Raw genomic sequence first — 56,671 nt, 5'->3', positions numbered from 1 at the left:
GAGTGCAACCGGATCTGCCGGGCCGTGCACGGCCACGACCGCGCCGGGGAGGTGCGGGACGCGCTTTCGCAGGGAAGCGCCCAGGTCGTCGAGCACGGCGGACGGATCACCGGCTACACGACGGGCGTGGGCTTCTTCGCGCACTCGGTCGCGTCGACCAATGACGGCATGCGGGCGCTCATCGCCGCGGCGCCGGAGTTCAGCGGTCCCGGATTCCTCCTGCCCGGCCGCAACGGCGAGCTCGTCGGGTGGTGCCTCGACCGCGGGCTGCGGATCCGGATGGTGACGACGTTGATGTCCATCGGGCTCTACAACGAGCCTTCCGGGGCCTACCTGCCGTCGATCCTGTACTAGCCCCGTACCTGATCAACCCGCCGAAGGCCCGCCAAGTCACTCGTCCGTGGCATTCCTTTCCCACTTCGCCAGCCTGCGGATGACATGGGGCAGGATCGATGGGGTGAGTACCTACCCTGAGGCGCAGATCCCCGAGAAGCTGTTCGACGACCCGACCACCGAAGCCCGCTGGCGGGCCAGGTTCAGCGCTCCGCGCGTCTCGCTTCCGGACTGGGCACGCGACGCGCCGCAGCGCAGCCTGTACGTGTCCAACGTCAGCGGCACGTGGGAGATCTACGCCTGGGACCGCGAACGCGACTCGCACCGCCAGGTGACCGACCGTCCGAACGGGACCTTCCACGGCACCCTGTCGGCCGACGGCGAGCACATCTGGTGGTTCAACGACACCGACGGCGACGAGTTCGGCACCTGGGTCGTGCAGCCGTTCGGCGCGGACGGGCACCGGGAGGCCGTGCCCGGCACCCACCCCGGCTACCCGTCCGGGCTGGAGCTGGGCGCGCGGGTGACCGGCCTGGCGATGTCCACCGACGACGGCGTGACGGTGTGGGTCAGCCGCGACGGCGGGGCGCCGGAAGTCGTCTACCAGCATGAGCAGGACGGCGGGCTGTCCGCGCTGTCCTGGGACGAGTCGCTGCTGGCGATCTCGCACTCCGAGCACGGCGACAGCAGGCACCCGGCGCTGCGCGTGCTGCGCACCGACGGCTCGGTGGTCGCCGAGAAGTGGGACGGACCGGGCAAGGGGCTCGACGCGCTGGACTTCGCGCCGGTCACCGGCGACCAGCGGCTGCTGGTGCTGCACGAGCGCCGGGGCCGCGAGGAGCTGCTGATCTGGGACGTCGGGGCCGACACCGAGACCGAGCTGCGGCTGGACCTGCCCGGCGAGATCTCGGCGGACTGGTACCCGGACGGCAAGGCGCTGCTGATCGCGCACACCCACCACGCCCGCACCACGATGCACCGCTACGACTTCGCCTCCGGCGAGCTCACCGACCTGCCCACGCCGGCGGGCACGGTCGCGGGCGCGACGGTCCGGCCGGACCACTCGGTGGAGTACTCCTGGTCCTCGGCCGCGACCCCGTCGCTGGTCCGAGCGCTGTCGCGGGACGGCGAGGACCAGGTGCTGCTGTCGCCGCCGGGCGACCGCGCGCCGGGATCGCAGCCGGTCGGCGACGTCTTCGTCGACGTGCCGCACGGGCCGAACGACACCGTGCACGCGCTGGTCTCGCGGCCGGAGGGCGATGGCCCGTTCCCGACGGTGTTCAACCTGCACGGCGGCCCGCACGCGGCCGACGAGGACCGGTTCTCGGCCTACCGCGCGGCGTGGCTGGACGCCGGCTTCGCGGTGGTGGAGATCAACTACCGGGGTTCGACCGGCTACGGCTCGGCCTGGCGGGACGCCATCGAGGGCCGCCCGGGGCTGACCGAGCTGGAGGACGTCGCGCGCGTCCAGGACTGGGCGGTCAAGGAGGGCCTGACCACGCCCGAGCTGAGCGTGGTCGCGGGCGCGTCCTGGGGCGGCTACCTCACGCTGCTGGCGCTGGGCACGCAGCCGGAGCGCTGGGCGTGCGGTGTCGCCGGGGTTCCGGTCGCCGACTACGTCTCGGCCTATGCCGACGAGATGGAGCCGCTGCGCGCCTACGACCGGGCGCTGTTCGGCGGCTCGCCGGAGGACGTGCCGGACGTCTACCGCGACTGCTCGCCGCTTACCTACGTCGAGCAGGTGCGGGCGCCGGTGCTGGTGCTGGCCGGGGACAACGACCCGCGCTGCCCGATCCAGCAGATCCTGAACTACCTGGACCGGCTGGCCGAGCGGGAGGTGCCGTTCGAGTTCTACCGCTACGACGCCGGGCACGGATCGCTGGTGGTGGCCGAGACGCTGCGCCAGGTCGCCGCCGAGATCCACTTCGCGCGGCGGGTGCTAACGCCCCCGATGGGGCGTTAGCCGGTGCAACGCACCATCCGCCCGCAGGGCGGATTCACAACAGGGCGGGGCGCACTCAAGCGCCCCGCCTCTGCCTATAAGCCGCTCTCTGCCTACAACCGCTCCGCCCGAACGACGTCGAGGTTGTGGAACGTCGGCTCGCCCTCGCACAGTTCGCGCATCCGCTGCGCCAGCGCGTCGGTCTCCGGCAGCGCCGAGTTCCGCATAGCGTCCTCATAGGACGGAAACTCCACGAACTCGTAGAAGCTGTCCGGTTGGTCGTGGTCGGTGGTCAGCACCGCGCGGGTCGCGGTGCGCTTGCCGCCGGTGACGTCCTCCCACTCGTCCAGCAGCCGGTTCAGCTCCTCGCGCCGCTTCGTCCGGAACTCGATGAGCTGGACGAAGTTCATCCCGTTGCCGCCCGCGGCGGGCGCTTCGTCTTCAAGAAGGCCCCGGATGTCCGTGCGCAGCTGGTCGCTGTCCTCGTGGCCGTGCACCGAGACGGCGTGGTCGACGGCGGCCCGCAGGACCTCGTCCTCCTCGCCGCTGATCGTCAGCGTGCAGTTCATCTCGCTCGGGTACTTGCGGCAGTCCGCCACTTTCCTGGTCATGATCACTCCCGTGGCCGGTCGGTCCCGCCTCGCGGTTCAAGGTTCGGCCGCGCCACCCGGAGCGCACAGGGGCTTCCGGCCCGTGTTCCGCCGTTTGGTCGAAGTCCGTGACCGGCGAGCCACCTATCCTCAATTTCTGCGTGAAAGAGCGCGAAACAATGTGGTTTCAAGCATCTTTGCGAAGGAGTTGGCATGGCTGGTTTCAGTCGACGAGGGTTCCTGGGAGCGGTCGCGCTCGGCGGCGCGGCGACGGTCGCCGGGACGAACCGGGTGCTGGCCGAGGCCACCGGCCGGTCCGGGCTCACCGTGCGCGGCGACGAGTTCCTGCTCGACGGGGAGCCGTTCCGGATCATCGCCGGCGAGATGCACTACTTCCGCACGCATCCCGACCAGTGGCGCGACCGGCTGCTCCGGATGCGCGCGCTGGGCCTGAACTCGGTCGACACCTACGTCGCCTGGAACTTCCACGAGCCGCGGCGCGGACAGGCCGACTTCTCCGGCTGGCGGGACGTGGCCCGGTTCGTCGAGACCGCGGGCGAGGTCGGGCTCAAGGTCATCGTCCGCCCCGGCCCCTACATCTGCGCCGAGTGGGACTTCGGCGGCCTGCCGCCCTGGCTGCTCGAAGACCGGAACCTGCCGCTGCGGTGCAGCGATCCGGCCTACACCGACCTGACGCTGCGCTGGTTCGACGAGCTGCTGCCGCGCCTGACGCCGTTGCAGGCGACCAAGGGCGGGCCGTTGCTGGCGCTCCAGGTCGAGAACGAGTACGGCAGCTACGGCAACGACCAGGTGCACCTGGAGCAGCTGAAGAACGCCATGCGCGAGCGCGGTGTCGACAGCCTGCTGTTCTGCTCCAACGGGCCGTCCGACTACATGCTTCGCGGCGGGAACCTTCCCGACGTGCTCGCGACCGTGAACTTCTCCGGTGATCCGACCGACCCGCTCAAGGCGTTGCGCGAGTACCAGCCGGAAGGTCCCTTGTGGTGCACGGAGTTCTGGGACGGCTGGTTCGACCACTGGGGCGAGCAGCACCACACCACGGACCCGGTCGAGACCGCCGGTCACGTCGACAAGATGCTCGCGGCGGGAGCGTCGGTGTCGCTGTACATGGCCACCGGGGGAACCAACTTCGGCTGGTGGGCCGGGGCGAACTACGACACCGGCAACGACCTCTACCAGCCGACGATCACCAGCTACGACTACGACTCCCCCATCGGCGAGGCCGGGGAGCTGACGACGAAGTTCCACCGCATCCGCGAGGCCATCGCCAAGCACGCGCCCGTCCCCGACGAACCGCTGCCGGAACTGCCACCGCGCCTGGCGCCGCAGACCGTCCGTCCTCATGAGACGGTCGGGCTGCTGGAGTCGCTGGACGTGCTCAGCACTCCGGTGCACAGTGCGATTCCCGCGCACATGGAGAAGTTCGGCCAGCCGTACGGGCTGATCCACTACAGCACTCGCATCCAGGGGCCGCGGGCCGCCGCCGGGCTGGGGATCTCCGGACTCGCTGACCGAGCATTGGTGTTCAGCGACGGCAAGTACCTCGGGACGCTCGATCGCAACACCCCGGACCAGACCATCGACATCGCGGTGCCGGGCTCGTCGGGGCGGTTGGACCTGCTGGTCGATACCGGTGGGCGGGTCAACTTCGGGCAGCTGCTCAGCGATCCGAAGGGGATCAGCGATCGGGTGCTGCTCGGCGCGCAGGCGCTGCACGGGTGGGAGGTCCGGTGCCTGCCGTTGGACGACCTGTCCGGGCTTCGGTTCGGGCTTCGGTTCGGCGGGGGGACTTCGGTCGGGCCGGTGTTTCACCGGGCGGAGATCTCGGTGCCGGAGCCTGCTGACGGGTTTCTTGCGTTTCCCGGGTGGGAGAAGGGGTTGGTGTGGTTGAACGGGTTTTTGCTCGGGCGGTATTGGGATGTTGGTCCACAGCGGACTCTTTATGCTCCTGGGCCTCTTTGGCGGCGGGGTGGGAATGAGGTTTTGGTGTTGGAGATGTATCGGGGTGGTGGGGGGATCGAGGTTCGCTCCGAAGCTGATTTGGGGTGAGGGTCTGCAGTCGGGCTCCCGGACGGGAGCGGCTCTGCCGGTTCGGGTTCCTGTTGGGCTCGTGGTTTCCGGGGCGCTCGCCGCCCCCGGACCCCCGGCAGGTCTCCGGGACCGAAGCGGCTCTGCCGGTTCGGGTTCTTTTGGGCTCGTGGTTCTGGGGCGCTCGCCGCCCCCAGACCCCCGGCAGGTCTCCGGGATGAGTCTCCGCGGTTCGCTGCGGTTCGGTTGGGGTGGTTCTCATCCCGTCGACCTCCACGAGGGCTATCAGACCGCGTCAAGGGGGCCTTATTGCTTGGCCGCTGCGGTTTTCTTGTCGGTGCCCCCTTGACACGGCCTGATCGGGCTGGCGCCAGGTCGACGGGATGAGAACCAAACCCCGCCCTTGTAGGTGGGGGCATTTGCTGGGCGCGTTGTGCGCGGAGACTTCAACTCCGCCCTTGTGGGTGGGGACTTCGTTGTCCGCTGGGCGCGTTGGTCTGGGTGGTGCCCTAGTGCGAGGTGGCCTCTGGGAACACCTCGTCCCGTACGGTGCGCAGGGCCTCCAGCAGTGCGTCCAGCTGCTCGGGCGTCAGCAAACCCGTCAGCCACCTGTCGATCTCGGCCAGGTGGTCGGGCAGGAAACGCTCCAGCACTTTCCTTCCTTCTGCCGTGACGACCGCGTAGGTGCTGCGGCGGTCGTCGGGGCGGGACTCGCGGTCGGCGAAGCCCCTTGCTTCGAGGCGGTCCACGACCCGGGTGATGCCGCTGGTGGACAGTGCCGTCTGCGCTGCGAGGTCGCTCATCCGCAGTCTGCCGCCCGGTGACCGGGCCAGGCGGATCAGCACGTTGAAGTCCGGGCGGGCCAGGCCGTGCGCTGCCAGCCCCGGCAGGAGCTTGCGGACCAGGCCGTCGTGGGCCTCCATCAGCAGCCCGGACGCGGTCAGCCGCGGATCGTCGATGTCGCTCACCCCGCCATCTTAGTTGCTGGGCGGATAGTTGATGCGCGGAATAAATCTGGGGGCCATCCGCTTGCACCTCCTGACATCGTGATCAGGAGGTAGCCATGAACGACACCCGCGCCACCATCGAGGAGTTCTACGCCCGCATCGGGGCCGGCGACGCCGAAGGCGCGACGGCGCTGTTCGCCGAGTCCGTCGACTGGTACGTCTACGGCTCCCCGGCCGTCCCGTGGGTCGGCAGGCTGTCGACCAGGGCCGAGGTCGCCGAGTTCTTCGCGCTGCTGCCCGAGCGGCTGGAGCGCAGGGCATTCGACGTCGCGCGGCTGCTCGTCGACGGTGAGCACGCGGTTGCCCTCGGGCACATGCACCAGATCGTCCGGGCCACCGGCAAGCCCTTCATCACGCCCTTCGCGTTCCACTTCACCGTCGTCGATGGCAGGATCACCCGTTACCACGCCTACGAGGACAGCCACGCGCTCGCCGAGGCCGTCAGCTGAGGTGGCCGGGGCGCTCACCACATGTTGGGGACGTTATCTTGACTGATTCCAGTTTATCCGTGGCATACTGGGTGGCGCCATGACCCCCGATGCGGTCCCCGCCAAGACCCCCGGTGACGTGCGCGAACGGTTGCGCGGCGCCGGGCTGCGGGCGACCGGGCCCAGGATCGCGACGCTGCGGTGGCTGCGGGACCACCCGCACTCGACCGCGGACCAGGTGGCGAGCGCGGTTCGGCAGGACCTGGGTTCGGTGTCCACGCAGGCCGTCTACGACGTCCTGAACGCGTGCACCGAGGCCGGGCTCCTCCGGCGCATCGAACCGGCCGGGCACCCGGCCCGGTTCGAGACCCGCACCGCCGACAACCACCACCACCTGGTGTGCCGCCAGTGCGGCCGGACCGAGGACGTGGACTGCGTCCACGGCGCCGCGCCGTGCCTGACGCCGTCGACCACCGCGGGCTTCGAGGTCGACGAGGCGGAGATCGTCTTCTGGGGTCGTTGCCCAGACTGTCGATCGTCGGCCGACGAGCCGACCGACCACCACGAGGAGGCGCGATCGTGAGTTCGGCACGATTCACGACGACCAATGCCGGCATCCCGGTCGGCAGCGACGACCACTCCCTCACCGCGGGCCCGAACGGTCCGGTCCTGCTCCAGGACCACTACCTGATCGAGAAGAACGCGCAGTTCAACCGCGAGCGGGTGCCCGAGCGCGTGGTGCACGCCAAGGGCGGCGGCGCGTTCGGCTTCTTCGAGGTGACCGAGGACGTCAGCCAGTTCACCAAGGCCGCCGTGTTCCAGCCGGGCACCAGGACCGAGACGCTGATCCGGTTCTCGTCGGTCGCCGGTGAGCTGGGTTCCCCCGACACCTGGCGCGACCCGCGCGGAACCGCGATCAAGTTCTACACGACCGAGGGCAACTACGACCTCGTCGGCAACAACACCCCGGTCTTCTTCATCCGCGACGCGATCAAGTTCCCGGACTTCATCCGCTCGCAGAAGCGCCGCGCCGACAACCACCTGCGCGACCACGACATGCAGTGGGACTTCTGGTCGGCCTGCCCCGAGTCGGCCCACCAGGTGACCTGGCTGATGGGCGACCGCGGCATCCCGGCCACCTGGCGGAACATGAACCTCTACGGTTCGCACACCTACCTGTGGCAGAACGCGGGCGGCGAGAAGTTCTGGGTCAAGTACCACTTCAAGACCGACCAGGGCCACGACTTCCTCACCCAGGCCCAGGCCGACCAGCTCGCAGGCACCGACGCGGACCACCACATCCGCGACCTGTGGAACACCATCAAGGCGGGCGAGCACCCGAGCTGGACGCTGTACGTGCAGGTCATGCCGTACGCCGAAGCCGCGGACTACCGGTTCAACCCGTTCGACCTGACCAAGGTGTGGCCGCACGGCGACTACCCGCTGATCGAGGTCGGCCGGTTCGTGCTGAACCGGAACCCGGAGAACTACTTCGCCCAGATCGAGCAGTCCGCGTTCGAGCCGTCGAACCTGGTGCCGGGCATCGGCCCGTCGCCGGACAAGATGCTGCAGGGCAGGCTGTTCTCCTACCCGGACGCGCACCGCTACCGGATCGGCACCAACTACATGGAGCTGCCGGTCAACCGGCCGATCTCGGAGGTCAACAGCTACTCCAAGGACGGCTCGATGCGGTTCGGCCTCGGCCAGGACCCGGTCTACGCGCCGAACAGCTACGGCGGCCCGCACGCCGCGACCGAGACCTTCGCCGACGACGTGGCCCCGGCCAACGTCGAGCAGGAGATCCTGCGCACCGCCTACGCCCTGCACTCCGAGGACGACGACTTCGGCCAGCCGGGCACCCTGGTGCGCGAGGTCTTCAGCGACGAGGAGCGCGCCCGGTTCGTCGACAACGTCTCCGGCCACCTGCTCGGCGGCGTGAGCAAGCCCGTCCTGGAACGCGCGCTGGCCTACTGGCGCAGCGTCGACAAGGACACCGGTGACAAGATCGCCGAGAAGGTCCAGGGCTGATCCGGCCCTGACCCACCGCTGACTGCGGTAACCCACCACAACGCGCGGCCCGGGGGCTCTCCCCCGGGCCGCGTGCCGTCTACTTAGGACGGTAAGCGCGCAGGAACACCTCGACGCCGGCCCGGACGATCTCCTCCCGCTCGGCGTCGCCGATGGGCAGCGCGCCGTAGTACGTCCGGCTCTGCACCTCGCTGCCCACCAGCGCCACGAAGTGCAGCGCAGCCCGCTTCGGGTCCGGGACGTCGAGCAGGCCCCTGTCGCCCAGCTCGGCCAGCCTGCGCGCCAAGTCCTCGTGCACGCGCTGCGGCCCCGCCTCCTGCCAGGCGTGGATGACGTCGTCCGGGACATGGCCGATCTCGGCCTGGATCTGGCGCACCAGCGCGAAGTGCGCGCCGAACCGGGGCATCACCCTGGTGAAGGCGAGCCCGAGGTCGACCAGGTCCGACTCCAGATCGACGATCTTGCCGAGGTTGCGGTCCAGGTCGGCCAGCTGGACCTCGCGGACCTGCTCCGCGCTTTCCAGGATCACCGCGCGGAACAGCTCCTCCTTGTCCTTGAAGTGGTTGTAGATGGTGCGGGTCGAGACCTCGGCGGCCTTGGCGATCGCGTCGATGCTGGCGCGGGTGTAGCCGTCCCGGCCGAACACCTCGCGGGCCCCTTCGAGGATCGCCCGCCGCTTCTCCGGTCCGCGCCGCGCGGCGTTCTCCCTGCTCAAAGCACACTCCCAAGCCTAAGTACAGCGATCATAAGTACAGTGGTCATTGCACTAAGTGCATTACATGTTGTACTTTACCACTCGTCCGCCTCCGGCACACCGACCCGAGGAGTGAAGATGTCCGAACTGCGCCTCGCAGTGATCATCGGGAGCAACCGCGAAGGCCGCTTCGGGCCGACCGTGGCCAGCTGGTTCGCCGAGCAGGCCCGGCAGTTCGACGGCCTCGACGTCGACGTCGTGGACCTGGCCGGGATCCCGCTGCCCACCGCCATCGACTTCGGCGCCGAGCCCGGCCCGCACGTGACCGCGCTCGGCGAGCGGCTGGCCGCCGCCGACGCCTTCGTCGTCGTCACGCCCGAGTACAACCACAGCTTCCCCGCGCCGCTGAAGAACGCGATCGACCTCTACCGCGCGGAGTGGCAGGCCAAGCCGGTCGGGTTCGTGTCCTACGGCGGCATGGGCGGCGGTCTGCGCGCCGTCGAGCAGCTGCGGCTGGTGTTCGCCGAGCTGCACGCGACGACCGTCCGCGACACCGTCAGCTTCCACAACGCGTGGGACCGCTTCGACGAGTCCGGCGTGCCGGTCGACGAGGGCTGCAACGCCGCGGCCAAGGGCATGCTCAACCAGCTCACCTGGTGGGCCCGCGCGCTGCGCGGCGCCCGCGCGGCCGAGCCGTACGCCGCGTGAGGCCGACCGTGAAGAACAAGCTGACGCTGGCGGTCGTCCTGCTCGGGTACCTGACGCTGCCGATGTCGATGTCCGGCACGACGGTCGCCCTGCCGCAGATCGGGGCGGCGTTGAACACCTCCGGCAGCACCCTGCAATGGGTGGTGACCGGCTACTTCCTCACCGCGTCGTCGTTCATGCTGGTCGCCGGGTCGACCGGGGACCTGTTCGGCAGGCGCCGGATCTACCGCGCCGGGGCGGCGACCTACGCGCTGGGCAGCCTGGTCGCCGCAGTGACGCCGAGCATCCTGCTGCTGGACGTGGCCCGCACGGTCACCGGCATCGGGGCGGCCGGGGTGATGGCCGGTGGCGGCGCGATCCTGGCGTCCACGTTCACCGGGGCCGAGCGCACCAAGGCGTTCGCCGCGATGGGCACCGTCGCGGGCGTGGGCATGGCGATCGGCCCGACGCTGGCGGGCTGGCTGGTCGGCGCGCTCGGCTGGCGGGCCACCTTCGGCACCTTCGCCGCGGCGGGATTCCTGCTGCTGGCGGGCACTTCCGCGATGACCGAGTCCCGCGCCGAACAGCGCACGCGGGTGGACTGGATCGGCGCGCTGACGTTCATCGGCGGGCTCGCGTCGGTCATGTTCGCGATCACCCAGAGCTCCCGCGCGGGCTGGACGAGCCCGCTGGTGCTGGGCCTGCTCGCGGCGGGCGCGGGACTGCTCGCGGTGTTCGCGGCCGTCGAGCGGCGCTCGCCGCACCCGGTGCTGGACCTGACGCTGCTGCGCGACCGGCGGTTCGTCGGCTGGCTGCTGGCGGGCGTGGTGATGGTGCTGGGCTTCGGCGGGGTGATGTCGTACCTGCCGACCTACCTGCAGGGAGCGAACGGGATGTCGGCGCGGGATTCCGGCCTGGTCATGCTGATGTCGACGGTGCCGACGCTGGTGCTGCCGATGCTCACCGGACGACTGGTCAACCGGGGTGTCCCGCCGCGGCTGCTGATCACCGGCGGCCTGCTGCTGATCGCGGCGGGCAACGCCTGGCTGACCCGGCTGCACCCGGGGATCGGAGGAGGGGAACTGCTCGGTCCGCTGCTGACGGTGGGGCTCGGGATCGGCCTGGCGACGGGCCTGATCGACGCGCAGGCGATGAACCAGGTGGACCGCTCGCGCACCGGCATGGCGGCCGGGCTGCTGAACACGGTCCGCGGCGGCAGCCAGACGCTGGTGATGGCGCTGTTCGGCTCGGTGCTGATCACGCTGCTGACCGGCGGTCTCGGTGCGGAGCAGGCGGGCCGGGTGGCGACCGGGAAGCTCGGCACCGCCGAGCAGGCCGCACAGCTGACCGGGGCTTGGCAGGTCATGCTCTGGGCGATCGCCGCGCTGACCGCGCTCGGCGCGGTGGCGGTGGGGGCACTGCTCGCACCTTCGCGCGTTGAGGTGCGGCGCGCGGTGGTGGCGGTTTCTTGACCGTGCGGCCCGGGTTTTGCCCGGGCCGCACGGGGTTTCGCGTCAGTGGTCGAAGCGGCCGGTCTTCAGCGCGGCGAGGAACGCCCGCCACTGCGGACCGGTCGCCGTGAAGTACCCGGCCGCGCGGTCCTTCGTGTCTCGGACCGCCGCTCCGGCGGGTAAGGCGCCGACTTCGACGCAGTTTCCGTTGGGGTTGCTGTAGCTCGACTTCCGCCACATCATGCGCGCTCCCTCTGCTCGGCGAGCTTCCCGATGAACTCTGACGTCGCCGCAGTGGTCAAGGCAACCCTGCTGATGCTGTCCACCGCATGCCGGTACGCCTGGACGTCGTCGTCATCGGGGACGAACGCCCCGGAGCTGTAGTGCTCGAAGTGCACGACGGGTGGCGAATCCGGGAAGTCGTAGAGCACGAACGGCCCCGCCACTCCTGGATGCCAGCCGACGCGCGCCGGTACGACCCGGATGACCACGTTGTCCCGGGCACCCAGTTCGAGGAGGTGCTGGAGCTGGTCCGCCATCACCCCGGGTTCGCCGATCTTGTCCTTCACGGCGTTCTCGCCGATCAACACGGAGAGGTGGACCGGATTCTTGCCGGTCACCACTTCCCGCCGCGCCGTGCGCAACATCACCCGGGCCTCGGTCTCGTGCACCGGAAGGCCGCTGGCGAGGGAGATCGCACGCGAATAGTCGGTAGTTTGCAGCAGCCCGGGCACGACCATCGGCGCCCATTCGACGATGGCGGAAGCGGCTCGCTCGCATTCGACGGCCCCGGCCAACTGCTGCGGAATGCCGGGCATTCCGACGGTGAGCCAGTTCGGTTCGCCTGCGTGCCGGGCGAGCTCGACCAGGCGCTTCTTCTCGGAACCGGTCACCCCGGCCGCCGTCAGCAGCGACGCCACGTCCTCCGGTGTCGGTATCCGTCGACCGGTCTCCCAGTGCGAAACCGTTCCATGGCTCAGACCCAAACGTCGGCTCAGTTCTCTTCCACTCACCCCCGAACGCTCCCGAATCGAACGGATCGCGGCGGAAAGCGCGCGGGCTCTCGGAGTTACACCGTTACTGTCTACAGGCACAAGACAAATGCTATCCGCAAAGAATCGCCTTGCACTTCCCTCAATCGTGGAATTGATCAGCGTCTAATAGACGGGCAATCTGGCTACATCAATTGATCTCCAGTTCACCAGGGCGGTGCCGATGTACCCGTTCCACTGGGTCCCCTGCGAGGGCTCCCGGCACGCGAGCCTGGACGCCCGGCCCGCGGGCGGCTACCCGACCGGAACGGAAGTGACGACGTTGTGCGGCAAGCGACTGCCCGCCGACAACTCGGAACTCGCCTGGCTCTGGCCGACCTGCCCGCCCTGCAACCGCGAAGCGCACCGCCTCGCGGCTCCGGCGCTGGAACTCCAACGCCGAATCCTCAACGGCCTGATCAGGTTCTGAGACCCGGCTCGGTGCCGCTGCCCCCGACTCCGGGCACCGAGCCGCGCGACCGGTCGGGGCAACCTCCTCCCCCCTGCCCCGACCGGTCGCACCCCCGTGTCACATCTCCCCGAGCGCCGGGGTCATAGGGGTGTACCCATCGAAAGAGCAAGGAGCGCACCGATGAACGCCCGACTGAACATCGTCGAGAACCGGGTCTCGGCCAAGGCCATCAAACACATCGTCGCGGCAGGCAAAGCCGTCTCGGACTCGGGGCTTCCCGAGTCGACCCACCACCTGGTGCTCCTGCGCGCGAGCCAGATCAACGGCTGCGGGTTCTGCGTCGACATGCACTCCAAGGACGCCCTGCACGCCGGGGAGACCACGGTGCGCCTCAACCTCGTGGCCGCGTGGCGGGAGGCCACGGTGTTCACCGAGGCGGAGCGGGCCGCGCTGGAGCTGGCGGAGGCGGGCACCCGCATCGCCGACGCGGCGGGCGGGGTCTCCGACGACGTCTGGGCGAACGCCGCCAAGCACTACGACGAGGACCAGCTCGCCGCCCTGGTCACCCTGATCGCGGTCATCAACTCCTTCAACCGCCTGAACGTCCTCGTCCAGAACCCCGCGGGCGACTACCAGCCCGGCATGTTCGGGTGACGCTCGGCGCAGTCCCGTCGATCGACTGTTCCGGGGTTCGGCGGCGGCGTTGATCCGCGATACTCCGGGGTCAGTCCAGTCGAACCGGGAGCAGCCGATGTCCGTTCGCCGCGTCATGCCCATCATCCGGTCCGAAGCCGCGCAGGAGAGCCGGGAGTTCTACGGCCTGCTCGGGTTCGAGGAGGTGATGAACCTCGGCTGGATCATGACGCTGGCCTCACCGTCGAGTCCGACGGCGCAGGTCAGCGTCATGTCCAGCGACAAGACCGCCCCGGTGACCCCGGACATGAGCATCGAGGTCGACGACGTGGACGCGGTGCACGCGGCCGTGCTGGACAGCGGTGCGGAGATCGTCCACCCCCTCCAGGACGAGGAGTGGGGCGTGCGGCGGTTCTTCGTCCGCGACCCCAGCGGACGGGTGATCAACGTCCTGAGCCACCGCTAGACGCGCAGCTCGGTGTGCAGGGCCATGCCCTGCTGGCTGGAGCAGTAGATGTTGCCCTTGGCGTCCGGGCCGGAGCCGCCGTCGGTGGCGCAGGACCACTGCCCGTTCATCACGGTCGCGTTGCGCTGCGTGCCTTCGTACTGGTCCGCCGGGAGGTTCCGGTACTCGTCGATGACGTTGAACGCCTCGGTGCAGCCGACCCGGCCCGCCGGGGTCACGTCGCCGATGAGGTCGTAGGTGCGGTCGCCGAAGTCCAGCGGGCCGCAGTTGACCGGCTCGACGCCGTGCTGGCTCGCGGCGAGCGCGGCTCCGCCGCCGGAGGCCGGGGCGGGGGCCGGCTGCTCCGCCGTGGCGCAGCCGGTGAGCAGGACGGCGCCGGTCACGGCGACGGCGGGGGCGATTCCCAGGATGCGCTTGAGCATGCGATCTACCTCCAGGCTGGTTTTGGGCTTTTCTGTTCGGTAGACGCTTGTTTTGGGGTGGGGTTGGTTTGGGGCGGGGAGGGGATTGTCACAGGGTTTGGGGGCAACCTTGGGGCGGAGGGGGTTTGCCGGTTTGGCTGCGGTTTCGTGGGGCTTTCTGGGGCCCTCGCCGGCCCCAGACCCCCGGCAGGTCTCCGGGACCGAAGCGGCTTTGCCGGTTCGGAGTCCGGTAGGGCTCGTGGTTCTGGGGCCCTCGCCGACCCCAGACCCCCGGCAGGTCTCCGGGATGAGTCCTCGATCTCCGCTGCGGTTCGGTTGGGGTGGTTCTCATCCCGTCGACCTCCACGGAGGGCTATCAGACCGCGTCAAGGGGGCCGTTGCGTTGTTGCGCTGCGGTTTTCTTGTCTGTGCCCCCTTGACACGGCCTGATCGGGCTGGCGCCAGGTCGACGGGATGAGAACCAAACCCCGCCCTTGTGGGTGGGGACTTTCCCGCCCTCGTGGGTGGGGGCATTTGCTGGGCGCGTTGGCTTGGGTGGTTGCGGGGTCTAGCCCCTCAACTGCGTTGCGATCAACCGCTCGCAGCTGCGCACGACCGTCCTCACCGCTTCGCGGTGCGCGCGGTCGTGCAGCGGGTTCACCGTTTCCTCTCGCCAGCGCGCGAGGACAGCCGCGGCCTCGTCGGCCAGGTCCGGGTTCAGGGCGTTCTCGTCGTAGCCGAGCCTGCTTCGCACGTCGTCCCCGTACGCGCCGAGTAGGCGGTGCGCCTCGGACTGCAACGCGCGCGGGAATCGGATCTGTCCCGAGGCCAGCGAGGACAGCAGGCGCAGTTCCTCCCACTCGTGGGCGTTGGCGAGCAGGTGCTCGAACTCACCATGCAGTTGCTGCATGCCCGGTCTTGGGTTGCCGCGCAGCACCACGTCCACCGCGAGCAGGATCGATCGCGCGCGCAACGCATCCTGGCGTTCCACGAACTGGAGGAACACGGCTTCCTGGAGGTCGTTGAGCCTGCTGTCCTCCAGCAGCGCCGAGCGCAGGCCCTTCAGGTCGGCGACCCCGTCGCGCAGGCACATCAGCGCCCGTGCGATCCCGTAGCGGCCGAAGCGTTCGAGCAGTTTTGCCCGCACCTGCGCGGGGACCGCCTCCGGTGCGGTGCTACTGGCGAACCGGTCCGCCGACAGCAGCAGTGCGTCCAGGATCTCCTGCGGCAGCTGGGCCAGCCCGGCCAGCGCGTTGAACTCCTCGGCCGTCATCGTCTGCGATGCCTGCCCGAGCAGGCCGACCACCGGGATCACGTGCTGTGCGAAGGATCGCACCGTCGGGTCGTCGCGGTAGCGCTGCGCCATCCGCTCGGCCGCGTCCAGCACGTCAACGCCGCCGCTTCCGGTCTCGTCCGCCCTGGAGAACGCGATGATCGTGTTGATCGGGGCGGCGCGGGCCAGCTGCAGTTCGTGCACCGACTGGAGGAACTGGATGTCGGTCTGGTGCGGGTGTCTGGTCAGGTACAGCACCGCGTCCGCCTCGGACAGCACCTGCGCCAGCGCCGAGCGGCCGGTCTCCTGCACCGCCGACGACGCCACGCCCGGGGTCTCGATCAGCGTGATCGCCTGGAGACCCGGCGCCGGTGCCTCGATCACCAGCCGCGCCACCTCGTCCGGCCGCCACCGCTGGAGGTCCCGGATGGTGGCCGTGTCCAGCGTCGTCACCGGCACGTTCTGCACCGCGCCGTGCGGGGTGTGCACGAGGATCTTCGGTTCCGGCCCGTACTGGTAGAAGGTGTTGACCTGGGTGCGCTCCTCCGCGTCGGTCGGCGCCAGCTCCTCCCCGACCAGCGCGTTGATCAGGGTCGACTTGCCGGACTTGACCCGGCCGCTGACCGCGATGCGCAGCGGCTGGTCGAGCCGTTCCAGCCTCCCGCGCAGCCAGGTCGAGGTGCGCGGGTCGTCCCGGTAGAAGGTCATGGTGCGGATCAGCAGCGCGCGGGCGCGCTCCAGCAGGCGTGCGCTCATGCGGCGGTGATCCGGTTCTGGGTCAGCAATCCCACCCGCTGGCGCAGGACCGCCAGCTCCTCCAGCTTCTTCTTGATCTCCCTGGCGCGGGCGTCCCGATCGACCGCGCTGCGCTCCGCGGAGCGCTTGATGTCCTGGATGGCCCGGCTGACGTCCATCTGGGCCTCCTCGGTGATCCGGGTGAAGTGGTGGTGCAGCGCCCGGTGCGCCGCGCGGATGGCGTCCTTGGCCTCCTTGTTCACCTGGAACACCACGTGCTCGACGTAGCGCTGCACCGACGCCCTCGCCTCGGTCTGCCTGCGCCGCAACCGCGAGTCCTTCTCCTCCTTGAGGCTCTTGCTGCCCAGCAGCAGACCCGCCGAGATCGACACCACGTTCATCAGCGGCAGCCCGGCCATCGTGGTGATCAGGCCGAACATCAGCACGCCGCCGTAGGAACCGCGCAGGCTCGTCAGCACCTGGTCCATGCCCGGGTAGTCCGCGCTCTTCGGCGGTTTCAGCGCGGGCACGTCGTCCAGCGGGTTCGGCGCGCGCAGGCGCTCGATGTCGGGGACCGAGTCGCCGTGCTCGCGGCGCAGCTGGTCGGCGACCTGCTCGGCCAGCCGTTCGCGGCGAAGCTCCAGCCACTGGAACGTTTCGGTGATGGCCTCGGTGAGCCGGTCGGTGAGCCAGTCGACGAACTCGTCCCAGACCTCCTTCGGGTCCGCCTCGTCGAAGGTCTCGTTGACCTGGTGCAGCACCGCCCAGCTGCGTTCGCGGAAGTCGAACTCGATGTCGGCGAACAGCTCGGAGATGCCGTCCGACAGCGTCTTCTGCCACCGGCTGGACATCCGGCGCAGGTCCTCGGCCCGCCGCTGCGCGGTCTCCAGCTCGACCAGCGTCTCGGCCGCGGTGCGCGGGTTCTGCGCCGCGAGCTCGGCACGCAGTGTCGTGGTGAGCTGGCTGACCGCCTCGGCGACGTTGTGCGCGACCAGCCGCCGGGTGAGCTGCTCGTGCTGGCCCGCCATCTCGGTGCGCAGGTACTCGATCAGCGCCGGGAAGCCGGACTCGGCGTTGAGCCCGCTGTCCTTGCCCTGCATCGCGCGCATCCGAACCACCGAGGAGACCGGGAAGATCTTGGTGGTGACCCCGGCGTTGGCCAGGTGCTTGCGGTTGACCTCCATGACCTTGCGCCAGTGCGGGGTCACGTCGATCTTGGGCTGCACCACCGCCACGTTCGGGCACAGCGCGGTGACCTGCTTGAGGAACGACAGCTCGCTGGTGGTCAGCTCCTGGGTCGCGTCGGAGACCATCAGCAGCGCGTCGGCCTCGGCGGCGACGGCGAGCGTGGTCGCGGTGAGCCCGGAGGACACGCTGCCCACCCCGGGGGTGTCCATCAGCACCAGACCGCCTTCGAGGACCGCGCGCGGCAGTCCGACCTCGCCGCGGGTCAGCGGGCGGCCGAGCTCGACCGCGCGGTCGATCTGCTCCCGGATGTGCTCGATCGGCACCGGATGCCGCTCCAGCGCCGCCGGGCCGTTGGCCGGACCGTGCTCGACGAGCATCGCGGTCGGCTCGTCGGCGTGCCGGACCAGCGTCGGCACCACCGTCCGCACGTCCTCGCCCGAGGCGCACACGGGTGCGTTGACGATCGCGTTGACCAGCTCGCTCTTGCCCTGCTTGGACTCCCCCACGACCAGCACGAGCTGGGCGGGGTCGAGCACCCGGGTGCGGATCTGCCGCAGCCGGTTGTGCAGATCAGCGCGTCGCTGCTCGGCACATTCCGCGGTCGCGCGATCGATCAGTTCCACCAGCGCCGTCTCGATCACGGCGTCGATTGTGGCGTGCTGGGCCGGAGAGATAAACCCGTTAGGGGGAAATCGCACAGTGATCGGTGTGTGTTACGAGAGCGACCAATCCCACCGATCGGACATTTCAGCGAAATGCCGGGTCCGCGTGCGATCGCGGACCCGGCATTTCCGGCATCAAGCCTGGATTCAGAGCAGGCCCTCGGGCAGCGCCGAGGTGGCCTCGCCCGCGATCTGCTCGACGGCACCGCCGGCGATGTCGCCGACGACCGGCAGCTCGCTCGGGGCGGGCAGACCGGAGGTCAGCTCGCCGACCGGCAGGGCCGCGGTGGCGTCGTCGACCGGCAGGGCGTCGACCGGCAGCGCGGAGGTCACGTCGTCGACCGGCAGGGCCTCGGCGACCTCGCCGACCGGCAGCGACGAAGCCACGTCGTCGACCGGGAGCGCGGAGGTCACGTCGTCGACCGGCAGCTGGCCGGCCACGTCGCCGACGACCGGCAGCGCGGTCGGGTCGGAGATCGCACCGGTCGCGTCGCCCACGACCGGCAGGCCGCCGGCCACGGCGGTCACGTCGCCCACGACGCCGCCGACGTTCAGGCTGGTCACGTCGCCGACCACGTTGTTCACGTCGCCACCGGTGACGTCACCGGCAACGTTGGTCACGTCGCCCACCACGTTGGTGACGTCGTTGACCGGCAGGATGTTGACGTCGCCACCGCCGACGGTGTTGCCGACGCCCGCGACCAGGTCGCCACCGACGTTGACGCTGTTGTCGACGGTGTTGGTGACCTGGGTGACCGAGCCGTACGCCACGTCGCCCACGGTGCCGACCACGGTCTCGGTGGTGTCACCGACGACGTTGCCAACGGCGGCGATGTTGCCGATGTTGTTGTCGCTGGCGATGTGGTGCACGCTGATCAGGTTGTGCGAGTCGTTCTGCTCGATGTCGACGTTCACGTCGCCACCCTGCGCGGGGGCCGGCGCCGGAGCCGGGGCCGGGGCGGGCAGCTGGGCGTCGACGTCCTCGGAGAAGTCGGGGACCTGCGGGGTGGAGTTCTGCAGCATGGTGTGTTCTTCCTGCTCGAATGGATGTGCGGGATGCAGTTGGTTGATCGCGACGTACTGGTTGCTCGCAGCGAACTTCTCGACGCTGCTCTGGAGTGAGCGGTCGTACTCCTGCACGACCTCGACCGGTGCGTAGTCGAGAACCAGCGACGTGGCTTGCAGCACGTCCGTCGCGGTCATGCCCCCGAGCCCAGCCTGATCCAACGTGGCGTGCGGATCGGCGTCGAAGGCGGACCGGGCAGCCGGGTCGGTGACGAGCCTGGTCAGGAACTCGTGCAACGTCGGCTGGCCGCCCTCCGGGTGCGTCCCGGGATCGGTGGTCGGGATGTCGGCGCGACCTTCCTGCTGAGAGTGCGGCATGTCGATCTCCTGACGTGCTCAGCGGACTCGGTTGCGGACGGCCGAGTGAGGTACGCCGTTCCCTCACTGCCGTTGATCACGCTATGGCCCCCGGGGCCCCCGGGGCATCGGGTCCGACTCCTAGTTAACCCCGTCCCTATTAGGGGGTCGCCCTAGTGACCCGTTAGGGGATGGATGGCAACATCCGGTACCACTCTGTAATCAAGCCGCGTTAAGTTGTGCTCGTCCCCGAGACCGCCGGCCGCACTGAGCCGGAAGGCCGAAGGACGACAGCCGAAGGGAATGCATGCCGTACGTCCTTGGGATCCATCTCGGTGCCACGGCGACCTCGGCCGCCATCGCGCGGCGGGAGGGCAGCCGGTGGACGACGGGCGTCCCCGTCCCGCTGGGCGGGACGCCCACGGTGCCGACGGTGCTGTGCCGGGCCCAGGACGGCTCGTTCCTGGCGGGTGAGCACGCCCAGCGGCAGGCGCTCACGCACCACCAGTGGGTCGCCCGCGGGTTCATCGATCGTGTGGGTGACGATGCGCCGCTGCTGATCGGCAGCGAGTTCGTCGCGCCGCAGTTCCTGGTCGCGACGATGGTCGAGTGGGTCGCCGACGCCGTCGCGCACCGCCAGGGCCAGCCGCCGGACCACATCGCCCTCGCGCACAGCGCGGCGTGGGGCCCGCACCGCGTCCGGCTCGTGCACCAGGCGCTGGCCCAGCTCGGCATCTCCGACGTCACGCTGCTGCCCGAACCGGTCGCGGTGGCCATGGACTTCGCGGACAAGCAGCGGGTGGACGAGGACGGCTCGGTGGTGGTCGGCAACATCGGCGGCAGCGGGTTCGACGCGACCGTGCTGCGCAGGCGCCGGCCCGGCTTCGAGGTCGTCGGACCGCCGCTGACCTCGGCGCACCCGAGCGGCCAGGACCTCGACGACGCGCTCTTCGAGCACCTGCGCGCCGAACTCGGCGGGCTGCCCGGGCTGGACGTCTCCGACCCCAACGTCCGCGCCGCGGTCGCGCACCTGCGCGCGGACTGCGCCCAAACCCGGGAGGCGCTGTCGTTCCACCCCGGATCGACGCTGCGGATCCACCTGCCCAAGGTGCACACGGACTTCGCGGTCTCCCGGGCCCGGTACGAGAAGCTGGCCCGGCCGCACCTGGAGCGGGTGCCGGAGCTGGTCCTGCAGGCGGTGCAGTCGGCGAACCTGACGCCCGCCGAGCTGGACGCGGTGGTGCTCGCGGGCGGCGCGGCGCGGACGCCGCTGCTCAAGCAGGTCGTCCAGGAGCGGCTGGAACTCCAGCCGCTGGTGGACGCGGCGCCCGAGCTGGTGGCCGCCTCCGGCGCGGCGGTCGCCGCGGTCAGCGCGGTGTCGGCCGGGACGGACCAGTCCGAGTCGGTGGCCGAGACGAGCGTGCTGATGCGCATCGAGGCCGACGACCCGGACGTGATCGACCCGTTCGAGGAGGAACCGGCCGCCGCCCCGCGCCCCGCGGTGGAGGTCGAGCCGATGCACATCGAGCCCCCGGACGAACGGCGGGAGCGCACGATCAAGATCGTCAAACTGGCGGTGGCCGCGCTGCTGATCATCGGAGGACTGGTGCTGACCTTCGTGCAGGGACCGATCAAGAACGGGCCGCTCAGCGGCTTCGGAGTCGGCCAGCAGCAACAGCGGTGAACCGGCGGCAGCGAGAAGGATGATCGTGAACCACCCGACGAGGTCCGCGTGGGCGGCCGGAACGTACGCGGCGGAGCTGCGCGCGGCGGTCGCTGCCGACCCCGCAGCCCCGGTCAAGGCCGGGGTGCAGGGCGCGGGCGGCTACGGCAAGAGCACGCTGCTCGCCGAGCTCGCGGCGATCTACCAGGCCGCCGGGATCCCGGTCAGGCGCGCGGTCGGCTCTCCGGCCGCGCACGGGTCTGGCGGGCATGGGGCTGGCGGGGACGGGTCTGGCGGGCATGGGACGGCCTCGCATGGGTCTGGCGCGCATGGGACGGCCGTTCCACCACCCGGGACCGCCTCGTATGGGACGGCCGTCCCGTCACCCGGGCCTGCCGCACACGGGTCAGCCGCGCCACCATCCGGGACCGCTGCGCACGGGACCGCGCCACCCGGGACTGCCGCAGCGCCGTGGGATTCCCGCGACGCGGCTGGCTCGCCCGCACCGAATCCGCGCGACGCGTCCGGCGAAGTGCTGCTCATCGACGACGTGGACCGGCTCGACGACACGACGCTCTTCCTGCTGCGCGGGATCGCCGAGAAGCCGGGCGCGCGCGTGATCGTCACCTACCGGCCGGGCCCGCGCTCGCACGCGCTCGGCGAACTGCTCGGCGCGCTCGGCACCCCGGTGCTGCTGTCGGGGCTCGGCCGCGACGACATCGCCCGCAGGCTGCCCCGCCCGGCACCGCCGGAATGGCTGGACTGGCTGACCGCGCAGACCGGCGGTGTCCCGCGGTTCGTCGACCGGGTCCTGACCGCGCTCGACCCGGACCGGCTCGGCCTGCCCGAGCTGCCCCGGATGGCGCTGGAGCAGTTCCACCACGACTTCGACCAGCTCGGGCGGGCAGGCCGGGCCTGCGCGGTCGCGATGTCGCTGGGCGCGGCGCCGCATCCGGACGTGCTCGCGTCCCTGCTGGACCTGGAGCCGGGCAGCGCGGCGCAGGGCCTGGCGGCGATCCGGGCCAGCGGACTGGTCGACGACCACGACGTGCCACTGCCGATCGTGCGGCAGGCCGCGCAGGTGCTGACGCCGCTGGAGCACCGGCTGCGGATCGTGCGGCGGTTGGTGGAGGCGCAGCTGGCGCGCGGCGGTCCGGTGCTGGCGCTGGTCCGGCCGCTGCTCAACGCCCAGGTCGCGCTGCTGCCGGAGGAGACGTTGGCGGCGGCGTTCGCGAAAGGTGCGGACGAGGCGCTGGGCGAGTGCCCCGAGCTGGCGGTGCGGCTGCTCGACGCGGCGGTCGCGGCAGGAGCCCCGGCGTCAAAGGTCGCTGCCCGCAAGGCTCGCGCCGCCGCGGCGAACGGCGAACTCGACGAGGCGTTGCGGCTGGCGGACAAGGTGGTGGTCGACGAGACGGCGCCCGATCGCGCCCTCGGCGTGCAGGTCGCCGCGACGGTCCTGGCGCACCGCGGTCTGCTCGCGCAGGCGGCCGACCTGTGCCACTGGTCGGTCTCGCACCTGCGGTGGCCGGGCGACACGGCGTGCGCGGCGGTGGGGCTGATCGCCACCGGCAGGCTCGCCGACGCCGACGGGGTGCTGAGCGGCCCGCGCGATTCCGGACCGCCGACGTCGCTGTCGGGCGCGGCGGTCAAGCTCGCCGAAGGCGTGCGGGAATCGGTCACGGGCGCGGCGAGCACAGCGCTGTCGACGCTGGTCCGGGCGGCGTCGCTGTCGGACCCGGTCGGCAGGACGGCGCTGCTGCCGGACACGCCGGCGGCGATCGCGGCCATAGTCGGCCTGCACTGCGGAGAGCTGGACGTCGCGGAGTCGCTGCTGTCCCGGGCGATCGAGTCGAGCACCGGGGGACCGCTGCTGAGCAACCGGCACCGGCTGCTCGCGGCGTGCGTGCACCTGGTGCGCGGGGACACTGTCAGCGCCCGCACGAAGCTCGAAGCCGTGCATCCGGAAGCGGCGCGGGACCGGCTGCTGGCGACCGCCATCGAAGCCGGAATCGCCAACCGCGACAACGACATGACGGCGCTGACGGCCGTGCGCGGCCAAGCCCGCCAAGCGGTCGCCGAGCACTCGCCGGACCTGTTCTCCCTGCTGCCGCTGGGAGAACTGGTCGTGGCCACGGCGCGCCTGCGCGACCAGGAGTGGGTGCAGCCGCACCTACGCGAAGCACGAGCGCTGCTGGCCGATCTGGGCGATCCTCCACTGTGGACGTCCCTGTTGTCCTGGAAGTGCTTGCAGGCGGCGGTGATCCTCGAAGACCTCGACACCGCGAACCGCCACGCCGCTGAACTCGACCGGCTGGCGCAGCACAACCCGATGTCGGCGGCGATGGCGGAAGGTGCCCGCACCTGGCTCGAGGTCCTGGCCGGGCGCGTCGACCACGACGGAGCCGAGCGCGCCGCCCGCGGCCTGCACGCTGCGGGCCTGGCGTGGGACGGCGCCCGGCTCGCTGGTCAGGCTGCGTTGCACACGCCCGACCGCAAGGCGATGCTCGCGCTGCTGGAGTGCGCGCGGGCCTTGCAGGGCAAGCAGCCCCGACCGCGCGCTGTCGACGGCGACCTGCTCAGCGACCGCGAACGCGAGGTCGCGCAACTGGTGCTGGCCGGGCTGACGTACAAGCAGGTCGGGAAGCGGCTGTTCATCTCCGCGAAGACCGTCGAGCACCACATCGGCCGGATCAAGCAGCGGCTCGGCTCCCGCAGCCGGGAGGAGTTGCTGGACCGGCTTCGGGAGCTCGTCGGCCCTGGGGAGTGAGCTTTTCGGGGTTTGGGCTGGGTAGCACTGTGGGTGCCGGGCTGGATGGCTCGGCTGGTGCCCGGACCGACGCACAAGGGCATGTTGGGCATCCGACACGCCGAAGTGCGTCGGGGTTGCCGACATGCCGGGGCGTGTCGGAATGGCACTGAGTCAGACACGCCAGTGGAGCCCGGCAGGCCGGGGAGAACTGGCCGAGGAGGGCCGGGCGGAGCTGGCTGAGCAAGGTCACGCCCAGCCAGGCAGAGCCGGGCCAAGCGGAGCCGGGCAGCGCCAGGCGGAGCCCGGTAGCGCCAAGCGGAGCCGGGATCCGGTCACCTGGGCTGGTTGGGAGTGACACTGGGGAATGGGCGGCTCCGAAGGAGGGAACATGGCCGAGGTTGAGCTGGCGTATCTGCGGCGGGCGATCGAGTTGAGCGTTCGGGCTCGGGAGCAGGGGGATGAGCCGTTCGGGTCGCTGTTGGTCGGGCCCTACGGGGTGGTGCTCGCCGAGGACGTCAACACCGTTCGCACCGATCGGGACATCAGTGCTCACCCTGAGCTCAAGCTCGCGGTGTGGGCCGGGCGGCATCTGGATGCCGACACCGCCCGGCGGACCACGATGTACACCAGCTGCGAGAACTGCGCTATGTGCTCCGGCGCTATGGCCATTTCCGGGCTCGGGCGGTTGGTGTTCGCTCTCGACGGTGCTCGGCTCGCCGAGTTTCGGGGTACGCCGGCTGCGCTGGGCCTTTCCGCGGCCGAGGTCTTCGCGAGCGCAGCGCAGCCGGTCGAGGTCGAGGGGCCGCTACTCGCGGAGGAGGCCCTTGTCGCTCATCACGGCTGGTCCTGAAGCCGTCCTGCGCGCAGGGCCAGCCCCGCACGCAGGGTGCTCGCGATCTCGACCATCGCCTCCTGGAACCGGCCGCCCGCTTGGCGGAGGTTCATGAAGCCGTGGATCAGGTCTTCGAAGCGCCGGTCGATCACCGGCACCCCGGATTCCTTCAACCGCTGCACGTACGCCTCTCCTTCGTCGCGCAGCGGGTCGAAGCCCGCCGTCACCACGTACGCCGGGGGCAGCCCGGTCAGGTCCTCGGCCAGCAGGACCGACAGCCGGTGGTCACCGCGCTCGCCCACTTCCGGCACGTAGTTCGCCATGAACCAGTCGATGTCGGCGTCGGTGAGCAGGAATCCTCGCCCGAACAGCTCCCTCGAACGGCGGCGCCGGGTGGCGTCCACCGCCGGGTAGACCAGCAGCTGGAACGCCGGCCTGATCTCCTCGGACCGGGTCGCGTACGACACCACGGCCGCCAGGTTGCCGCCCGCGCTGTCCCCGCCCACCGCGATCGACTCCGGTGTGGTGCCGAGCGCTTCGGCGTTGTCCGCCGCGAAGCGGAACGCCGCCAGGGCGTCGTCGAACGCCGCTGGGAAGCGGTGCTCCGGGGCGAGCCGGTAGTCCACCGACAACACCCTGATCCCGGCCTGCCGGGCCAGGAAGCGGCACGCGTCGTCGTGGGTCTCGATGTCGCCCACGACGAAGCCGCCACCGTGGTAGAAGATCAGCAGCGGGCCCGGGCCGGCGACCTCCGCAGGCCGGTACAGCCGCGCCGCGAGCTCGCCGGACGGCGTCGGGATCCGGCGCTCGCCCACCGACACCCCGCCGAGCCGGTTGAACGTCATCAGCTTGTTGGACTGCACCATCGCCGCCCGGGCGATTTCCGGCGTTGGCGCCGACAGCCCGTCGTGGCCGATCATCCGCTGCAGCCTGAGCAGCAGTTGGGCGTCCAAGGCGAGTTCGTTGCCGTCCAGGCGGATCGGCGCTCCGGCGATCAGCCGCCGGAGCGGTTGGGGGAGCTGGAGAATGGCGCGCAGCGCGACGGCCTGCACCTGGGGCGACACATCGAGAGCTTTCGACATGGGTGGACCTTCCCAGCGGAAACAAGGCAGCACCTGAGGTTACCGACAAGTAGGAGTGGCGCGGGACACGGCCGTGCGCTTTGACTTCGAGCTGACTGGAGGTCGTAGCGTGGCCGAGGCTCCCACCACGGGAGCGCCCCGGCGATGGAAGGATCGACGCATGACCGTGACGGTGGTGGGGATCGGCGGATCGATCCGCCCCGACTCGCAGTCCGAGCGCGCGATGCAGTGCGCGCTCGCCGGAGCGCGCGAAGCCGGGGCCAAGGTCCACGCCATCACCGGCGAGAGCCTGGTACTGCCGTTCTACGATCCGCAGGTCACCACCCGCACCGAGAACGCGATCGAGCTCGTCGAGTCGCTGCGCACCGCCGACGGCGTCATCCTCGCCTCCCCCGGTTACCACGGCACCATCTCCGGGCTGATCAAGAACGCGCTCGACTACGTGGAGGACCTGCGCGGCGACGACCGCGTCTACCTCGACGGACGCGCGGTCGGCTGCATCGGCATCGCCTACGGCTGGCAGGCCACCGTGACCACCCTCCAGGCGCTGCGCTCGGTCGTGCACGCGCTGCGCGGCTGGCCGACCCCGCTGGGGGCGGCGGTCAACTCCGCCGAGACCGAGCTGGGCCCGGGCGGCGAGTCGGACGACGAGAAGGTCACGCGGACCCTGCGGACCATCGGGCGGCAGGTCGTGGAGTTCGCCGAACGACGCATGTGAGGTCGACATGCGCGGGTACCCCGCAGCCAGGAGGCTCTGGAGGACAGAGCTCTCGCGCAAGGGAGGTATCCGTTCCATGGCCACTAAGACGGTTGACAAGGCACCGATCACCAGCGCACTGACCGACTCCGACCGGGACACCACCGGCAAGGTCCTCCAGGGCGCGCTGCTGGACCTGGTGGATCTGCACCTGGTGGCCAAGCAGGCGCACTGGAACGTGGTCGGCAGGTTCTTCCGCGACGTCCACCTCCAGCTCGACGAGCTGATCGACAGCGCCAGGGGATTCGCCGACGACGTCGCCGAGCGGTCCGCGGCGATCGGCGTCTCGCCCGACGGGCGGTCCGCCACGGTCTCGTCCGGCTCCGGCCTCCCGGCCTTCGGCGCGGGCTGGAAGAGCGACCGCGAGGTGATCGAGTACATCGTTTCCGCCCTTTCCGAGCTGATCAAGCGCATGCGTGCGCGCATCGACGAAACGGACAAGTCCGACCTGGTCACCCAGGACCTGCTGATCGGCATCTCCCACGAGATGGAGAAGTCGCACTGGATGTGGCAGGCGCAGCTCGCCGGGAGCTGACGCCCGGAGGGTCGGCGCCGGTCCCGGCCCGGCGCCGACGGCCTGCGCCTTTCAGCTGCGTGGTCGCCGGGCCAGGGCGTCCCGGTCGATCTCCAGGTGGTACGGGTGCGGACATGCCTCCAATATCGCCAGCCTCGGCGCCGATCTCCAGGAATCGGCAATACAAACACACGTTCGAATGAAGATTGGCCTCCTGGAGCAACGAAAAGGGGCGTCCCCCTCCCCGACCAGGGAAGAGGACGCCCCTCGAAGCGCCCGGGTCAGCCCGCCAGCGTCTCGGCGATCTCGTAGGTGTTGAGCGCCGCGCCCTTGCGGAGGTTGTCCCCGCAGACGAAGAAGTCCAGCGTGTTCGGGAAGTCCAGGGCCTGCCGGACCCGGCCGACGTAGGTCGGGTCCGCACCGACCACCTCGGCCGGGGTCGGGAAGACCCCGTTGTCCGGGTCGTCCTGCAGCACGATCGACGACTGCGCGCCGAACACCCGGTGCGCCTGCTCGACGGTGATCTCGCGCTCGAAGGTCGCGTGCACGGCCAGCGAGTGCGTGGTCAGCACCGGCACCCGCACGCAGGTGGCCGAGACCTTCAGGTCCGGGATGCCGAGGATCTTGCGGGACTCGTTGCGGACCTTCAGCTCCTCCGAGGTCCACCCGTCGTCCTTGCGCGAGCCCGCCCACGGCACGACGTTGAGCGCCAGCGGGGCCTTGAACGGCGTCTCGGCGGGCAGGCCCGCCGCGGTCAGCGCCTCGGCGACGTCACCGGCGCGCACGCCGACCTGCTTGCCCGCCACCGCCGAGACCTCGTCGTAGAGGCGGTCGATGCCTTCCTGACCCGCACCGGAGGCCGCCTGGTAGGAGGCGACGACCAGCTCGCGGAGGCCGAACTCGTGGTGCAGCGCGCCGAGCGCGGCCATCATCGACAGCGTCGTGCAGTTCGGGTTGGCGATGATGCCCTTCGGCCGCTCGTGCACCTTCGCGGCGTTGACCTCGGGCACCACCAGCGGCACCTCGGGGTCCATCCGGAAGGCGCCGGAGTTGTCCACCGCGACGGCACCGCGCTCGGCCGCGACCGGCGCCCACTGCGCCGACACCTCGTCCGGCACGTCGAACAGGGCGATGTCGACCCCGTCGAACGCCTCCGGCGCCAGCGCCACGACCGTGCGCTCCTCGCCGCGGACGGTGATCTTCTTGCCCGCCGAGCGCGGCGAGGCGATCAGCCGGATCTCTCCCCACGGCACGGACGGCCGGTTGTTGATGATGTCGATCATGACGGTGCCCACCGCTCCGGTGGCACCGACGATGGCTACGGTCGGCTTGCTCATCAGCGGCCACTCCCCGCGTAGACGACGGCCTCTTCATCGGCACCGAGCTCGAAGGCGTTGTGCAACGCGGCGACCGCGTCGTCGAGCTGGGTGTCCCGGATCAGCACCGAGATGCGGATCTCCGAGGTATTGATGATCTCGATGTTCACGCCCGCCTGCGACAACGCCTCGCAGAAGGTCGCCGTGACGCCGGGGTGCGAGCGCATGCCCGCCCCTACCAGCGAGACCTTGCCGACGTGGTCGTCGTAGACGACCTGGTCGAAGCCGAGCTCGGCCTTGATCTTCTCCAGCTCGGCCACCGCCAGCGCGCCGTTGCTGCGGGCGACGGTGAAGGTGATGTCGGTGAGTCCGGACGCGGTGCTGGAGACGTTCTGCAGCACCATGTCGATGTCGATCTCGGCGTCGGCGATCACCCGGAAGATCCGTCCCGCGATGCCCGGGTTGTCCGGGACCCCGCGAACGGTCACCTTGGCCTCCGACCGGTCGTGCGCGACACCGGTGATCATCGCCTGTTCCACGGAAAGGTCCTCCACACTGCCGGACACGATGGTGCCGGGCTTGGGCGAGTACGACGAGCGGACGTGCAGCGGCACGCCGTAGCGGCGGGCGTATTCGACCGCGCGCAGGTGCAGCACCTTCGCGCCGGTCGCCGCCATTTCCAGCATCTCCTCGTAGGTGATGCGGTCGAGGTGGCGGGCATCGGAGACGATGCGCGGGTCGGCGGTGTAGACACCGTCGACGTCGGTGTAGATCTCGCAGACGTCGGCGTTCATCGCCGCGGCGACCGCGACCGCCGTGGTGTCCGAGCCGCCGCGGCCCAGGGTCGTGATGTCCTTGGTGTCCTGGGAGACCCCCTGGAAACCGGCGACCAGCACGACCTGGCCCTGCTTGAGCGCCTCCTGCACCCGGCCCGGCGTGACGTCGATGATCCGCGCGTTCTGGTGCGCCGACGTGGTGATCACCCCGGCCTGCGAACCGGAGAACGAGCGGGCTTCCGCGCCGAGCGACTCGATGGCCATCGCGACCAGGGCGTTGGAGATCCGCTCCCCCGCGGTGAGCAGCATGTCGAGTTCGCGCTCCGGCGGGGCCGGGTTGACCTGCTGGGCGAGGTCGAGCAGCTCGTCGGTGGTGTCACCCATCGCGGAGCACACGACGACCACGTCGTTGCCCGCTTTGCGGGTCTCGACGATCCGCTCCGCGACCCGTTTGATGCGATCGGCACTCTCCAGTGAGGAACCGCCGTACTTCTGGACGACGAGCGCCACGTGAAAAAACCTCCTCGGGCCGTGCCTCGCAAGGCTGCGGTCGCCCCGGGTGCGGGTTGTCCCCGCACTGACACCGGAATGGACGAAGAGCACCGCCGGCACCGGTCCTGACCGGCGACGGGACGCCCCGCGACCCGATGGGTGCAGCATCGGCCACCTGGGCCGAAGCGGCCTCACCAGGTCGCTCCGCTGCCAGAACAGCCTACCGAATCGTTACCGCCGCGCCCTACTCCAAAGGCCGGCCGCTAGCCTGTGGGGCCGGTTTGTCGACAAGGTCGGAGGAGCACGTTGGCCACCTCGCCGGGCGCGATCGAGCCGCAGCGGCGCAACACCGGCGAAACAGGTCGTAACCAGCCGAAACGGTCTGTTCCACCGCTGTTCGCGCGGCTGTCGTCCGGGCTGTCGGACCAGCACCGGGCGGTGGCCGCCCTGGGCCCCGGTGTGGTTTACCTCGCAATCCGCGTTTTCGGCCTTCTGGTGCTGTCCTGGCTGTCGGCCGCCAACGACGAGTCGCTGGCCGACAACCTGGGCGCGTGGGACGGCGAGTGGTACCTGGAGATCGCCGAGCACGGCTACGGCGGTGTCGACCCGAGCATGGTCGACGGGTTCGGGAACCGGTACCCGGAGACCCCGCTGGCCTTCTTCCCCGGGTATCCGCTGCTGGTCCGGCTGGTCGCGCTGATACCGGGCGTGAACATGATCGGCGCCGCGATCGCGGTGAGCCTGGCGTGCGGCGTCGTCGCCGCCTACGGCCTGGCCCGGCTGGGCAGGCGGGTCGGCGGTTCGCACGGGGTCGGCCTGCTGCTGGTCGCGCTGTTCGCGGCGGCGCCGATGTCGGTGGTGCTGTCGATGGCCTACTCCGAGGCGCTGTTCTGCGCGCTGTCCATCTGGGCGCTGGTCGGGGTGATCGAGCGGAACTGGCTGCTCGCGGGGCTGTGCTGCGCGGCGGCCGGGCTGGTGCGGCCGACCGCGGCCGCGCTGATCGGCGTGGTCGGGCTGGCCGCGCTGGTCGCGATCGCGCGGCGGCGCGAGCTGTGGGGTCCGCTGCTGGCGATCGTGCTCGCGCCCGCGGGGATGCTGCTCTACGTCGGCTGGGTCGGGTTGCAGACCGGCAAGCCCGGCGGGTACTTCGCGCTCCAGCAGCGCGGCTGGTCCTCGGCGTTCGACGGCGGGGTGGCCACCTCGAAGTTCGTGGTGGAGACGCTGACCTCGGACAAGTCGGTGCTGGAGACCTTCACCGCGTGGATCGTGCTGGCCGCGCTGGTGCTGCTCGTGCTGTGCGTGCGGCACCGGATGCCCTGGCCGCTGGTCGTCTTCGCGGCGGCGGTGCTGGTGCTCGACCTCGGCTCGGACGGGCTGATGTACTCGAAGGTGCGGTTGATGCTGCCCGCGTTCCCGCTGCTGATCCCGGTCGCGATCGGGCTCGCGCGGAGGCGGCCGACGACCGCGGTGTGCACGACGATCCTGCTGGTCTGCTTCGGCTCCTGGTTCGGGGCCTATTCGCTGACCGCGTGGTCCTACGCGATGTGAGCCCCCTGGAGGTGGCAGTGAGCAAGCCCGCCGACTCGTCGGTGCCCCTGCACCCGCTGATCGCCGAGCGGTGGAGCCCGCGCGCGCTCGATCCGGCGGTGGAGCTGACCGACCGGCAGTTCACCGCGCTGTTCGAGGCCGCCCGGTGGGCGCCGTCGTGGGGCAACACGCAGCCCGCGCGGTTCGTGGCGGGGCGGCGCGGTGACGACACCTTCGAGCGAATCCGCGGCACGCTGTCGCGCGGCAACCACGCGTGGACCGGACCCGCCGCCGCGCTGGCGATCGGGGTGACCCGCGTTCGCGACGAGGACGGCGAGCCGATGCCGTACGGCGCGTACGGGCTGGGCCTGGCCAGCGAGAACCTGGTCCTGCAGGCCGTGGCCGAGGGGCTGGTCGGGCACCAGATGGCCGGGTTCGACCGGGAGAAGGCGCGGGTGGAGTTCTCGATCCCCGAAGACTTCGAGCCGATGGTGGCGATCGCGGTCGGCGGGCTCGGTTCGCCCGAGGGGCTGCCGGAACGGCTCCAGCAGAAGGAGGCGGCGGCGCGGTCCCGCCACCCGCTGTCGTCGCTGGTGTTCAGCGGCACCTGGGGGAACGCGCTGTTTTGAGTCCCGGTTGCCGCCGAACAGGCCAGTGATGATCCGCCGATGGCGGGACGTATTCCCTGGGTTGTTGAACCAAAATGGGAAAATGAATACTTACCGTAGGGTAATGAGGTAGGACTTCACTCGTGTGGACCAGCACGCGACCTGCCGCGACGGCGCTCGACAGCGTCGACGAGCTCGCGGGTCTGCGCACCCGGTACGGGCTGCCGCCCGGCCTCGTCCGGCTCGACGGCAACAGCGGCGGCTTCGGCCGGAGCGAAACCAGCGCCCGGCTGCACCGGTTCGCCGAGAACCGGTGGCGGTCCGGCTGCATCGGCAGGCTCGACGCCGACCGGAAGCAGGAGGTCCGGCTGACCAAGGACCGGCTGGGCGGTCTGGTCGGTGCCGCCCCGCACGAGCTGGCGGTCGCCGAGACGACCTCGGTGAACCTGTTCAAGGCGCTGATCGCGGCGGCCCGGCTGCGCCCCGACCGGCCGCTGCTCGGCGTCGGCCGCGACTGCTTCGCCGCCGACCTGTGCATCGCCCGGTCGGCCGCCGCGCACACCGGTCGCGAGCTGCGCCTGCTCCACAGCCTCGACGATCTGCCCTACGACGAACTCGCGGTCGTCGCGCTCGCGCACACAGACGTGCGCACCGGTGGAGTGCGCGATGCCGCCGCGATCACCGCGAGGCTGCACGAGCACGACGTCCTTGCTCTGTGGGACCTCAGCGAGTCGGCGGGCGCTCTGGACGTGAACCTGCGCGCCTGGAAGGCCGACTTCGCGATCGGCTGCGGCCACCGGTACCTGGGCGGCGGTCCCGGCGCGCCGGCGTACTCGTTCGTCGCCGAGCGGCACCACGCCGCGCTGGACTGCGAACAGGCCCGCGAGGACTCCGCATCGGCGCCGTCCGCGCTGGCATTGTGCGAACTGCGCGCCGGTCTCTCCACACTGGACGGTGTGTCCGGGGCATCGCTGGCGGCGAAGACCAACGGGCTGGTCTCGCTGTTCGTCGAGCGGCTGCGGGGTGCTCCCGGCGTGGAAATCGTTTCACCTTCCGCCGACCGGCCGCGCGGAGCGCAGGTCAGCCTCCGGCATCCGCGCGCCGAGCGGGTCTCGCAGGAGCTGTTCGCCCGCGGCGTGGTCGTCGACCTCGTCGAGCCGGACACGCTGCGGTGCAGCTTCGCGCCGTCCTGGCTGCGCTACGTCGACGTCTGGGAAGCGGCGCAGATCGTGCACGAGGTGCTGCACGACCTCGACCACCGGTAGCTACTTGCCGAGCAGGCGCAGCACGCGGACCGCGATCGAGGTCACGACCAGCCAGAACACCGCCGCGATGCCGTAGTTGAGCAGCACCGCCAGCTGCGGGTCCTGCGGCATGAACAGGTCGGAGAAGCCCAGCGCCAGCGGGTCGGCCCACTCCGCGACGAAGCGGGTGATGCCGTTGTCCGGGTTCGCGCCGCCGACGGTCAGGACCACGTGGACGACCAGCAGCACCGCGGCGAGCGTGCCGACCCAGCGCACGAGGGTCGTGGCCACGCCGACCGCCCTGGCCCGGAACCGGGCCGCGTCGAACTCGCTGTGCTTGCGGCGACGACCACCGGAGAACGCCTGCGCGGAATCGCTGTCGGACATGGCAGGAGTGTTTCACGCCACCCCTACCGGTCGGTAGCCTCAGCCGAAGATCCGGCCCAGCACCGCGGCGACGACGACCCAGAACACCGCCGCGAGCCCGAAGTCCAGGATGACCTGCAGGATCTCGTTGCCCCCGTCGACCAGGCCGGGGAAGAACAGCGCCAGCGGTTCGGCGGCCTGCCGCACCGAACTGGCCAGCCCCGCGTTCGACGGCACCCCGAACAGCACGAAGACGATGTGCAGCACCAGTATCGCGGCCAGGAGGAAACCCGCGCCGTTGATCAGCGTCGCGACCCCGGACCGACCCTTGCCAGCAGCCATGATCCCCAGTCTGCCCTGCCGGAGCCGTCCGCAGAACACCCCGCTCGCGCCCAGCATGTGGAACGGGCGCTTGCATTCCGGCCATCGGATGCGGTTAGCCTGGGAACGTGGCTCGCGTTCTCCTGCTTCGCCGCCGCGACGGGGTCTGACCAGACCGGCCCCTCGTCGCGGGGTTCGAACGTGCCGGTCGGAAGGCCACCGAAGCACAGAGCAGGAGCAGTCCCCGCATGAGCACCCCCGAACAGGCCCCCGCCGGTCGCGTCAACCAGCCCGCCAAACCGGCGCCCGCCGACCAGAAGCCCTGGAACCCGCAGCGCGGCAGCTCGATGCCGTTCCACCGCTACCGCCCCTTCCACGAGCTGGTCGAGGACGTGCGGCTGCCCGACCGCACCTGGCCGGACAACCGGATCACCCGGGCGCCGCTGTGGTGCGCCGTCGACCTGCGCGACGGCAACCAGGCGCTGATCGACCCGATGTCGCCCGCCCGCAAGCGCCGCATGTTCGAGCTGCTGGTGCAGATGGGCTTCAAGGAGATCGAGGTCGGCTTCCCCGCCGCCAGCCAGACCGACTTCGACTTCGTCCGCGAGATCATCGAGGACGGCGCGGTACCCGAGGACGTGCGCATCCAGGTGCTGACCCAGTGCCGCCCGGAGCTGATCGAGCGGACCTTCGCCGCCCTGGAGGGCGCGCCGAAGGCGATCGTGCACATCTACAACTCCACGTCGATCCTGCAGCGCCGGGTGGTGTTCCGCGAGGAGCGCGAGGGCATCAAGAAGATCGCGACCATGGGCGCCGAGCTGGCGCAGGAGTACGCGGGCAAGTACTCCGACACCGACTTCCGGTTCCAGTACTCGCCGGAGTCCTACACCGGCACCGAGCTGTCCTACGCCGCCGAGGTCTGCGACGCGGTCACCGAGATCTGGCAGCCCACGCCGGAGCGGCCGGTGATCCTGAACCTGCCCGCGACCGTCGAGATGGCCACCCCGAACGTCTACGCCGACTCGATCGAGTGGATGCACCGCAACCTGTCCCGCCGGGACTCGGTCGTGCTGTCGCTGCACCCGCACAACGACCGCGGCACCGGCGTCGCCGCCGCCGAGCTGGGCTACCAGGCCGGCGCGGACCGGATCGAGGGCTGCCTGTTCGGCAACGGCGAGCGCACCGGCAACGTCGACCTGATCGCGCTGGGCATGAACCTGTTCAGCCAGGGCATCGACCCGCAGATCGACTTCTCCGACCTGGACCACATCAAGCGGACCGTCGAGCACTGCAACCAGCTGCCGGTGCCCGAGCGGCACCCGTGGGGCGGCGAGCTGGTGTACACCGCGTTCTCGGGCAGCCACCAGGACGCCATCAACAAGGGCCTGGACGCGCTGCGCGCGGAGGCCGACCGGGCCGGGGTGAGCATCGACGAGCACCCGTGGGAGGTGCCGTACCTGCCGATCGACCCGAAGGACGTGGGCCGCACCTACGAGGCCGTGATCCGGGTGAACTCGCAGTCCGGCAAGGGCGGCGTCGCCTACATCATGAAGACCGAGCACCAGCTGGACCTGCCGCGCAAGATGCAGATCGAGTTCTCCAAGCTGGTCCAGCAGCGCACCGACTCCGGCGGCGGCGAGGTCACCCCGGACGAGATGTGGGCGGTGTTCTCCGACGAGTACCTGGACGCGCGGAGCCCGCTGGGGCTGGTCCGGCAGAGCTTCCGCGGCGAGTCCGGCAACGAGACGATCACCGCGACGGTGGTCGTCGACGGCGAGGAGCAGGAGATCACCGGGTCCGGCAACGGCCCGATCGCGGCGTTCGTCGACGCGCTGAGCACGGTGGGCCACGACGTGCGGGTCATGGACTACAGCGAGCACGCGCTGACCGCCGGTGACGACGCCCGCGCCGCCGCGTACCTGGAGTGCGCCGTCGGTGACGAGATCTTCTGGGGCGTCGGGATCAACACGTCCACGGTGACGGCGTCGCTGCACGCCATCGTCTCCGCGGTCAACCGCGCCGGGCGCTGATCACGTGGGCGGCGGTCCCTGCGCGGGGCCGCCGCTCACGAGTCGACGGGTTCGGGTTCCGGCTCGGCCTCGGCGGCCTTCTCCGCGCGGCGCCGGACGTAGAGGGTGATGGCCACGCCGACCAGCACCGTGATGAGCAGGGCGAGCCAGGAGAACTTCCGGAGCCAGTGCTCGGCGACGATGCCGAACACGTAGCCGACGGTGGTGACCGCACCGGCCCACGCGATGCCGCCGGTGGCGTTGGCCAGCAGGAACTTGCGGTACTCCATGCCCAGCACACCGGCCAGCGGTCCCGCGAGGATGCGCAGGAGGGCGACGAACCGGCCGCCGAAGACCGCCCAGGCGCCCCAGCGGTCGAAGGCGCGCTCGGCGGCGGCGATCTGCTTCGGCCCGAAGTGCTTGGGGAACCGGCGGCCGAGCCGGACGAGCAGGCCGCGGCCGTACCTCTTGCCGACCGCGTAGCCGACCGAGTCGCCGATGATCGCCCCGGCGGCGGCCACGCAGCCGAGGACCACCGGGTTCACGATCCCCTGCGACGCCGCGACGCTGGTGCTGACGAGCATGATCTCGCCGGGCAGCGGGATCCCCACGCTCTCCAGCCCGATGATCAGCCCGACCACGAGGTAGATCACCGCGGGGGGAATCGTCTCCAACCACTCAATCATGCAGTTCGCCCGTTTCGCCCTTTACACATCAACGCCGTCGCGCGAGTGATGCGCGGCGGCCTTCCTCAGAGTACGGACGCCGGGTGTCCCACCGCCGCCTTTGCGGGAAACACTTTCCACCCCGCCGACGCAACTGTGACCCCTGTCACTGAATTCCCGGCGCATCGCCGGAACCGAATGCGCTGACATCGGAAGAATGCGCGCAGTAGCAGCAAAAGCACGGAAAGGAACCGGCTGGAACGACCAATTCACTCGACCAAAGACGGTAGTGGGCGCTGCTACCCGGCGGCACGCTTGTGTCACGTCGCGAAAACTCGTGAGCCGGCGGGTCCGCCCTCACGACTCCGCACTCATCAGTGATCGGGTCACAGCTGTGCGGGAGCACGGACGCGACGCCCCTGGGGAATCGGGAACGGGGGAGCGGCCGGAGCAGGTTTCGGGGACCGTCGGGGTCCGGTCGCTTTCCCACCCGCACCGGGGTTCTGCTCGCGCAAACGCGCGATTCCACTCGTTCGGTGTAGTGAGCTTGAAGCCCCTCGGCACGCGAGGTTCAGTCAGTCACCGACCCGCAGTGCAGCTGGACCGCTGGAGTGGACATGTGGCCTACCGAGGACCCGATGGAACAGCTCCGATGGCGGATACCGTGCACCTCCCCCGCCGCCGAGAATCGCAGGATGACCGTCCTGGTCATGGGCGACCGGGTAGCGCTGGTGCTGCCGCCGGCCGAAGTCCTCGTCCTCGAACCCGACGAGGCCGACGACCTGGCCGCCCTGCTGGAGCGGGCGGCGGACTGCGCTGAGGGGGACTCGTCGTGGGCCTCATCGACACCGACCTGAGCTTCGACCCCCGAGATCCCTTCTTCCCCACCCCTGGCGCCTACGGAGTCGAATGGGGCGTCCAGGTCTTCACCACCGACAACGGCTACGGGATCGACGCCGCGAGCACGCACGTGCACGAGGGCGACCGGATCACCCTGGACACCGACCGCTACGCGCTGTTCGGACAGCAACGCATCGTCGAGACCGGCGGCGTGCGGATCGAGGTCGTGCACGACCGCGGCCTGCTGGAGTGGTCGATCACGGTCCGGCACGACGAGCCGGTCAAGGCGGTGAAGCTGATGCTGCGCGGCCTGTCGCCGGAACAGCTCCGGGCGGGCTGGTGGACGCCGAGCACCGGGCGCGGCTGGGCGCACGGGGTCGACAGCAGGCGGTTCCAGATCGAGTACCCGGGCCCGGACTGGGTCACGGCGTGGGCGGCCGTCGGCGACGAGGCGGACTGCTCGACGCTGAGCATCCGGGATCCGCTGGTGCAGCGGCAGATCCTGCACCTGCACCACCCGCCGTACTCGCCGGTGCCGGTGGTCGAGCTGGTGCACGTGCCGCTGGCGACCTCGCGGTCCACGGCCTACCGGGTGCCGCCGATCCGGCTGCGGCTGGGCGCCAGCGCCGCGGTGGCCGACACCGACTTCGAGGACCACATGTCCTTCGTGGAGGGTTCGTTCGGGCTGCGGCACTGGGAAACCCGGCCCGACGTCCCGGAATGGGCGCGGCACACCGCGCTGGTGGTGACCCTGCACGGCCAGCACTGGACCGGCTACGTGTTCAACACCTTCGCCCAGATGGCCGAGGCGCTGCGGTTCGTCACCCAGCACATCGAGGGCCACCGGGTGCTCGCGTACCTGCCGGGGTTCGAGGGCCGCTACTACTACGCGTACCCGCAGTACCGGCCCGGTGAGGACATGGGCGGGGCCGAGGGATTCGCCGCGCTGGCGCGCACCGCGCGCGAGCTGGGGGTCCGGCTGATGCCGATGTTCGGCGGGCACGGCGCCAACGTGAACCGCTACCCCGACTGGGAGCGGTCGGTGCTGCGCAACGACACCGACCGCTACGTCGAGCTGCTCAACCGCCCGGACTGGGACTCCGACCGGGTCGGCGAGGGCGACCAGGTGTTCCTCAACCCCGGGGAGCCGCGGTTCCGGGCGCACCTGGTGGAGTCGATCTCGGCGCTGGTGCGCGAGTTCGGCATCGACGCGGCGTTCCTCGACACGCTCGGCTACTGGTTCAACGACCCGCGCCACAACGTCATGGACGGCTGCAAGAAGCTGGCCGCCGAGCTCCGGGCGCGGCACCCGGAGCTGCTGCTGGCGGCGGAGGGCTGGTGGGACGCCCTGTCGGCGATCTTCCCGATGGGACAGCACTACTTCGGCCTCGACCGCGACATCCGCAAGCCTCGCGTGCTGACCCGGTACGCCCGGACCACCGGGCACCTTGCCGAGGGGACACCGGGCCAGGGCAGCACCGGCGTGCACGAGAAGGGCTTCATGCCGCGCCCACCGGACGTCACGCGCGAGGGGCACATCCCCGTCGTCGGGATCGTCGACGACACGCTGCCCGCGCACGCCGAGGAAGTCGCCGCGATCTGCCGCTGGGCCAGCGAGAACGGCCCGCGGTAACCCGCGGGTCAGGAACCTCGCAGCACTTCCCGCAGTCTCGGGACGAAACCGGCGGGGTCGTCGACGAATCCGATGTGCCCGCCCGGGAAGAACGTCGGCTCCGCGCCGAGTTCCTTGGCCAGCGCGCGGGAAGTGCGGTCGCAGAGCTCGCCGGTCGAGTCCTCGCCGATGCCGACGACGACCCGGGACGGCACCGAGCGCAGGATCTCCAGGTCGGGCTGCCAGAAGGTCGAGTGCCGCATCTCGTGGGCGAACCAGAAGTGCTCGTCGGCGACGTCCCGCGGATCGCGCTCGCCGCCGAACATCTGCTCCACGACCTCGGCCGGGATCGCGAGGTTGGCCAGCTCGAAGAACTTGCGCCACCCGCCCAGGACATCGCCCGCGAGGTAGGTGGCGCAGCAGTCCTCGGTATCGGCGCGCAGCTGGTCGCGGTCCGGCAGCAGCTCGTCCAGCGGCGGCTCGTGCGCGATCACGGTGCGGACCTGCTCCGGACGGGCCTGCGTCAGCGCCAGGGCCGTGACCGCGCCGCCGCTGGAGCCGAAGACCGTCGCCGGACCGGCGTCGACGTGCGCGATCAGCCTGGACAGGTCGTCGGCGCGGAGTTCGGGCGTGGAGTCGGCGTCGGGATCGTCGACCCGGCTGCGGCGGATGCCGCGCGGGTCCGAGGTGAGCACCGTGTGGTCGGTGGCGAGCAGTTCGGCCAGCGGCGCGAACGCGTCGGCGTTCATCGGCGCGCCGATCAGGGCTACGAGCGGGCCCTCGCCGCGCACCTCGTAGTGCAGGCTCGCGCCGGGTACGTCCAGGTTCATCTGCTTCCCCCTCCGATTGGAACTGGACGGTACAGTACTCGTGCGGGTACTGGACCGTCCAGTACTATCCATCGACGTGGAGCGAGTGGAGACAACCGGCCGGTCGGCGCGGAAGCGGGAGTCCATCCTGGACGCCGCCCGCGAGCTGTTCCTGCGCAACGGCTACCTGGGCACGAGCATGGACGAGATCGCCGCGCTCGCGAAGGTGTCCAAGCAGACCGTCTACAAGCACTTCGGTGACAAGCGGCGGATGTTCGTCGAGCTGCTCACCGGCGACATGGACCGCGCGGACGCCTCGGTGGCCGAGCTCGCCGAGGCCGTGCCGGTCAGCCAGGACCTCGCGGCCGACCTGCGCGCCTTCGCCCGCGCGTACCTGGCGGCGGTCATGCAGCCGCACCTGATCCGGCTGCGGCGGGTGGTCATCGGCGAGGCCGAGCGGTTCCCCGAGCTCGCCGAAGCCTGGTACGCGGGCGGGCCCGAGCAGGCCTACGCGACGTTCGCCGAGTGGTTCGAGGTCCTCGGCCGGCGCGGCCTGATCCGCGCCGAGGACCCCGTGGTGGCCGCGCAGCACTTCAACTGGCTGGTCCTGTCCGTGCCGATCAACGAGGCCATGGCCCGCCCCGACGCGTCGTTCGAGCGGGACCGCCTCGACCGCGTCGCCGACGAAGCCGTCCGGGTCTTCCTCGCCGCCTACGGGACTTCCTGAACCCCGGGGCTGGTCAGCACACGACTGGGCTAACGTTGGAGAGCGTGCCGAAGGTATTGCTGGTGGAGGACGACGAAGCGCTCTCCGAGGCGCTCGGTCTCGCGCTGAGCAGCCTCGGGCACAGCGTGCAGATCGCGGGCACCGGTGAGCGCGCGCTCGCGCTGCTGGCCGAGGGCCAGCCGGTCGACGTGGTGCTGCTCGACGTGATGCTGCCCGGGGTGGACGGTTTCGAGGTCTGCCGCCGGATCCGCGCCACCAGCACGGTCCCGCTGATCCTGCTGACCGCCCGGGCGGACCCGATCGACGTGGTCGTGGGGCTGGAGGGCGGCGCCGACGACTACGTGGTCAAGCCGACCGAGCCGCGGATCATCGACGCCAGGATGAAGGCGGTGCTGCGCCGGTCCGCGCCCGCCTCGGCGGCCACCGACCCGTGCCTGCGGTTCGGTCCGCTGGAGATCGACCCGCTGTCGATGATCGTCACCCGCGACGGCCGCGAGCTCAACCTCACCGCGACCGAGCTGCGGCTGCTGCTGGAGTTCGCCGACCACCCCGGCCAGGTGCTCAGCAGGCAGGTGCTGCTGCGGCGGGTCTGGGACTACGGCTACGTCGGCGACTCCCGGATCGTCGACGCCGCGGTGGCGCGGCTGCGCGCCAAGATCGAGGACGACGCCGGGAACCCGGCGCTGCTGCGCACCGTGCGGGGGCTGGGCTACCGACTGGTGCGGCCGTGAGAGGTCCGCACCTCGGGTTGCGGGCGCGGATCGTGATCGCCGTCGTGCTCGTGACCACCACGGCCACGGTCGCGATGGCCTTCTCCGCGTACCGGTTGCAGGCCACCGGCACCACCGACCGCTTCACCGCCGCCGCCAACGCCGGTTTCACCTCCGACCTCAACCAGGTCCGGGGGCGGTTCGCCAACGCTTCCGGGCCGGGCGGGCGGATCCGGCTGGTCGCCGACTACATGCTGGGCCGCAAGGGATTGCAGTGGTCGGTCCTGGACTTCATGCCGGCTGCGGACTCGGTGCGCGGGCCCGCGTTGCTGACCTCGGGCAACGGCTACTTCGGGCCGCAGACCAAGAGTCCGGACCAGCCCGGGACGGCGTTCGGGTTCGCGGGTCTGCCGGAGCCGGTCAAGGTGGCCACCACGACGCCGTGGGTGAACCTGACCGCTGACCTGGTGGCCCGCGCCCGGCCCGGCGGGATGGCGACCGAGACGATCGAGATCGAGCGCGGCGGGCTGCTGCTGGCGTTCGCGGCCAAGGTCGGTCCCGACCTGGTGCTCGTCGAGTTCTACAACATGCAGCCGCTGCGCGACGAGCTGTCGCAGCTGCGCAGGACGCTGGCGGTGGTGGCGCTGGTCGTCTCCGCGCTCGGGGTGGCGGCGGCGCTGGTGGCCGCGGGCAGCATCCAGCGGCCGGTGCGCCGGGTGGCCGCCGCGGCGCGCAGGCTCGGGGACGGCTCGTTCGACGTCCGGCTCCCGGTGCGGGGGTCGGACGAGATCGCCGAGCTGACCAGCTCGTTCAACTCGATGGCCGAACGGCTCGGCGACTCGATCGAGGAGCTGCGGAGCAAGGACCGCCAGCAGCAGCGGTTCGTCGCCGACGTCGCCCACGACCTGCGCACGCCGACGGCGTCGCTGGTCGCCGCGGCCGACAGCCTGCGGCACCCGGACCCCGAGTCCCGCGACCGCGCCGCGCAGCTGGTCGCGACGCAGGCGCGCCGGATGGCCCGGCTGGTCGAGGACCTGCTGGAGATCTCCCGGCTCGACTCCGGGGCCGCGGAGTTCCGCCCGGAGTCGGTCGACCTGCACGCCCTGGTGCTGGACGCGGTCGAGCTGATCGCCGGTGCCGCGCGGGTCGAGCTGCGGACCAGCGGTGACCTGGAGCTGGTCGGCGACCCGCGCCGGCTGCACACGATCGCCTGCAACCTGCTCGCCAACGCGGTGCACCACGGCGCCGAGCCGGTCACCGTGGTGCTCGACGGGACCGATCCGGCCAACGTCACGATGCGGGTGGCCGACTCCGGGCCGGGGGTGGCCGACGAGCTGATCCCGATCCTGTTCGACCGCTTCGTCCGCGGCGACCGCGCGCGCAGCGCGACGGAGGGCAGCGGGCTCGGCCTGGCGATCGCGCGGCGCAACGCCTTGGCGCACCACGGCGAGCTGACCGTGCACAACGACGGCGGCGCCGTGTTCACCCTGACCGTCCCCCGCGGCGACTCGGACCCGCAGCCAGCGGACGCCTGAGGTTCCGCCACCCGCACCGCCACGCAAAACGAGCCGTGGACACAGGCGTCAAACCTGCCCGACCTCGGTCTGGCCCGGCCGCAGAGTCGGCCCGCAGGTGCGGCTCGGCCACACGTTCGTCACGTCCTTGTGGTCGACCTCGGCCACGACGGTGTCGGCGTACTCGCGGAGCTTGCGCAGCGCTTCCTCGTCGGGTACTGCGTCGCGGCGCACCCAGTCGCCCGCCGGCGCGCCGGGGAGCTCGTAGCGGTAGATCTGCACGTAGTCGCGCATCCGCGGGTCCGCGGAGATCCCGGTGTCGCCCCAGACCGACCGGGAGTGGATGAAGGTCGGCCTGACCTCCTCGAACACCCAGTCCCGCATGCCGGCCATGTCCTCGTTCTTCATGAAGTCGGCGATCCTCGGCTCGACCAGGCCGCCCAGGTCGACCAGGTGCAGCCTGCTGGTCAGCGCCGAACCGCCGAGGTCGGGCAGCAGGATCGACGCCTCGGTGGCGCCGATGATGTCGGCGTAGGCGTTGGGCACCCGGCCGAGGCGGTCGGCGACGTAGCACATGGAGATGTTGGGCACCGAGTTGAACGCCCTGGCGTGGATGCCGAAGACGTACACCGACGGCACGACCGACATCACCAGCCCGGCGGCCAGCACCACCCGGCCCCGCCGCTGGCCGTTGCGGAAGACCTCGACCGCCGAGAGCACCGCGACCAGCGCGCCCAGCGCCCAGATCGGGGTCGCGAACCGGTACTGCGCCATCCAGTCCGGTTTCAGCACGGCGAACGCGATGACGGCCAGCATCAACGGCACCAGCAGCGAGGCCAGGCCGCGCCGCCACGTCGTCGACCGGCCCAGCGCCATGCCGAGGACCACCGCCAGAGCCAGCACCGCGAGCGGACCCGCGTACCCGACCAGTTCGGCCGAGCGCATCAGGTCGGCCACCTCGGGGATCCCTTGCGCCTTGGCCACCGACGGGTTCGACAGCAGCCGCCCGAACTCCAGATATCGCCAGGTGAAGTACGCGCCGACCGGCACCGCGAACGCCAGCACCGACACCACGACCCCGCGCACGCTGGCCCCCAGGGTGTGGCGGCGCAGGTGGATCAGCACGGCCAGCGGGTAGGCGCCCGCGTAGATCAGGCCCTCCGGCCGGGTCAGCGCCGCGGTCGCCGCGAGCAGCCCGGCCACCGCCGCCACCTTGCTCGCCGGGAGCCGGTCGTCCATCGACGCGTGGAACAGCACCGCCGCCAGGCCGACGATGACCAGCGCGTACAGCGAGTTCTCCAGCCCGGAGAAGACCCAGATCACGAACGACGGGATGACCGCTAGCAGCCCGCCGACCACCAGCGTCACCAACCACGCGCGGCTGGTTACGCGGCGCGCGACCCCGTGGCAGACCGTCAGCATCGCCGCGACGCACAGCAGCGCGAGGCCCTTGGGGAACAGCACGTAGTCCGGGACCCCGAACAGCGAGCCGTGGTCGAACAGGCCGAGCAGGCGGCCGACGGCGAGCAGCACCGTCCACGTCGGATTCGAGAAGCCCTCGACCGGGTCCGCCCCCGGCTGCACGACCGGGCCGAGCCCTTCGGCGATGCTGCGCGAGTACGCGAAGGTGATCGCGGCGTCGTCGACGAACCAGTTGCCGTAGAGCGAACCGTGCGCGCCGATCGCGGCCGTGCCGCCCAGCACCGACAGCCAGGACCACGGGCGCGTCCGGCGCCTTGCGGTCTCGGCCTGGGGCTGTTCTTCTTGCGTCTCGACAGGTAGGGCCGACACCGCCGTGGTGGCCGTCATGGGAAAGAACCGCTCCTCGGGAATCCTCGATGGACGCGGCCAACGGTAGGAGCGGTTTGTGCCGGAAATTCGACCCGAGATCGCGGGTTCTGCGCCGGTTCCGCGTCAAATGTGACAGTTCTTCGACAACGGCCCGCAGTACCGTTTCGACACGCGGTACCGCTCTCCGACAAACGGCCCGCTGCGGGCGTAGCGCCCCGGCGGTACCGCCACGTGACGCTTGAAGAGCCAAGGCCGTCCCCGGCAACGGCCCGAGCCGCGCCCCGCTAGCCCGCCACCCTGGCGGCCTCCTCCAGCAGCACGTCGAGCACCAGCCGCACGGCGGGCCGCTCCGCCGCTCCGCGCCGGGACACGGCCTCGACGTTGCGGCCCGCCCGCACGTCGGCCAGCGGGCGCAGCACCAGCCGCGGGTTGTCGGCCGTGTACCTCGGCAGCAGCGCCACCCCGAAACCGTCGGCGACCAGCGCCTCGATGACCCGGAAGTCGTTGATCCGCTGCACCACCTTCGGCCGCGTCCCGGTGCGGATGGCCAGCGACCGCAGGACGTCGTCGACCGGGAACCCCACGCCCACGCTCACCCAGGGCTCGTCGACCAGCTCGGTCAGCTCGACCCGCTGCTCGCCCGCGAGCCGGTGTCCCAGCGGCAGCGCCACGTCCAGCGGTTCGCGCAGCAGCGGCGTGATCTCCAGCCGCTCCTCGTCGAACGGCTGGGCCCGGTCGTCGCGGTGGGCAACGACGACGTCGAAGTCGGCGGCCAGCGCCGGGACCTCCGACGGGACCATGTCGACGTCCCGGCACTCCAGCGCCACGTGCTCGACCGCGGCCATCCTGCGCAGCAGGCCGGGCAGCAGCAGGAGCGAGCCGGACGGGAACAGCGCGACCCGGACCGTGCCGCGCGGGGTCGACCGGTACGCGTCGAGCTCCGCCTGCGCGCGGTCGAGAGCGGCCAGCACCTCGTCGGCCCTGGCGGCCAGCATCCGGCCCGCGTCGGTCAGCCGCAGACCGCGGCCGGACGGCTCGGTCAGCGTCACGCCCACCTCCGCCTGCAGCGCCCTGATCTGCTGGGACACCGCCGACGGCGTGTAGGACATCGCCTTGGCGACCGCCGTGACCGTGCCGCGGTCGGCCAGTTCCCGCAGCAGTCTCAGCCTTCGAACGTCCATGAAGGAATGCTACACACAGGTTGAAAAACATTTAGCTGGTGCAAATACTGAGTTCGGCTCAGCATCGATGCCGTGAACGCACCTGACCGCTCGCTCGCCCTGCTCGTCGTCCTGCTCTGGGGCCTGAACTTCATCGCCATCGACATCGGCCTCCAGCACTTCCCGCCGATGTTGTTCGCCGCGGTGCGGTTCACCCTGATCGCGGTGCCGACCGTGCTGCTCGTGCCGTTCCCGGACGTCGAGTGGAGGTGGCTGATCGGGTACGGCCTCGGCTACGGAACCCTCCAGTTCGCGTTCCTGTTCGTCGCGCTCGACATCGGCATGCCGACCGGCCTGGCGTCGCTGGTGCTCCAGGCGTCCGCGCCGTTCACCGTCGTCCTCGGCGTGGTGCTGCTGCGGGAGAGGACCAACCCGTTGCAGGTGGCGGGAATCGTCATCGCGGTCCTTGGCATGGTCGCGATCGGCTGGAGCCGCGCGCAGTCCGCCGCGCTGCTGCCCGTCCTGCTCACCGTGCTGGGCGCGCTGAGCTGGGCCGTCGGGAACCTGTGCAACCGCAGGGCGAACCCGTCGAACCCGCTGCACCTGACGCTGTGGATGTCGATCGTGCCGCCGCTGCCGATGTTCGCGCTGTCGCTGCTGACCGAGGGTCCGCAGGCGGGCTGGCAGGCCGTCAGCACCGCGTTCTCCTCGACCGAGGGCTGGATGGCGCTGGGCGCGCTGGTCTACGTCATCCTGCTCGGCACGATCGGCGGGGCCGGGATCTGGGCGGTGCTGATGGGCCGCAACCCGGCGGGCTCGGTCGCACCGTTCTCGCTGCTGGTGCCGGTCGTCGGCATCACCGCCGCGTGGCTGGTCCTTGGCGAGCGGCCGGAGCCGTTCGAGCTGGCGGCCGGCGCGGTCGTCGTGTTCGGGGTGCTGCTGGGCAGCGTCCGCCGCCGCCCGGCCGAGGTCCCCGCTGCCGAGGCTCCTGCTGCCGAACCGGTGCTCACGCCGTCGCGCTGACCGCGCGCGGGGCGAGCCTGCCGCTGCGGATGTCCTCGGCGTAGTGGCAGGCGACCCGGTGACCGGGCCCGATCTCGCGCAGCTGCGGCTTTTCCGTGTCGCAGCGGGTCGCCTGCTTCCACGGGCAGCGGGTGTGGAAGCGGCAGCCCGGTGGCGGAGCGGCCGGGGAGGGCAGGTCGCCGGTGAGCAGGATCTGCTCCCGCTCGTCCTCCACCTCCGGGTCGGGGACCGGGACCGCCGAGAGCAGCGCCCGGGTGTAGGGGTGCAGCGGCTCGGCGTAGAGCGAGTCGGACCCGGCCTCCTCGACGAGCCCGCCCAGGTACATCACGCCGACCCGGTCCGCGATGTGCCGGACCACCGCCAGGTCGTGCGCGATCACCAGGTAGGTCAGGCCGTACTCGGACTGCAGGTCCTCCAGCAGGTTCAGCACCTGCGCCTGCACCGAGACGTCCAGCGCCGACACCGGTTCGTCGGCCACCACCAGGTCCGGCCCGACCGCCAGCGCGCGGGCGATGCCGATGCGCTGGCGCTGGCCGCCGGAGAACTCGTGCGGGTACTTGCGCAGCGCCTTCGGCGGCAGCCCGACCGCGTCCAGCAGTTCCCGCAGCCGCTTGCCGGTGCTCGCCCGGTCCTTGTCGAGACCGTGCGCGCGCATGCCCTCGACCAGCAGCGACTCCACCGACTGCCGGGGATCCAGCGACGCCAGCGGGTCCTGGAAGACCATCTGCATCCGCCTGCGCATCCGCCGCAGCGGCTCGCCCTTCATGCCGGACAGGTCGATGCCGTCGAACACCACCCTGCCGCCGGTCGGCTTCTCCAGCCGCAGCAGCGCGCGGCCCAGCGTCGACTTGCCGCAGCCGGACTCCCCGACCAGGCCGTAGGTCTCGCCGCGCTCGATCCGCAGCGAGACCCCGTCGACGGCGTAGACGTGGCCGACCGTGCGGTCGAGCAGCACGCCCCGCCTGATCGGGAAGTGCACCGCGAGGTCGTCGACCTCGACCAGCAGATCGCTCATCACATCCCCCCGTCGTTGGAGTGCCGCACCGGGTTGTGGCACCGCAGCAGCCGCGACCCGACGTCCACGCTGACCTCCGGGGTCTGCTGCTGGCACACCTCCAGCGCGTTCGGGCAGCGCGGGCAGAACGCGCAACCGGCGTCCCACGGGATGTTGTCGCTGATCGAGCCCTTGATCGGGGTGAGCCGCGTGCCGCGGCCGGAGTCGAGCCTGGGGATCGAGGCCAGCAGGCCCGCGGTGTAGGGGTGCCGGGGCCGGGCGAACAGCTCGTGCCGCGCGGCGCGCTCCACGACCCGGCCCGCGTAGAGCACGTTCACCTCGTCGCACAGCCCGGCGACCACGCCCAGGTCGTGCGTGATCATGATCAGCGCGGTGCCGGTCTCGGCGACCAGCTCGGTCAGCAGGTTGAGGATCTGCGCCTGGATGGTGACGTCCAGCGCCGTGGTCGGTTCGTCGGCGATCAACAGCCGCGGCCGGCAGGCCAGCGCCATCGCGATCAGCGCGCGCTGGCGCATCCCGCCGGAGAGCTGGTGCGGGTACTCCCGGAGCCGCCGGTCCGGGTCCGGGATCCCGACCCGCCGGAGCAGGTCCGCGGCCTCGGTCATCGCCTTCTTCCTGGACAGCCCGCGGTGCCGCTCGATCACCTCGGCGACCTGGAGCCCGACCGCGACCACCGGGTTCAGCGAGGTCAGCGGGTCCTGGAAGACCATGCCCAGGTCCCGGCCGCGGCGCTCGTCGAACTCCCGCCTGGACAGCCCCAGCAGGTCGGTGCCGTCGAAGGTCACCGAGCCGGTCACCTCCGCGCCGCGCGGCGGCAGCAGGCCCATGATCGCCAGCGAGGTCACCGACTTGCCGCAGCCGGACTCGCCGACCAGGCCCACCGTGCGGCCCGGCTCGACGTCGAAGGAGATCCCGTCCACCGCGGTCACCGGCGGCTCGCCCCTGCGGGCGAAGACCACCGAGAGGTCGCGGACTTCCAGCAGCGCCATGGTGTCCCTACCGTCGTCGCTTCGGATCGAGGGCGTCCCGCAACGACTCGCCGACCAGCGTGAAGCCGAGCGCGACGAGGATGATGCAGCCCGCGGGCCAGAACGCCAGCTGCGGATGCGAGTCGATGATCGTCTGGGCGCCGCCGAGCATCTGGCCCCACTCCGGGATCGAGTCGTCGGCCGCGCCCAGACCGAGGAACGACAGCGCGGCGGCGTCGATGATCGCCACCGCCAGCACCAGCGTGGCCTGCACGATCACCGGGCCGAGCGCGTTGGGCAGCATGTGCCGGAACACGATCGACGTCTCCCGCACGCCCAGCGCCCGCGCCGCGAGCACGTGGTCGCTCGCGCGCTGCGCGAGCATGGTGCCGCGCAGCAGCCGCCCGAAGATCGGCACCTGCACGATCGCCACCGCCAGGATCACCGTGAACTGGGTCTGGCTGGCGAACAGCGCGCCGATCGAGACCGCCAGCAGCAGCGACGGCACCGACAGCATCACGTCCACCGCCCGCATCACCACCGAGTCGACCCAGCCGCCGAACGCGCCGGCCGTGACGCCCAGGACCAGCCCGCCGCCGAGCCCGATCACGGTGGCCAGCACCGCGACCAGCAGCGTCTGCTGCGAGCCGAGCAGCAGCCGGGAGAACAGGTCCCGGCCGTACTGGTCGCCGCCGAGCGGGAAGCCCTCCTGCACGGGCGGGATCGTGTTGGTCGCGCGGGAGACCTGGTGCTCCAGGATCCGCTGCGCCGGGTCGTGCGGCGCCAGCCACGGGGCGGCCAGCGCCAGCAGCACGAAGACGCCGATGATCAACGCGCCGACCAGGAACACCGGGTTGCGGCGCAGCCGCCGCCACGCCGACGCCGCGAGGCTGGTCCCGGAGTCCGATGTGGACTCGGCGAGCTCGTCGATGCGCGACCTGCGCGCGTTCAGCACCATGACCGGCTCCTCACCGCGTCCGCAGCCGCGGGTCGATGAGCGCGTACGAGAGGTCGACGACCAGGTTGACCAGCACGTACACCATCGCCGCCGACAGGATCACCACCTGCAGCACCGGGAAGTCCTTGCGCTGGAAGCCGACCGCGACCGCCTGGCCGATGCCCGGGATGTTGAACACCCGCTCGGTGAGCACGGCGCCGGCCAGCAGCGCGCCGGTCTGCAGGCCGATCGTGGTCACCACCGGCAGCATCGCGTTGTGCAGGACGTGCCTGCGCCGGATGACCATCGCCGCGAGTCCCTTGGCCCTGGCGGTGCGCACGTAGTCCTCGTCCATCACGTCGAGCACCGCGGCCCTGGTGATCCGGAAGATCACCGCGAACGGGATCGTCGACAGCGCGACCGCGGGCAGGATCAGGTGCACGAAGGCGTTCCACGCCGCGTCCCACTCGCGGGTCAGCAGCCCGTCCAGGACGTAGAACCCGGTGACCCGGGTCGCGTCCAGCCCGGTGTCCTGCCGCCCGGACGCGGGCAGCACGCCCAGCTCCACGGCGAAGACGAACTTCAGCAGGAACGCCAGGAAGAACACCGGGACCGCGACCCCGACCAGCGACCAGGTGATGCTCAGGTTGTCCAGCCAGCCGCCCCGGCGGCGGGCCGCGAGGTAGCCCAGCGGGATCCCGACCGCGACCGCCAGCAGCAGCGCGAAGACCGACAGCTCCAGCGTCGCCGGGAACCGGACCAGGAACACCTCCAGCGCGGGCGCGCCGCGCTGCACGCCGGTGGACGTCCCGAAGTCACCGGTGGCGGCCCGCTCCAGAAACTTCCAGTACTGCACCCAGATCGGCTGGTCCAGCCCGAGCTGCGCCTCCAGCTGGGCGCGCGCTTGCGGCGTCGCGCGGTCGCCGAGCAGCGCCGAGACCGGGCCGCCGGGCAACGCCCGGAGCCAGGCGAACAGCAGCAGCGACAGCACGCCGACGACCAGCACCAGCTGCGCCAGTCGCCGCACGGTATATCGGAGCACCGGTCCCCCTGTAGCTCTTGGCCACCCTGTAGCGCTTGGCCACCCTGCAACTCTCGGCCACCCTGTTGGTCTCGGCCACCTGTCGGTCTCGGCGAACCTGCCGGGCCCAGCGGCCCCGGACGACGCCGGTCAGGTCACCCGGACAGCGACGCGGTCGCGTACTCCTCGTCGGTCAGCGGCGACGCGACCACGCCCTGCACCCGCTTGTTCAGCACGATCGCCGAGGGCGAGTGCGCCAGCGGGACCGCGGGCAGGTACTGGGACAGCAGCTTGCGGTTGATCTCCTGGTACATGCCCTCCCGCCGGGTCTCGTCCGGCTCACCGTCGGCGGCCCGCAGCTCCGCCGCGAGCTGCTCGCCCCACGGAGCGCCCGCGGTGTAGAAGCGGTTGGTCGGGGTGCCGAAGAAGGTCCCGATGAAGTTGTCCGGGGTGTCGTAGTCGCCGTTCCAGCCGAGCAGGAACAGGTCGGCCTTGGCGTTGTCGACGTCGTCGATGTACCCGCCGTTCCAGGGCTTGCTGATCGGGTTGACGGTGATGCCCGCCGCGCGCAGGTCCTCGGCGAGGGCGTTGTAGATGCCCTGCGGGTCCGGCATGTACGGCCGGGTGACCTCGGTCGGCCAGTAGAAGTTCACCGTCAGGTTCGACTGCCCGGCCTCGGCGAGCAGCTGCCGCGCCTTCGCCGGGTCGTGCTGGTACTGCTGCACGTCGGGCGCCCAGCCCTCGACGGTGTCCGGGTAGAACTGGGTCGCGACCTGCGCGCCCTCCGGCATGTTCGCCTTGACCAGGTTCTCCCGGTCGACGGCGTGCGCGATGGCCTGCCGCACCCGCAGGTCGGTCAGCGCCGGGTTGTTCTTCTGCGTGAAGCCCAGGTACATGACGTTGAACGGCGGCCGGACCATGACGTTGTGCCCGGCGTCGCGCAGCGCCTGCAGGTCGGCGGCGTTCGGGTAGTCGTAGCCGTCGATGCTGCCCGCCTCCAGCTCCTGCTTGCGGGAGGTCTCGTCCGGGATGATCCGGAAGATCAGCTCGCTGAGCTTGGCCTTGTCGCCGTGGAACTCCTCGTTGCGGGCGAGCCGGATGGTCTGGTTGCCCTCGTCGTAGGAGACGAACTTGAAGGGCCCGGTGCCGGTCGGGTGCGCCTTGGCGTACTCGGGGTAGATGAAGCTGTCGCCCTGCGCCTGCACGTTGTTGGCCTGGTGCTGGTCCATCGCGGCCGGTGACTGCATCGCGAACGACGGCAGGCCGAGCATGTCGGGGAACTTCGAGGTGGCGCGGGTCAGGTGGATCACCGCGGTCGCCGGGTCCGGCGCCTCGCAGGACTCGTAGAGCGACGGGCTCTTCTTGTCGGCGAAGCCGCCGAAGTTCTCGATCCAGTAGTACGACAGCGCCTGGTTCTGACCCGCCCCGGTCTGGTGGTACCAGCGCTCGAAGTTCCTGCAGACGGCGTCGGCGTTGAAGTCGGTGCCGTCGTGGAACTTCACGCCCTCGTCGAGCTTGAACGTCCAGGTCTTTCCGTCCGGAGTGGACTGCCACTCCCTGGCCAGCTCCGGTTCCACCTCGGCGGTGCCGGGCTTGAAGCCGACCAGGCCCTCGAAGATCTGCCTGCTGACCCGGAAGGTCTCGCCGTCGGACGCGTAGAACGGGTCGAACAGGTCCGGTGCGCCCGCGGCGCCGAAGGTGAGCGTGCCGCCCTCGCCGCCCCCACCACCGCGCTGCGAGGTGGCGCACGCCGCCAGCGTCACCGCCAAGGCGCAGGCGATGCCGGCGGTCCCGGCCCGGCGCCGGAAGGACCTGTGCGGCGTCGACGGAGCTCTACTCATCACAGCACCTCGGGTGTGTCGCAGGTCTCAAAGTGACGAGAGACTAACCCGGTGCCCGGCCCGCGGGGAGACCCTGAGGTTACGATCCCGCTACTTAGGTCTTCCTAAGGATTCGCCGTTTTTGCTGTTATTCTGCCGAATTTGCGGCGTCGGGCGGTAGAAGTTCCGGCGTCCGGACGATAACGGCGTCGACCCTCGACCGGGTATCGTCCGCCGCGAACCAGCGGTCCTCGAACGCCTGCCAGCGCCGCAGGTGCGGGCGCGTCGCAGCGCCGTCGCGGGCCACCGCGGCCTCCAGCCGCGCAGCGGCGTCGGGGAGTTCCAGCCACACCGCGAGCGACAGCGAGCCGGCGACCGCGCGGCGCGCGGACGAAACCCCTTCCAGCACAAGCACTTCCGGCGGGACGACGTCGACCCACGACCCGAGGACGGGTTCGCCGCCGGGCCACTCGACGCGCCGGTACCGCCCGGACTCACCGCGCCGCATCGGCTCCAGCACCCCGTCGACCAGGCGCGGCCACCACTGCACCGGCTCGTCCCAGGTGGCGAAGTCGTCGGTGGGGACCAACGCGGTGACCAGGCCGTCCGCCCGCAGCGCGGCGACCAGCGCGTGGGCGAACACGGTCTTGCCCGACCCGGACGGCCCGTCGATCGCGACCAGCCGCACCGCCCCCAGGCGCGGTGCGGCGTCGCGGATCGCGGGGACCAGATCCGGCGGGGAGATCATCCCGTCAGCCGCGGGGTTCCCGGTTCCGAGCGGCCAGCCCGCGTCGGACTCCGAAGCGGCTTCGGCCACTCAGACCGCCCGACGGCCCGAGAGGGCGCGGCCCAGGGTCAGCTCGTCGGCGAACTCCAGGTCACCGCCCATCGGAAGACCCGAGGCCAGCCGGGTGACGTTGAGCCCGGGGAAGTCGCGCAGCATCCGGACCAGGTAGGTCGCGGTCGCCTCGCCCTCGGTGTTCGGGTCGGTCGCGATGATCACCTCGGTGATCTCGTCCTTGCCGATGCGGGCCAGCAGCTCGCGCACCCGCAGCTGGTCCGGCCCGACCCCGGACAGCGGGTCCAGCGCCCCGCCCAGCACGTGGTAGCGCCCCCGGAACTCCCTGGTGCGCTCGATCGCGAGCACGTCCTTGGGTTCCTCCACCACGCACACCAGCGTCGGGTCGCGCCGCGCGTCGCGGCAGATGCGGCAGGTCGGCTCCTCGGAGACGTTGCCGCACACGTCGCAGAAGACCACGCCCTCCTTGACCTTCTGCAGGACCTCCTGCAGCCGGGTCACGTCGGCGGGTTCGGCCGCCAGCAGGTGGAAGGCGATCCGCTGCGCGCTCTTGGGACCGATGCCCGGCAGCCTGCCGAGCTCGTCGATCAAGTCCTGGACGGGACCTTCGTACACGTGCCCCTCACAGTCCGGGCAGGCCGAGACCGCCAAGGCCGCCCTGGCCGCCGAGCGCCCCGGTCACCGGGCCCATCTTCTGCGCCTGCAGCTCCTGGGCCGCCCGGTTGGCGTCCCGCACCGCCGCCACCACCAGGTCGGACAGCGTCTCGGTGTCCTCCGGGTCGACCGCCTTCGGGTCGATCGCGACCGACTTGAGCTCGCCGCCGCCGCTGACCACGGCGGTGACCAGGCCGCCGCCCGCGCTGCCGGTGACCTCCGCCTCCGACAGTTCCTGCTGCGCGTTGAGCAGCTGCTCCTGCATCTTCTGCGCCTGTTCCATGATCTGCTGCATGTTCGGCTGGCCACCAGGTTGCACCGTGGGTCCTCCTCGTTCGCGCTGACTCTTCGCACTGTGTCCCCCACCCAGCCTAGTCGGGCCCGCACAGGCCCTGGGCCGGGCCGAGCACCCGTGCGAAGGTGATGCCATGGCGCTGGACATCGTGCGTTTGCTGGAGTGCTCCAGCTGGCAGGCCTTCGACGTGGACGACGCGGGCCGGGTGCTCGCCGGGTCCGACGAGTCGGGCTCGGTGCAGCTGGCCGAGCTCGCAGACGGCGCCACCACCGCGCTGACCGCGCTGCCCGGTGCGGTCAGCGGCCGGTACCTGCCCGGCGAGCGCGTGGTCGTCGTCCAGCACGACAGCGACGGCGACGAGCGCAGCCAGCTCTCCCTGCTGCGCCTGGACGAACCGCGCGCCCCGATGCGGCCGGTGGTGCACGACCGCCGGTACGTGCACCGGCTGCTCGACGTGCTGCCCGGCCGGATCGTCTACATGACCAACCGCCGCAACGGCGTCGACTTCGACGTGGTGGTCCGCGACGCGGCCACCGGCGAGGAGCGGGTGGTCTACGACCGCGGCGGGATGGTCCTGGACGCCAGGGCGTCGCCGGACGGCCGCGTCGCGGTCGCGGTGCCCGCGAGCAAGCCCCTGTCGGACCAGATCCTGCTGGTCGACAACGCGGGCGAGGTCGTCCCGCTCACCGACCCCGACGAGCACGCCCGCCACACCCACCTCTGCTGGCTGCCCGACGGCTCGGGGCTGGTCGTCACCACCAACGCCGGCCGCGACTTCACCGGGATCGCCCGGATCGGCCCGGGCGGCGACCGCAGCTGGCTGGTGACCTCCGACGAGCACGACCTGACCGGCTGGCCGTCCCCGGACGGGTCGACGCTGCTGGTGCAGGCCAACGTCGAGGGCGCGGCCCGGTTCGCGCTGCACGAGCCGACCGGCGAACTCCGGCGCGAGGTCGGCCTGCCCGACGACGGCTGGTGCGCGTTCCCGCTGCCCGCGCCGGTGTGGTCGCCGGGCTCGCGGTTCGCCGCGCTGTCGTTCAGCGGCCCGCGGGTTCCCGGCGATGCGCTGCTGCTCCCGGCGGACGGCCCGGTGCGCGCGTTGACGAGCTCGGCCGCCCAGCTCGGGCCGGCCCCGGTCGCGCCGTCGGTCCACCGGGTGCCGACGCCGGACGGCGAGCTGATCCCGTGCTTCGTCTACAGCCCGCCGGACCCGCCGCCGGAAGTCGCGGGGTCCTCGGTGCTGATCCTGCACGGCGGGCCGGAAGCGCAGGCGGTGCAGTCGTTCAGCCCGATCGTGCAAGCGCTGGTCGGCCAGGGCCACACCGTGCTGGTCCCGAACGTGCGCGGCTCGACCGGCTACGGCAAGCGCTGGTACTCGGCCGACGACGTGCGCCGCAGGCTGTCGGCGGTGGACGACCTCGCGGCGCTGCACGACTGGCTCCCGGCGTTGGGGCTCGACCCGGCCCGCGCGGCCCTGTGGGGAGGTTCGTACGGCGGGTACCTGGTGCTGGCGGGCCTGGCGTTCCAGCCGGCGCGGTGGGCGGCGGGCGTGGACGTCGTCGGCATCTCGTCGCTGGTGACGTTCCTGGAGAACACGGCCGCCTACCGCCGGGCGCACCGCGAGCGCGAGTACGGATCGCTGACCGCCGACGCGGACTTCCTGCGCGAGGTGTCGCCGCTGACCCGCGCGGACCGGATCGCGGCGCCGCTGTTCGTCCTGCACGGCGCGAACGACCCGCGGGTCCCGCTGTCGGAGGCGGAGCAGCTCGCGGAAGCGGTGCGTGCCAAGGGGATCGAGTGCGAGCTGCTCGTCTACCCGGACGAGGGGCACGGCTTGGCGAAGCGGGTCAACCGGCTCGACGCGTACCCGCGCGCGCTCGACTTCCTGCTGCGGAACCTCCGGGCGCGGGTGGCTTCCCCGGCTCCGTAGCGGTGGCTTCGATGGGATCGTCGGCGGCACCGCGCCCTCCTGCCGAGGAATCGCCGCCGGGGTCGGTCGCCGGTCCGGGCCCGGTCAGTCGTCGATCTTGCGCGCCCCGAGCTCGTTGGCCAGCAGCTCGACGGCGGCGTCCTCGGGATCCGGCCGCGAGGCAACGGACTCGTCCGCCGGAGTCGAGTCGGCCAGCATGGCCTCCTCGTCCTCTTCCTCCACCGGCGGCGGCGCGGGCGCGGCGGCCCGCGGCGGGACGTAGTCCTCCGGAGGCGGCTCGTCGTCCGGCGGCGGCTCGGGCGGCGGAGGGATGTCGTCCGAAGGCCGGCGCCCGTTCCCGGACGGCCGCTGCGGAGCGCTCGGCCGTGCGGGAGTTTCCTTCTGCTGCGCGGGTTTCGCGCTCTGCTGCGCGGGTTTCGCGCTGGACCAGTCCGCCGAAGGCCGCCGCTGCGGCGGCTCCTCCGCCCGCTGCGGAGCGGGCTTCGGCGGCGCGGGCCTGCTCGGCGCGGCAGCCGCCGCCCCGGCCTCGACGCAGCGGACCTCCCACTCCTCGCCGAACACCGACCGCAGCGCGTCCTTGACGAAGTCGAGCCTGCGCTGCTGCGCGAACTGCCGCACCAACCCGGACGTCGGCATCGACAGCACCAGCGTCTGGTCCTGGAAGTCCTGGACGGTCGCGTTGAGCAGCAGCGCCTGCGTCGGCCGGTTCCGCTCCGCGACCGCCTTCAGCACGTCGTTCCACACCCGCCGCAC

53 protein-coding genes and 1 pseudogene (1 of these 54 cut by a window edge) are annotated in these 56,671 nt (G+C 71.0%); 27 read left to right on the top strand and 27 right to left on the bottom strand.

Features of this window, described 5'->3' with window-relative positions; all coding sequences use genetic code 11:
* Positions 1-354 carry the final stretch of a GNAT family N-acetyltransferase gene (locus ABD691_RS30695; RefSeq protein ID WP_344685726.1) on the top strand. Its footprint begins 525 nt before the window's first position, so 354 of the gene's 879 nt are visible here — the last part of the coding sequence; its start codon lies off the left edge, out of view; the stop codon is at positions 352-354.
* Between the two features lie 103 nt (positions 355-457).
* On the top strand, positions 458-2,296 hold the full coding sequence (locus ABD691_RS30690) for a S9 family peptidase (protein ID WP_344685725.1): 1,839 nt from the start codon (positions 458-460) through the stop codon (positions 2,294-2,296).
* 92 nt (positions 2,297-2,388) lie between these two features.
* Here the strand turns inward: ABD691_RS30690 and ABD691_RS30685 are convergent, their stop codons facing one another.
* Complete coding sequence (locus ABD691_RS30685; RefSeq protein WP_344685724.1) at positions 2,389-2,886, bottom strand: DUF1059 domain-containing protein; 498 nt, start codon at positions 2,884-2,886, stop codon at positions 2,389-2,391.
* A 192-nt stretch (positions 2,887-3,078) separates the two neighbouring features.
* Here ABD691_RS30685 and ABD691_RS30680 point away from each other — a divergent pair, with 192 nt between their 5' ends.
* The gene (locus ABD691_RS30680; protein WP_344685723.1) at positions 3,079-4,935 is read left to right on the top strand and encodes a glycoside hydrolase family 35 protein; all 1,857 of its coding nucleotides are present in this window, start codon (positions 3,079-3,081) and stop codon (positions 4,933-4,935) included.
* Positions 4,936-5,423: 488 nt separating this feature from the next.
* On the opposite strand, the gene ABD691_RS30675 is transcribed toward ABD691_RS30680, so the two are convergent.
* Positions 5,424-5,882, bottom strand: coding sequence for a MarR family winged helix-turn-helix transcriptional regulator (locus tag ABD691_RS30675; protein ID WP_344685721.1), 459 nt, complete (start codon positions 5,880-5,882; stop codon positions 5,424-5,426).
* Positions 5,883-5,977: 95 nt separating this feature from the next.
* On the opposite strand from ABD691_RS30675, the gene ABD691_RS30670 reads away from it, so the two are divergent.
* From ABD691_RS30670 to ABD691_RS30660, 3 genes are all read left to right on the top strand, one after another.
* Complete coding sequence (locus ABD691_RS30670; RefSeq protein WP_344685719.1) at positions 5,978-6,370, top strand: nuclear transport factor 2 family protein; 393 nt, start codon at positions 5,978-5,980, stop codon at positions 6,368-6,370.
* Positions 6,371-6,449: 79 nt separating this feature from the next.
* Positions 6,450-6,932, top strand: coding sequence for a Fur family transcriptional regulator (locus tag ABD691_RS30665; RefSeq protein WP_344685718.1), 483 nt, complete (start codon positions 6,450-6,452; stop codon positions 6,930-6,932).
* On the top strand, positions 6,929-8,377 hold the full coding sequence (locus tag ABD691_RS30660) for a catalase (protein WP_344685716.1): 1,449 nt from the start codon (positions 6,929-6,931) through the stop codon (positions 8,375-8,377). The genes ABD691_RS30665 and ABD691_RS30660 overlap by 4 nt, the downstream gene beginning before the upstream one ends.
* A 79-nt stretch (positions 8,378-8,456) precedes the next feature.
* On the opposite strand, the gene ABD691_RS30655 is transcribed toward ABD691_RS30660, so the two are convergent.
* On the bottom strand, positions 8,457-9,092 hold the full coding sequence (locus tag ABD691_RS30655) for a TetR/AcrR family transcriptional regulator (protein WP_344685714.1): 636 nt from the start codon (positions 9,090-9,092) through the stop codon (positions 8,457-8,459).
* 117 nt (positions 9,093-9,209) lie between these two features.
* Between ABD691_RS30655 and ABD691_RS30650 the strand changes: the two genes are divergently transcribed.
* Positions 9,210-9,779, top strand: coding sequence for an NADPH-dependent FMN reductase (locus ABD691_RS30650; protein ID WP_344685712.1), 570 nt, complete (start codon positions 9,210-9,212; stop codon positions 9,777-9,779).
* Positions 9,780-9,787: 8 nt separating this feature from the next.
* Entirely contained in the window at positions 9,788-11,230 is a 1,443-nt protein-coding gene (locus tag ABD691_RS30645; RefSeq protein ID WP_344685710.1) for an MFS transporter, read from the top strand.
* Positions 11,231-11,272: 42 nt separating this feature from the next.
* On the opposite strand, the gene ABD691_RS30640 is transcribed toward ABD691_RS30645, so the two are convergent.
* Together ABD691_RS30640 and ABD691_RS30635 are read right to left on the bottom strand one after the other, a co-directional pair.
* Positions 11,273-11,452 (bottom strand): DUF397 domain-containing protein, encoded by a 180-nt coding sequence (locus ABD691_RS30640; RefSeq protein WP_425565194.1) that lies wholly within the window; start codon positions 11,450-11,452, stop codon positions 11,273-11,275.
* A complete protein-coding gene (locus ABD691_RS30635) occupies positions 11,449-12,303 on the bottom strand; it encodes a helix-turn-helix domain-containing protein (protein ID WP_344685708.1) in 855 nt (284 codons plus the stop codon). The genes ABD691_RS30640 and ABD691_RS30635 overlap by 4 nt, the downstream gene beginning before the upstream one ends.
* Before the next feature lie 121 nt (positions 12,304-12,424).
* Between ABD691_RS30635 and ABD691_RS30630 the strand changes: the two genes are divergently transcribed.
* The 3 genes from ABD691_RS30630 (at position 12,425) to ABD691_RS30620 (ending at position 13,751) form a co-directional block, all read left to right on the top strand.
* Complete coding sequence (locus ABD691_RS30630; RefSeq protein WP_344685706.1) at positions 12,425-12,670, top strand: HC3 family zinc finger protein; 246 nt, start codon at positions 12,425-12,427, stop codon at positions 12,668-12,670.
* 162 nt (positions 12,671-12,832) lie between these two features.
* On the top strand, positions 12,833-13,306 hold the full coding sequence (locus ABD691_RS30625) for a carboxymuconolactone decarboxylase family protein (protein WP_344685704.1): 474 nt from the start codon (positions 12,833-12,835) through the stop codon (positions 13,304-13,306).
* Positions 13,307-13,403: 97 nt separating this feature from the next.
* The gene (locus tag ABD691_RS30620; protein WP_344685703.1) at positions 13,404-13,751 is read left to right on the top strand and encodes a VOC family protein; all 348 of its coding nucleotides are present in this window, start codon (positions 13,404-13,406) and stop codon (positions 13,749-13,751) included.
* Here the strand turns inward: ABD691_RS30620 and ABD691_RS30615 are convergent.
* The 4 genes from ABD691_RS30615 to ABD691_RS30600 all read right to left on the bottom strand — a co-directional run bounded on the left by ABD691_RS30615 (position 13,748) and on the right by ABD691_RS30600 (position 19,393).
* The gene (locus ABD691_RS30615; RefSeq protein WP_344685702.1) at positions 13,748-14,173 is read right to left on the bottom strand and encodes a hypothetical protein; all 426 of its coding nucleotides are present in this window, start codon (positions 14,171-14,173) and stop codon (positions 13,748-13,750) included. The two genes, ABD691_RS30620 and ABD691_RS30615, sit on opposite strands and share 4 nt — an antisense overlap.
* Before the next feature lie 547 nt (positions 14,174-14,720).
* Positions 14,721-16,181 carry a dynamin family protein gene (locus tag ABD691_RS30610; protein WP_344685700.1) on the bottom strand — a complete coding sequence of 487 codons (1,461 nt, stop codon included), beginning with the start codon at positions 16,179-16,181 and terminating at the stop codon, positions 14,721-14,723.
* Positions 16,178-17,989 (bottom strand): dynamin family protein, encoded by a 1,812-nt coding sequence (locus tag ABD691_RS30605; RefSeq protein WP_344685699.1) that lies wholly within the window; start codon positions 17,987-17,989, stop codon positions 16,178-16,180. Before ABD691_RS30605 ends, ABD691_RS30610 begins: the two co-directional genes overlap by 4 nt.
* A 168-nt stretch (positions 17,990-18,157) precedes the next feature.
* The gene (locus ABD691_RS30600; RefSeq protein ID WP_344685697.1) at positions 18,158-19,393 is read right to left on the bottom strand and encodes an IniB N-terminal domain-containing protein; all 1,236 of its coding nucleotides are present in this window, start codon (positions 19,391-19,393) and stop codon (positions 18,158-18,160) included.
* A gap of 286 nt (positions 19,394-19,679) precedes the next feature.
* On the opposite strand from ABD691_RS30600, the gene ABD691_RS30595 reads away from it, so the two are divergent.
* The 3 genes from ABD691_RS30595 (at position 19,680) to ABD691_RS30585 (ending at position 24,634) form a co-directional block, all read left to right on the top strand.
* A complete protein-coding gene (locus ABD691_RS30595; RefSeq protein WP_344685695.1) occupies positions 19,680-21,056 on the top strand; it encodes an Hsp70 family protein in 1,377 nt (458 codons plus the stop codon).
* 25 nt (positions 21,057-21,081) lie between these two features.
* Entirely contained in the window at positions 21,082-23,802 is a 2,721-nt protein-coding gene (locus ABD691_RS30590) for a response regulator transcription factor (protein ID WP_344685693.1), read from the top strand.
* Between the two features lie 370 nt (positions 23,803-24,172).
* Positions 24,173-24,634, top strand: coding sequence for a nucleoside deaminase (locus ABD691_RS30585; RefSeq protein WP_344685691.1), 462 nt, complete (start codon positions 24,173-24,175; stop codon positions 24,632-24,634).
* On the opposite strand, the gene ABD691_RS30580 is transcribed toward ABD691_RS30585, so the two are convergent.
* Positions 24,619-25,698 carry an alpha/beta hydrolase gene (locus tag ABD691_RS30580; protein ID WP_344685689.1) on the bottom strand — a complete coding sequence of 360 codons (1,080 nt, stop codon included), beginning with the start codon at positions 25,696-25,698 and terminating at the stop codon, positions 24,619-24,621. The genes ABD691_RS30585 and ABD691_RS30580 overlap by 16 nt on opposite strands.
* A gap of 160 nt (positions 25,699-25,858) precedes the next feature.
* On the opposite strand from ABD691_RS30580, the gene ABD691_RS30575 reads away from it, so the two are divergent.
* Together ABD691_RS30575 and ABD691_RS30570 are read left to right on the top strand one after the other, a co-directional pair.
* Positions 25,859-26,416 carry an NADPH-dependent FMN reductase gene (locus ABD691_RS30575; RefSeq protein WP_344685688.1) on the top strand — a complete coding sequence of 186 codons (558 nt, stop codon included), beginning with the start codon at positions 25,859-25,861 and terminating at the stop codon, positions 26,414-26,416.
* Between the two features lie 76 nt (positions 26,417-26,492).
* Entirely contained in the window at positions 26,493-26,990 is a 498-nt protein-coding gene (locus ABD691_RS30570) for a Dps family protein (RefSeq protein WP_344685686.1), read from the top strand.
* A gap of 260 nt (positions 26,991-27,250) precedes the next feature.
* On the opposite strand, the gene ABD691_RS30565 is transcribed toward ABD691_RS30570, so the two are convergent.
* Together ABD691_RS30565 and ABD691_RS30560 are read right to left on the bottom strand one after the other, a co-directional pair.
* Positions 27,251-28,306: an aspartate-semialdehyde dehydrogenase gene (locus ABD691_RS30565; RefSeq protein WP_344685684.1), complete on the bottom strand. Its 1,056-nt coding sequence runs from the start codon at positions 28,304-28,306 to the stop codon at positions 27,251-27,253.
* A complete protein-coding gene (locus ABD691_RS30560) occupies positions 28,306-29,571 on the bottom strand; it encodes an aspartate kinase (RefSeq protein ID WP_344685683.1) in 1,266 nt (421 codons plus the stop codon). The genes ABD691_RS30565 and ABD691_RS30560 overlap by 1 nt, the downstream gene beginning before the upstream one ends.
* A 288-nt stretch (positions 29,572-29,859) precedes the next feature.
* Here ABD691_RS30560 and ABD691_RS30555 point away from each other — a divergent pair, with 288 nt between their 5' ends.
* From ABD691_RS30555 to ABD691_RS30545, 3 genes are all read left to right on the top strand, one after another.
* The gene (locus ABD691_RS30555) at positions 29,860-31,101 is read left to right on the top strand and encodes a mannosyltransferase family protein (protein WP_344685681.1); all 1,242 of its coding nucleotides are present in this window, start codon (positions 29,860-29,862) and stop codon (positions 31,099-31,101) included.
* Between the two features lie 17 nt (positions 31,102-31,118).
* Entirely contained in the window at positions 31,119-31,709 is a 591-nt protein-coding gene (locus ABD691_RS30550) for a nitroreductase family protein (RefSeq protein WP_344685679.1), read from the top strand.
* A gap of 122 nt (positions 31,710-31,831) precedes the next feature.
* On the top strand, positions 31,832-32,953 hold the full coding sequence (locus tag ABD691_RS30545) for an aminotransferase class V-fold PLP-dependent enzyme (RefSeq protein WP_344685677.1): 1,122 nt from the start codon (positions 31,832-31,834) through the stop codon (positions 32,951-32,953).
* Here the strand turns inward: ABD691_RS30545 and ABD691_RS30540 are convergent, their stop codons facing one another.
* Positions 32,954-33,319: a hypothetical protein gene (locus ABD691_RS30540; RefSeq protein ID WP_344685676.1), complete on the bottom strand. Its 366-nt coding sequence runs from the start codon at positions 33,317-33,319 to the stop codon at positions 32,954-32,956.
* Positions 33,320-33,358: 39 nt separating this feature from the next.
* Positions 33,359-33,640, bottom strand: a complete 282-nt coding sequence (locus ABD691_RS30535) for a hypothetical protein (RefSeq protein ID WP_344685674.1) — start codon at positions 33,638-33,640, stop codon at positions 33,359-33,361.
* A 227-nt stretch (positions 33,641-33,867) separates the two neighbouring features.
* Here ABD691_RS30535 and leuA point away from each other — a divergent pair, with 227 nt between their 5' ends.
* Positions 33,868-35,649 (top strand): 2-isopropylmalate synthase, encoded by a 1,782-nt coding sequence (leuA, locus tag ABD691_RS30530; RefSeq protein ID WP_344685672.1) that lies wholly within the window; start codon positions 33,868-33,870, stop codon positions 35,647-35,649.
* A gap of 35 nt (positions 35,650-35,684) precedes the next feature.
* Here leuA and ABD691_RS30525 read toward each other — a convergent pair whose 3' ends face one another.
* The gene (locus tag ABD691_RS30525; protein ID WP_344685670.1) at positions 35,685-36,314 is read right to left on the bottom strand and encodes a DedA family protein; all 630 of its coding nucleotides are present in this window, start codon (positions 36,312-36,314) and stop codon (positions 35,685-35,687) included.
* Positions 36,315-36,988: 674 nt separating this feature from the next.
* Here ABD691_RS30525 and ABD691_RS30520 point away from each other — a divergent pair.
* Together ABD691_RS30520 and ABD691_RS30515 are read left to right on the top strand one after the other, a co-directional pair.
* The gene (locus tag ABD691_RS30520; protein WP_344685669.1) at positions 36,989-37,150 is read left to right on the top strand and encodes a hypothetical protein; all 162 of its coding nucleotides are present in this window, start codon (positions 36,989-36,991) and stop codon (positions 37,148-37,150) included.
* Positions 37,126-38,766 (top strand): hypothetical protein, encoded by a 1,641-nt coding sequence (locus tag ABD691_RS30515; protein WP_344685668.1) that lies wholly within the window; start codon positions 37,126-37,128, stop codon positions 38,764-38,766. The genes ABD691_RS30520 and ABD691_RS30515 overlap by 25 nt, the downstream gene beginning before the upstream one ends.
* Before the next feature lie 8 nt (positions 38,767-38,774).
* Here ABD691_RS30515 and ABD691_RS30510 read toward each other — a convergent pair whose 3' ends face one another.
* The gene (locus ABD691_RS30510; RefSeq protein ID WP_344685667.1) at positions 38,775-39,575 is read right to left on the bottom strand and encodes an alpha/beta fold hydrolase; all 801 of its coding nucleotides are present in this window, start codon (positions 39,573-39,575) and stop codon (positions 38,775-38,777) included.
* A gap of 76 nt (positions 39,576-39,651) precedes the next feature.
* On the opposite strand from ABD691_RS30510, the gene ABD691_RS30505 reads away from it, so the two are divergent.
* The 3 genes from ABD691_RS30505 to ABD691_RS30495 are packed head-to-tail and all read left to right on the top strand — an operon-like array spanning position 39,652 to position 42,526.
* Entirely contained in the window at positions 39,652-40,281 is a 630-nt protein-coding gene (locus ABD691_RS30505; protein ID WP_344685665.1) for a TetR/AcrR family transcriptional regulator, read from the top strand.
* A 44-nt stretch (positions 40,282-40,325) separates the two neighbouring features.
* On the top strand, positions 40,326-41,012 hold the full coding sequence (locus ABD691_RS30500; protein ID WP_344685663.1) for a response regulator: 687 nt from the start codon (positions 40,326-40,328) through the stop codon (positions 41,010-41,012).
* On the top strand, positions 41,009-42,526 hold the full coding sequence (locus ABD691_RS30495) for a sensor histidine kinase (protein WP_344685661.1): 1,518 nt from the start codon (positions 41,009-41,011) through the stop codon (positions 42,524-42,526). Before ABD691_RS30500 ends, ABD691_RS30495 begins: the two co-directional genes overlap by 4 nt.
* 48 nt (positions 42,527-42,574) lie before the next feature.
* Here ABD691_RS30495 and ABD691_RS30490 read toward each other — a convergent pair whose 3' ends face one another.
* Together ABD691_RS30490 and ABD691_RS30485 are read right to left on the bottom strand one after the other, a co-directional pair.
* Positions 42,575-44,314, bottom strand: a complete 1,740-nt coding sequence (locus tag ABD691_RS30490; RefSeq protein ID WP_344685659.1) for a hypothetical protein — start codon at positions 44,312-44,314, stop codon at positions 42,575-42,577.
* A gap of 266 nt (positions 44,315-44,580) precedes the next feature.
* The gene (locus ABD691_RS30485; RefSeq protein WP_344685657.1) at positions 44,581-45,477 is read right to left on the bottom strand and encodes a LysR family transcriptional regulator; all 897 of its coding nucleotides are present in this window, start codon (positions 45,475-45,477) and stop codon (positions 44,581-44,583) included.
* A 72-nt stretch (positions 45,478-45,549) separates the two neighbouring features.
* Here ABD691_RS30485 and ABD691_RS30480 point away from each other — a divergent pair, with 72 nt between their 5' ends.
* Positions 45,550-46,479, top strand: coding sequence for an EamA family transporter (locus tag ABD691_RS30480; protein ID WP_344685655.1), 930 nt, complete (start codon positions 45,550-45,552; stop codon positions 46,477-46,479).
* Here the strand turns inward: ABD691_RS30480 and ABD691_RS30475 are convergent.
* The 8 genes from ABD691_RS30475 to ABD691_RS30440 all read right to left on the bottom strand — a co-directional run bounded on the left by ABD691_RS30475 (position 46,463) and on the right by ABD691_RS30440 (position 53,988).
* Positions 46,463-47,494 carry an ABC transporter ATP-binding protein gene (locus ABD691_RS30475; protein WP_344685653.1) on the bottom strand — a complete coding sequence of 344 codons (1,032 nt, stop codon included), beginning with the start codon at positions 47,492-47,494 and terminating at the stop codon, positions 46,463-46,465. The genes ABD691_RS30480 and ABD691_RS30475 overlap by 17 nt on opposite strands.
* Positions 47,494-48,483 (bottom strand): ABC transporter ATP-binding protein, encoded by a 990-nt coding sequence (locus ABD691_RS30470; protein WP_344685651.1) that lies wholly within the window; start codon positions 48,481-48,483, stop codon positions 47,494-47,496. Before ABD691_RS30470 ends, ABD691_RS30475 begins: the two co-directional genes overlap by 1 nt.
* A 7-nt stretch (positions 48,484-48,490) precedes the next feature.
* Positions 48,491-49,420, bottom strand: a complete 930-nt coding sequence (locus tag ABD691_RS30465) for an ABC transporter permease (protein WP_344685649.1) — start codon at positions 49,418-49,420, stop codon at positions 48,491-48,493.
* A gap of 10 nt (positions 49,421-49,430) precedes the next feature.
* Positions 49,431-50,441 (bottom strand): ABC transporter permease, encoded by a 1,011-nt coding sequence (locus tag ABD691_RS30460; protein ID WP_344685647.1) that lies wholly within the window; start codon positions 50,439-50,441, stop codon positions 49,431-49,433.
* Positions 50,442-50,575: 134 nt separating this feature from the next.
* The gene (locus tag ABD691_RS30455) at positions 50,576-52,261 is read right to left on the bottom strand and encodes an ABC transporter substrate-binding protein (RefSeq protein WP_344685645.1); all 1,686 of its coding nucleotides are present in this window, start codon (positions 52,259-52,261) and stop codon (positions 50,576-50,578) included.
* Positions 52,262-52,388: 127 nt separating this feature from the next.
* The gene (locus tag ABD691_RS30450) at positions 52,389-53,057 is read right to left on the bottom strand and encodes a uridine kinase family protein (RefSeq protein WP_344685642.1); all 669 of its coding nucleotides are present in this window, start codon (positions 53,055-53,057) and stop codon (positions 52,389-52,391) included.
* On the bottom strand, positions 53,058-53,654 hold the full coding sequence (gene recR, locus ABD691_RS30445; RefSeq protein WP_344685641.1) for a recombination mediator RecR: 597 nt from the start codon (positions 53,652-53,654) through the stop codon (positions 53,058-53,060).
* Between the two features lie 7 nt (positions 53,655-53,661).
* The gene (locus tag ABD691_RS30440) at positions 53,662-53,988 is read right to left on the bottom strand and encodes a YbaB/EbfC family nucleoid-associated protein (protein WP_344685746.1); all 327 of its coding nucleotides are present in this window, start codon (positions 53,986-53,988) and stop codon (positions 53,662-53,664) included.
* Positions 53,989-54,121: 133 nt separating this feature from the next.
* Here ABD691_RS30440 and ABD691_RS30435 point away from each other — a divergent pair, with 133 nt between their 5' ends.
* Positions 54,122-55,918: an alpha/beta fold hydrolase gene (locus tag ABD691_RS30435; protein WP_344685639.1), complete on the top strand. Its 1,797-nt coding sequence runs from the start codon at positions 54,122-54,124 to the stop codon at positions 55,916-55,918.
* 84 nt (positions 55,919-56,002) lie between these two features.
* Here ABD691_RS30435 and ABD691_RS30430 read toward each other — a convergent pair.
* Positions 56,003-56,671: pseudogene (locus ABD691_RS30430) on the bottom strand (DNA polymerase III subunit gamma/tau); the annotation flags it as partial.

This window comes from Saccharopolyspora taberi (genome assembly GCF_039534165.1).
GTDB lineage: Bacteria > Actinomycetota > Actinomycetes > Mycobacteriales > Pseudonocardiaceae > Saccharopolyspora_D > Saccharopolyspora_D taberi.
This window is presented reverse-complemented; position numbering and strand designations above follow the sequence as displayed.

Coding starts and splice junctions, on each gene's coding strand:
- ABD691_RS30685 (WP_344685724.1), bottom strand. CDS start 2,886: ATGACCAGGAAAGTGGCGGACTGCCGCAAGTACCCGAGCGAGATGAAC.
- ABD691_RS30680 (WP_344685723.1), top strand. CDS start 3,079: ATGGCTGGTTTCAGTCGACGAGGGTTCCTGGGAGCGGTCGCGCTCGGC.
- ABD691_RS30670 (WP_344685719.1), top strand. CDS start 5,978: ATGAACGACACCCGCGCCACCATCGAGGAGTTCTACGCCCGCATCGGG.
- ABD691_RS30665 (WP_344685718.1), top strand. CDS start 6,450: ATGACCCCCGATGCGGTCCCCGCCAAGACCCCCGGTGACGTGCGCGAA.
- ABD691_RS30650 (WP_344685712.1), top strand. CDS start 9,210: ATGTCCGAACTGCGCCTCGCAGTGATCATCGGGAGCAACCGCGAAGGC.
- ABD691_RS30640 (WP_425565194.1), bottom strand. CDS start 11,452: ATGATGTGGCGGAAGTCGAGCTACAGCAACCCCAACGGAAACTGCGTC.
- ABD691_RS30630 (WP_344685706.1), top strand. CDS start 12,425: ATGTACCCGTTCCACTGGGTCCCCTGCGAGGGCTCCCGGCACGCGAGC.
- ABD691_RS30625 (WP_344685704.1), top strand. CDS start 12,833: ATGAACGCCCGACTGAACATCGTCGAGAACCGGGTCTCGGCCAAGGCC.
- ABD691_RS30620 (WP_344685703.1), top strand. CDS start 13,404: ATGTCCGTTCGCCGCGTCATGCCCATCATCCGGTCCGAAGCCGCGCAG.
- ABD691_RS30615 (WP_344685702.1), bottom strand. CDS start 14,173: ATGCTCAAGCGCATCCTGGGAATCGCCCCCGCCGTCGCCGTGACCGGC.
- ABD691_RS30610 (WP_344685700.1), bottom strand. CDS start 16,181: ATGAGCGCACGCCTGCTGGAGCGCGCCCGCGCGCTGCTGATCCGCACC.
- ABD691_RS30600 (WP_344685697.1), bottom strand. CDS start 19,393: ATGCCGCACTCTCAGCAGGAAGGTCGCGCCGACATCCCGACCACCGAT.
- ABD691_RS30595 (WP_344685695.1), top strand. CDS start 19,680: ATGCCGTACGTCCTTGGGATCCATCTCGGTGCCACGGCGACCTCGGCC.
- ABD691_RS30585 (WP_344685691.1), top strand. CDS start 24,173: ATGGCCGAGGTTGAGCTGGCGTATCTGCGGCGGGCGATCGAGTTGAGC.
- ABD691_RS30580 (WP_344685689.1), bottom strand. CDS start 25,698: ATGTCGAAAGCTCTCGATGTGTCGCCCCAGGTGCAGGCCGTCGCGCTG.
- ABD691_RS30575 (WP_344685688.1), top strand. CDS start 25,859: ATGACCGTGACGGTGGTGGGGATCGGCGGATCGATCCGCCCCGACTCG.
- ABD691_RS30570 (WP_344685686.1), top strand. CDS start 26,493: ATGGCCACTAAGACGGTTGACAAGGCACCGATCACCAGCGCACTGACC.
- ABD691_RS30565 (WP_344685684.1), bottom strand. CDS start 28,306: ATGAGCAAGCCGACCGTAGCCATCGTCGGTGCCACCGGAGCGGTGGGC.
- ABD691_RS30540 (WP_344685676.1), bottom strand. CDS start 33,319: ATGTCCGACAGCGATTCCGCGCAGGCGTTCTCCGGTGGTCGTCGCCGC.
- ABD691_RS30535 (WP_344685674.1), bottom strand. CDS start 33,640: ATGGCTGCTGGCAAGGGTCGGTCCGGGGTCGCGACGCTGATCAACGGC.
- leuA (WP_344685672.1), top strand. CDS start 33,868: ATGAGCACCCCCGAACAGGCCCCCGCCGGTCGCGTCAACCAGCCCGCC.
- ABD691_RS30525 (WP_344685670.1), bottom strand. CDS start 36,314: ATGATTGAGTGGTTGGAGACGATTCCCCCCGCGGTGATCTACCTCGTG.
- ABD691_RS30520 (WP_344685669.1), top strand. CDS start 36,989: ATGACCGTCCTGGTCATGGGCGACCGGGTAGCGCTGGTGCTGCCGCCG.
- ABD691_RS30510 (WP_344685667.1), bottom strand. CDS start 39,575: ATGAACCTGGACGTACCCGGCGCGAGCCTGCACTACGAGGTGCGCGGC.
- ABD691_RS30490 (WP_344685659.1), bottom strand. CDS start 44,314: ATGACGGCCACCACGGCGGTGTCGGCCCTACCTGTCGAGACGCAAGAA.
- ABD691_RS30485 (WP_344685657.1), bottom strand. CDS start 45,477: ATGGACGTTCGAAGGCTGAGACTGCTGCGGGAACTGGCCGACCGCGGC.
- ABD691_RS30475 (WP_344685653.1), bottom strand. CDS start 47,494: ATGAGCGATCTGCTGGTCGAGGTCGACGACCTCGCGGTGCACTTCCCG.
- ABD691_RS30470 (WP_344685651.1), bottom strand. CDS start 48,483: ATGGCGCTGCTGGAAGTCCGCGACCTCTCGGTGGTCTTCGCCCGCAGG.
- ABD691_RS30465 (WP_344685649.1), bottom strand. CDS start 49,420: ATGGTGCTGAACGCGCGCAGGTCGCGCATCGACGAGCTCGCCGAGTCC.
- ABD691_RS30455 (WP_344685645.1), bottom strand. CDS start 52,261: ATGAGTAGAGCTCCGTCGACGCCGCACAGGTCCTTCCGGCGCCGGGCC.
- ABD691_RS30440 (WP_344685746.1), bottom strand. CDS start 53,988: ATGCAGCAGATCATGGAACAGGCGCAGAAGATGCAGGAGCAGCTGCTC.
- ABD691_RS30435 (WP_344685639.1), top strand. CDS start 54,122: ATGGCGCTGGACATCGTGCGTTTGCTGGAGTGCTCCAGCTGGCAGGCC.